Origin of the sequence: Sporocytophaga myxococcoides DSM 11118, assembly GCF_000426725.1 — a bacterium.
GTDB lineage: Bacteria > Bacteroidota > Bacteroidia > Cytophagales > Cytophagaceae > Sporocytophaga > Sporocytophaga myxococcoides.
Genome location: NZ_AUFX01000011.1, coordinates 1 through 57,671, shown reverse-complemented (window position 1 = coordinate 57,671; position 57,671 = coordinate 1). Strand labels below are relative to the sequence as shown.

The 57,671-nt window shown below is 34.9% G+C and carries 44 protein-coding genes (1 of these 44 running past the window's edge); 29 read left to right on the top strand and 15 right to left on the bottom strand.

All coding sequences use genetic code 11. The annotated features are described in order from the left end of the window. The 13 genes from K350_RS0114165 to K350_RS0114105 form a co-directional block, all read left to right on the top strand. Positions 1–2,749, top strand: the 3' portion of a protein-coding gene (locus K350_RS0114165; protein WP_028980480.1) for a DEAD/DEAH box helicase. It extends 1,592 nt beyond the left edge of the window; the window shows 2,749 of its 4,341 coding nt (coding positions 1,593–4,341); its start codon lies beyond the left edge, outside the window; it ends in the stop codon at positions 2,747–2,749. Between the two features lie 108 nt (positions 2,750–2,857). Then, entirely contained in the window at positions 2,858–3,778 is a 921-nt protein-coding gene (locus K350_RS28810; protein ID WP_051313146.1) for a methylenetetrahydrofolate reductase, read from the top strand. A gap of 369 nt (positions 3,779–4,147) precedes the next feature. Beyond that, positions 4,148–4,777: a pyridoxamine 5'-phosphate oxidase family protein gene (locus K350_RS0114155; RefSeq protein ID WP_028980479.1), complete on the top strand. Its 630-nt coding sequence runs from the start codon at positions 4,148–4,150 to the stop codon at positions 4,775–4,777. A gap of 171 nt (positions 4,778–4,948) precedes the next feature. Further along, entirely contained in the window at positions 4,949–6,841 is a 1,893-nt protein-coding gene (locus tag K350_RS0114150; protein ID WP_028980478.1) for a DUF3857 domain-containing protein, read from the top strand. Beyond that, positions 6,841–8,703: a DUF3857 domain-containing protein gene (locus tag K350_RS0114145; protein WP_028980477.1), complete on the top strand. Its 1,863-nt coding sequence runs from the start codon at positions 6,841–6,843 to the stop codon at positions 8,701–8,703. Before K350_RS0114150 ends, K350_RS0114145 begins: the two co-directional genes overlap by 1 nt. A 79-nt stretch (positions 8,704–8,782) precedes the next feature. Continuing rightward, complete coding sequence (locus tag K350_RS0114140) at positions 8,783–10,816, top strand: M3 family metallopeptidase (protein WP_028980476.1); 2,034 nt, start codon at positions 8,783–8,785, stop codon at positions 10,814–10,816. Positions 10,817–11,034: 218 nt separating this feature from the next. Then, positions 11,035–11,625: a hypothetical protein gene (locus K350_RS0114135; RefSeq protein ID WP_028980475.1), complete on the top strand. Its 591-nt coding sequence runs from the start codon at positions 11,035–11,037 to the stop codon at positions 11,623–11,625. 8 nt (positions 11,626–11,633) lie between these two features. Then, the gene (locus tag K350_RS0114130; protein ID WP_028980474.1) at positions 11,634–12,359 is read left to right on the top strand and encodes a hypothetical protein; all 726 of its coding nucleotides are present in this window, start codon (positions 11,634–11,636) and stop codon (positions 12,357–12,359) included. A gap of 107 nt (positions 12,360–12,466) precedes the next feature. After that, on the top strand, positions 12,467–12,949 hold the full coding sequence (locus tag K350_RS0114125) for a GyrI-like domain-containing protein (protein ID WP_028980473.1): 483 nt from the start codon (positions 12,467–12,469) through the stop codon (positions 12,947–12,949). Positions 12,950–13,050: 101 nt separating this feature from the next. After that, a complete protein-coding gene (locus K350_RS0114120; protein ID WP_028980472.1) occupies positions 13,051–13,584 on the top strand; it encodes a dihydrofolate reductase family protein in 534 nt (177 codons plus the stop codon). 113 nt (positions 13,585–13,697) lie between these two features. After that, on the top strand, positions 13,698–14,105 hold the full coding sequence (locus K350_RS0114115; RefSeq protein ID WP_028980471.1) for a hypothetical protein: 408 nt from the start codon (positions 13,698–13,700) through the stop codon (positions 14,103–14,105). 69 nt (positions 14,106–14,174) lie between these two features. Then, positions 14,175–14,750 (top strand): dihydrofolate reductase family protein, encoded by a 576-nt coding sequence (locus tag K350_RS0114110; RefSeq protein ID WP_028980470.1) that lies wholly within the window; start codon positions 14,175–14,177, stop codon positions 14,748–14,750. A 172-nt stretch (positions 14,751–14,922) separates the two neighbouring features. After that, entirely contained in the window at positions 14,923–15,321 is a 399-nt protein-coding gene (locus K350_RS0114105) for a lipocalin family protein (protein ID WP_028980469.1), read from the top strand. 64 nt (positions 15,322–15,385) lie between these two features. Here the strand turns inward: K350_RS0114105 and K350_RS31260 are convergent, their stop codons facing one another. From K350_RS31260 to K350_RS0114085, 4 genes are all read right to left on the bottom strand, one after another. Beyond that, positions 15,386–19,447, bottom strand: coding sequence for a M43 family zinc metalloprotease (locus K350_RS31260; protein ID WP_051313144.1), 4,062 nt, complete (start codon positions 19,445–19,447; stop codon positions 15,386–15,388). A gap of 160 nt (positions 19,448–19,607) precedes the next feature. Next, a complete protein-coding gene (locus tag K350_RS32020; RefSeq protein WP_081671008.1) occupies positions 19,608–21,407 on the bottom strand; it encodes a glycosyl hydrolase 53 family protein in 1,800 nt (599 codons plus the stop codon). Between the two features lie 336 nt (positions 21,408–21,743). Next, complete coding sequence (locus K350_RS0114090) at positions 21,744–23,738, bottom strand: DUF1919 domain-containing protein (RefSeq protein WP_028980468.1); 1,995 nt, start codon at positions 23,736–23,738, stop codon at positions 21,744–21,746. An 18-nt stretch (positions 23,739–23,756) separates the two neighbouring features. Next, on the bottom strand, positions 23,757–24,914 hold the full coding sequence (locus K350_RS0114085) for a DegT/DnrJ/EryC1/StrS family aminotransferase (protein ID WP_028980467.1): 1,158 nt from the start codon (positions 24,912–24,914) through the stop codon (positions 23,757–23,759). Positions 24,915–25,177: 263 nt separating this feature from the next. On the opposite strand from K350_RS0114085, the gene K350_RS0114080 reads away from it, so the two are divergent. Then, positions 25,178–26,287, top strand: a complete 1,110-nt coding sequence (locus K350_RS0114080) for a hypothetical protein (RefSeq protein ID WP_028980466.1) — start codon at positions 25,178–25,180, stop codon at positions 26,285–26,287. A gap of 80 nt (positions 26,288–26,367) precedes the next feature. On the opposite strand, the gene K350_RS31255 is transcribed toward K350_RS0114080, so the two are convergent. Continuing rightward, entirely contained in the window at positions 26,368–28,377 is a 2,010-nt protein-coding gene (locus K350_RS31255; protein WP_051313143.1) for a DUF1919 domain-containing protein, read from the bottom strand. A 121-nt stretch (positions 28,378–28,498) separates the two neighbouring features. Between K350_RS31255 and K350_RS0114070 the strand changes: the two genes are divergently transcribed. Beyond that, entirely contained in the window at positions 28,499–29,545 is a 1,047-nt protein-coding gene (locus K350_RS0114070; protein ID WP_028980465.1) for a hypothetical protein, read from the top strand. A gap of 19 nt (positions 29,546–29,564) precedes the next feature. Here the strand turns inward: K350_RS0114070 and K350_RS31250 are convergent, their stop codons facing one another. The 3 genes from K350_RS31250 to K350_RS0114055 are packed head-to-tail and all read right to left on the bottom strand — an operon-like array spanning position 29,565 to position 33,651. Continuing rightward, the gene (locus K350_RS31250) at positions 29,565–31,559 is read right to left on the bottom strand and encodes a DUF1919 domain-containing protein (RefSeq protein ID WP_051313142.1); all 1,995 of its coding nucleotides are present in this window, start codon (positions 31,557–31,559) and stop codon (positions 29,565–29,567) included. An 11-nt stretch (positions 31,560–31,570) separates the two neighbouring features. Continuing rightward, positions 31,571–32,623 carry a glycosyltransferase family 2 protein gene (locus tag K350_RS28785; protein ID WP_162144176.1) on the bottom strand — a complete coding sequence of 351 codons (1,053 nt, stop codon included), beginning with the start codon at positions 32,621–32,623 and terminating at the stop codon, positions 31,571–31,573. 38 nt (positions 32,624–32,661) lie between these two features. Continuing rightward, positions 32,662–33,651 carry a lantibiotic dehydratase C-terminal domain-containing protein gene (locus tag K350_RS0114055; protein WP_028980463.1) on the bottom strand — a complete coding sequence of 330 codons (990 nt, stop codon included), beginning with the start codon at positions 33,649–33,651 and terminating at the stop codon, positions 32,662–32,664. Between the two features lie 141 nt (positions 33,652–33,792). On the opposite strand from K350_RS0114055, the gene K350_RS31245 reads away from it, so the two are divergent. The 8 genes from K350_RS31245 (at position 33,793) to K350_RS0114015 (ending at position 43,211) form a co-directional block, all read left to right on the top strand. Then, positions 33,793–34,848, top strand: a complete 1,056-nt coding sequence (locus K350_RS31245; protein ID WP_081671006.1) for a glycosyltransferase family 2 protein — start codon at positions 33,793–33,795, stop codon at positions 34,846–34,848. A 9-nt stretch (positions 34,849–34,857) separates the two neighbouring features. Beyond that, positions 34,858–37,050 (top strand): peptidase domain-containing ABC transporter, encoded by a 2,193-nt coding sequence (locus K350_RS0114045; protein ID WP_028980461.1) that lies wholly within the window; start codon positions 34,858–34,860, stop codon positions 37,048–37,050. After that, positions 37,050–38,378, top strand: a complete 1,329-nt coding sequence (locus K350_RS0114040) for an HlyD family secretion protein (protein ID WP_028980460.1) — start codon at positions 37,050–37,052, stop codon at positions 38,376–38,378. Before K350_RS0114045 ends, K350_RS0114040 begins: the two co-directional genes overlap by 1 nt. Continuing rightward, positions 38,375–39,577 carry an ATP-grasp domain-containing protein gene (locus K350_RS0114035; RefSeq protein ID WP_028980459.1) on the top strand — a complete coding sequence of 401 codons (1,203 nt, stop codon included), beginning with the start codon at positions 38,375–38,377 and terminating at the stop codon, positions 39,575–39,577. The genes K350_RS0114040 and K350_RS0114035 overlap by 4 nt, the downstream gene beginning before the upstream one ends. A 103-nt stretch (positions 39,578–39,680) precedes the next feature. Continuing rightward, positions 39,681–40,433, top strand: coding sequence for a TauD/TfdA family dioxygenase (locus K350_RS0114030; protein WP_037575710.1), 753 nt, complete (start codon positions 39,681–39,683; stop codon positions 40,431–40,433). Positions 40,434–40,483: 50 nt separating this feature from the next. After that, the gene (locus K350_RS32375) at positions 40,484–40,657 is read left to right on the top strand and encodes a pinensin family lanthipeptide (RefSeq protein WP_156027046.1); all 174 of its coding nucleotides are present in this window, start codon (positions 40,484–40,486) and stop codon (positions 40,655–40,657) included. A 97-nt stretch (positions 40,658–40,754) separates the two neighbouring features. Then, a complete protein-coding gene (locus tag K350_RS0114020; RefSeq protein ID WP_028980457.1) occupies positions 40,755–41,813 on the top strand; it encodes a glycosyltransferase family A protein in 1,059 nt (352 codons plus the stop codon). A 39-nt stretch (positions 41,814–41,852) separates the two neighbouring features. Continuing rightward, positions 41,853–43,211, top strand: a complete 1,359-nt coding sequence (locus K350_RS0114015; protein WP_028980456.1) for a TolC family protein — start codon at positions 41,853–41,855, stop codon at positions 43,209–43,211. An 8-nt stretch (positions 43,212–43,219) separates the two neighbouring features. On the opposite strand, the gene K350_RS32990 is transcribed toward K350_RS0114015, so the two are convergent. Next, positions 43,220–43,432 carry a 3-keto-alpha-glucoside-1,2-lyase-like domain-containing protein gene (locus K350_RS32990; RefSeq protein ID WP_211236749.1) on the bottom strand — a complete coding sequence of 71 codons (213 nt, stop codon included), beginning with the start codon at positions 43,430–43,432 and terminating at the stop codon, positions 43,220–43,222. Then, positions 43,423–44,148, bottom strand: a complete 726-nt coding sequence (locus K350_RS32985) for a 3-keto-alpha-glucoside-1,2-lyase-like domain-containing protein (RefSeq protein WP_211236748.1) — start codon at positions 44,146–44,148, stop codon at positions 43,423–43,425. Before K350_RS32985 ends, K350_RS32990 begins: the two co-directional genes overlap by 10 nt. A gap of 246 nt (positions 44,149–44,394) precedes the next feature. Here K350_RS32985 and K350_RS31240 point away from each other — a divergent pair, with 246 nt between their 5' ends. Next, entirely contained in the window at positions 44,395–46,302 is a 1,908-nt protein-coding gene (locus K350_RS31240; protein ID WP_051313141.1) for a PAS domain-containing sensor histidine kinase, read from the top strand. Positions 46,303–46,462: 160 nt separating this feature from the next. Here the strand turns inward: K350_RS31240 and K350_RS0114000 are convergent, their stop codons facing one another. The 4 genes from K350_RS0114000 to K350_RS0113985 form a co-directional block, all read right to left on the bottom strand. After that, on the bottom strand, positions 46,463–46,816 hold the full coding sequence (locus K350_RS0114000) for a hypothetical protein (RefSeq protein WP_028980455.1): 354 nt from the start codon (positions 46,814–46,816) through the stop codon (positions 46,463–46,465). A gap of 239 nt (positions 46,817–47,055) precedes the next feature. Beyond that, positions 47,056–48,024, bottom strand: a complete 969-nt coding sequence (locus K350_RS0113995; protein ID WP_028980454.1) for a lytic transglycosylase domain-containing protein — start codon at positions 48,022–48,024, stop codon at positions 47,056–47,058. Positions 48,025–48,217: 193 nt separating this feature from the next. Then, positions 48,218–48,700: a DUF4126 family protein gene (locus tag K350_RS0113990; RefSeq protein WP_028980453.1), complete on the bottom strand. Its 483-nt coding sequence runs from the start codon at positions 48,698–48,700 to the stop codon at positions 48,218–48,220. A 114-nt stretch (positions 48,701–48,814) separates the two neighbouring features. After that, positions 48,815–49,894: a DUF748 domain-containing protein gene (locus K350_RS0113985; RefSeq protein ID WP_028980452.1), complete on the bottom strand. Its 1,080-nt coding sequence runs from the start codon at positions 49,892–49,894 to the stop codon at positions 48,815–48,817. A 218-nt stretch (positions 49,895–50,112) separates the two neighbouring features. Here K350_RS0113985 and K350_RS0113980 point away from each other — a divergent pair, with 218 nt between their 5' ends. From K350_RS0113980 to K350_RS28765, 3 genes are all read left to right on the top strand, one after another. Next, positions 50,113–50,766 carry a hypothetical protein gene (locus tag K350_RS0113980; RefSeq protein ID WP_028980451.1) on the top strand — a complete coding sequence of 218 codons (654 nt, stop codon included), beginning with the start codon at positions 50,113–50,115 and terminating at the stop codon, positions 50,764–50,766. Positions 50,767–51,287: 521 nt separating this feature from the next. Then, entirely contained in the window at positions 51,288–51,632 is a 345-nt protein-coding gene (locus K350_RS0113975) for a PadR family transcriptional regulator (protein ID WP_028980450.1), read from the top strand. A 49-nt stretch (positions 51,633–51,681) separates the two neighbouring features. Next, entirely contained in the window at positions 51,682–53,724 is a 2,043-nt protein-coding gene (locus tag K350_RS28765) for a PspC domain-containing protein (protein ID WP_051313140.1), read from the top strand. Positions 53,725–54,039: 315 nt separating this feature from the next. On the opposite strand, the gene K350_RS0113965 is transcribed toward K350_RS28765, so the two are convergent. After that, the gene (locus K350_RS0113965; protein WP_028980449.1) at positions 54,040–55,014 is read right to left on the bottom strand and encodes a T9SS type A sorting domain-containing protein; all 975 of its coding nucleotides are present in this window, start codon (positions 55,012–55,014) and stop codon (positions 54,040–54,042) included. Positions 55,015–55,467: 453 nt separating this feature from the next. Between K350_RS0113965 and K350_RS0113960 the strand changes: the two genes are divergently transcribed. Then, entirely contained in the window at positions 55,468–55,980 is a 513-nt protein-coding gene (locus tag K350_RS0113960) for a hypothetical protein (protein WP_028980448.1), read from the top strand. 281 nt (positions 55,981–56,261) lie between these two features. Continuing rightward, on the top strand, positions 56,262–57,569 hold the full coding sequence (gene ahcY / locus K350_RS0113955) for an adenosylhomocysteinase (protein WP_028980447.1): 1,308 nt from the start codon (positions 56,262–56,264) through the stop codon (positions 57,567–57,569). The last annotated feature ends 102 nt before the right edge of the window (positions 57,570–57,671 follow it).

The following is a 57,671-nucleotide window of genomic DNA, read 5'->3' as shown; positions in this document are numbered from 1 at the left end:
TAATGCTTCCTATAGAATTACAAGAATAGAAAATAGTAAAGTAAAAGTTGAGGATGCCGCAGGGCAACCTCCTTCATTGCCATTCTGGCTGGGCGAAGGTCCAGGGAGGACGACAGAGTTATCAGATGCCGTATCAAGAGTTCGGGAGATTGTATCTGATCTTATTGGTGAGGTTGATGAATTTTCTCTAAAGGATGATGATAACACTTCCTGGAAAACCAAAGGAATTGAATGGTTGGTAAAAGATGTAGGCCTTTGTGAGGCAGGAGCAGATCAGCTGGTTACTTATCTCGCATTATCAAAAGTTGCTCTTGGCACTGTGCCTACTCAGAAAAGACTGGTATTAGAACGTTTTTTTGATGAAGCAGGTGATATGCATCTTATTGTACATTCTCCTTTTGGTAACAGGGTAAACAGAGGCTGGGGATTGTCTTTAAGAAAAAGATTTTGTAAGAAGTTTAATTTTGAGCTCCAGGCGGCAGCAACAGAAGATGCAATAATTCTTTCTTTAGGCTCTACTCACAGCTTTCCACTGGAAGAAGTTTTTAATTATCTGAAAGAACAATCTGTTGAGGAAATATTAATTCAAGCCTTGCTTGATTCTCCGATCTTTGAGATCAGATGGAGGTGGAATGCCAGTGTTGCGCTTGCAGTTTTAAGAAGAAGAGGCGGGCAAAAGATGCCTCCGCAGTTGCAGCGCATGCAGTCAGAGGATCTTGTTGCTCTGGTATTTCCTGATCAGTTGGCTTGTTTTGAAAATATACAAGGAGAAAGAGAAGTACCTGATCACCCTTTGGTAAATCAGACAATCCATGATTGTCTCACAGAGGCAATGGATATTGATTTGTTGAAGGATGTATTAAAGCGAATAGAAAAAAGAGAAGTGGAGCTTGTTGCCAAAGACCTTCGGGAACCTTCTCCGCTTGCCCAGGAAATACTAACAGCCAGACCTTATGCTTTTCTGGATGATGCACCGCTTGAAGAAAGAAGAACAAGAGCAGTATTGAGCAGAAGATGGCTGGATGCTTCAGAAGCTGATGATCTTGGCAGATTGGATGCTGCTGTGATTGAACTTGTTAAATCAGAAGCCTGGCCTGTCGCATCATCACCGGATGAATTGCAGGATGCATTAAGCATGCTTGGATACATCACTGAAGAAGAAATGAAACGAGGAGATGGAAGATTTTCATGGGATGAGTTTTTTCAGGTCCTGACAAAAGAACAGCGTGCAGGTATATTTAAAACTTCCAATGGTAATAAACTATGGATTTCGATTGACCGGATTCCGCAATATGAATCGATTTATAAGGACTTTAAATTAACTCCTTCTTTGCCTGTACCCGATAGGCTCAGGGAAAAGAAGTGGACGAAGGAAGATGCTCTAAAGGAAATAGTCAGAGGAAGACTGGAAGGGTTAGGTCCTGTTACAGAAGAGGAGCTGGCAAGTCAAATGGACACTTCTCAAAGTGACATCAACTATGCAATGCTCACGTTAGAGCAGGAGGGATTTGTTTTCAGAGGTACCTTTAATCCTGGCTCTAAATCCATTGAATGGTGCGAAAGAAGGCTTTTATCAAGGATACATCGGTATACACTCCAAAAGCTTAGAAAAGAGATTGAAGCTGTTTCTCCTGCAGATTTTATGCGGTACCTCACCGAATGGCAAGGCTTGTCTTCAGAGCAGGCAGAGGGCCCACTTGCGGTAGAAACTGTTCTTTCAAAGCTGGAAGGGTTTGAAGCTTCCTCAGCAGCATGGGAATCTGAGATACTTCCTTCAAGAGTTGCCAATTACAATCACACATGGCTGGACTTTTGCTGCATGAGCGGGAAATATGTCTGGGGAAGGATCGGCAAAACAGATGGTGCTGTTAAAAAACTTAACTCACCGATCAAGACGACTCCTGTTATGTTAGTCTCCAGAAAAAATGCTGAAGTATGGAAATATGATTCGGGCAATAATAATGCTCCTGAACTTTCAGCAAAAGCCTTACAGGTTGTAAACTTTCTGAAAGAACGAGGTGCTTCATTTTTTGACGATATTGCTACAGGAACAAGATTATTCGATTCCCAGACAGAAGAGGCGATTGCAGAGCTAGTCTCGGCAGGGATTGTGAGTTCAGATAGCTTTACCGGACTACGAGCTTTATTGGTTCCATCCAAATACAAGTTGGAATCTTCTACACGAAGAACTGTACCATTCACAATGAGTGATTCAGGAAGATGGAGTCTTATCAGGAATGAATTTCATGAAGAGCCTTCTAAAGATAGGTTTCTTGCAATGACAGCCAATGTATTATTAAAACGTTATGGAGTTGTATTCAGGAAGCTGGCAGAACAAGAATTAATAATGCCACCATGGAGAGATCTTGTAAGAACTTTCAGGAAAATGGAGGCCCGTGGCGAAATAAGAGGAGGGCGATTTGTGGATGGCGTTTGGGGTGAACAGTTTGCTTTACCAGAAGCAGTCACCATGTTAAGAGATGCCCGTAAAAAAGAATTAAGTGGATCATTGGTTGTCGTTTCTGCTGTAGATCCATTAAACCTGACAGGAGTATTGCTTCCTGGAAAAAGAGTTACCGGATACTTTGGAAACAGAATATTATTGAAAGATGGCGTACCTGTGGCAGTGCTTGAAGGCGGAGAAGTAAAATTTTTAGAGGAGTTTGAAAAAATGGAAAAATGGGAGCTTCAAAACCTGCTTATCCGCAAGAATATAGCCCCTGAATTAAGAACTTATCTTGGAGTGTAATTTACTGTATATGAGTTAATTTTTGGTAAACTAAACAATTGGTATTCTGATTTAATAAATTTATTTGTTACTTTTAGCTTTTATAGATCAAGAACCACCAGAAACTAAATGTTGACATACGGTATTACTCCTCCTAAAGCAAAGAATTCAGAAGAACGTATTCTGGAAATTGCAGAGAAGCAGGTAAGCAGGATTAAGGGCCTGGGAGCGGATGCGCTTATCATTTACGATATTCAGGATGAATCTGACAGGATTGCAGATAACAGACCCTATCCATTTTTGCCTACGCTGGATCCTAAAGTATATGCAGATGTTTATCTTAAAGAATTAACCCTTCCTAAAATTCTTTTCAGGTCTGTAGGAAATTACTCACCACAACTTTTGGAGGCTGAGCTTAAAGAGGCTTGTAACAATCAAAAGTATGTATTTGTCGGAGCATCTTCACAAAATCAAAAGGTACAACTGAGTCTGGAGGATGCGTATCAGCTATGTCAGAATGCTAATAGTGACATCCTTCTGGGTGGTATTATGATTCCTGAAAGGCATCAAAAGAAAAATGATGAACACTTCAGAGTGAAGAATAAGATCAGCAATGGTTGTGAATTCTTTATTTCTCAAGCTGTATACCATAGTGAGGCTTCAAAAAACTTTCTTTCTGATTATTACTATCTTTTCGAAACAACATCAGAAAAGATGAGACCTATTATTTTCACTTTGACTTTATGTGGTTCGCCTAAAACACTTGAATTCCTTAAGTGGCTTGGAGTTTCAGTACCTAAGTGGGTTGAAAATGAATTACTGAATTCTAAAGATATTTTACAAAAATCATTTGATGTCAGCTATCAGATATTTAAAGAACTGCATGAATTTGCAATGGATAAAAATATTCCGGTAGGTTTTAATATTGAAAGTGTTTCTATTAATAAGGAAGAGATTGAAGCGTCTGTAGAATTGTTTGAAAAGGTAAGGAACGAATACAGAAGCGCACAACCCAAGCATAATATACTTGCAGATACGGCATCGTTTTAAAGATTTTAATTACTAAATTTTGAAACACCTGCCGAATTTCGGCAGGTGTTTTTTTTAGCATTAAGTTTTTAGTTCTCCTATCTAAGTAAATGGACCTCATCCCTAACCCTTCTCCTGAAGGAGAAGGGAACAGTCTACGGAAAAATAAATGTAATTTAAAGCCGAAATGGCTAATAACATAGCATTAAAGTCCCTCTCTTTCAGGAGAGGGATTTAGGGTGAGGTCTTTAGTGAGGATGTTACAAAGTGCCTCTGAAGGTAGCTTTATGAGTAATGAGAACTAAAGCATTCTTCCAATTTATTTAATAGTTATTAATGAAATGTTATGCAGCATATGATATGTTGCTGTAAGAGTTTAAATTTTTCAATATGCAAAAGACAGAAAAAACAACCCCGAGCAGATACGCTAATCAGCGTATGCATTATTCGGAAGAAGTGATCTTCCCGATATTGGATGAAGCATTGTTCTGCATTGTCAGCTATTCATTAAACAACGAACCTTACTCCATTCCTACAGCGTTTGTGAGGGAGGGATCCAAGCTTTACATTCACGGTTCTGTAGGAAGTCATTTTTTAAGACAACTGACACCCGGGACTCCGGTTTGTATTTCAGTAATGCTGGCGGACTCATTGGTAGTAGCTAAATCTGCATTTCATCATTCTGTGAATTACAGGTCTGTGGTCATATTTTCCAAAAGCGAACTCATTGATGACTATGAGCGTAAAGCTGATTTTTTCAAAAAACTGACAGAGAAAATGGTGCCGGGAAGCTGGGATTATCTACGTCCTATGAAAGCAAGTGAAGTCAATAAAACAATGCTTATTGCCTTTGAAATAAGTGAAGCATCAGCAAAAGTAAGAAACGCTCCTCCAAGTGACGATGAAGAAGATATGAATCTACCTATCTGGTCTGGTCTTATTCCGATTCCACCAAATAGACTGGCGCCGATACCTGATGAGTCAAGTATAAATATACCTTTACCGAATCATCTAAAATAATAAAACTTTGTGAGTTAAACAGTTATCAAATAATATGAAATCTGGCTCTTGATTGCTTCATTTACTTGTTCAATCAGAGCCTTCTTTTTTTTACATTTGTTCTATTCTTTTGAATGACATTATAACCGTATGTCTATTTTTTAGGAGGTATTTAAAGTATTTAAGTTAAAAATGAATAAGTTAATTGCGCTACTGCTGCTTACGCTTACAGCAGCTACAAGTCAGGGTCAGCACTCTTTAAAATGGGGAAAACCAAGTAAAGAAGAAATTCAATTAAAGGTCTGTAGTTTTGATAGTTCGGCCAATGCAATAGTGCTGGCAGAGACTGGAGATATTAAGTTTATCAATAATTTTATCTATCTGGAAATATATAGGAAAATTAAGATACTTAATTCAAAAGGCCTGGATTATGCCACAATTGAGATTCCTTATACAATTGAGAATAACCTGGAAGACATCCAAAACCTGAAAGCTCAGACGATCAATTTTGAAAATGGTATTCCGGTTGTCACGCAAATAGATAAAGATCAGATTTTTACTCAGACACCGGAACCAGGAGTTAAAGAAAAGAAATTTACCTTTCCGAATGTAAAAGATGGTTCCATCGTAGAATATAAATACACCATTGTAAACCAGAGATTTTATTTTTTAAAAGACTGGCATTTTCAGAATAAAATTCCAACTATATATAGTGAATTAAAAGCTGAAATTCCCAGAAATCTTGAATACAATGTCATTCTATCAGGCAAGTTACTTCTTGATAAATATAATGGAGCATCACCCAATGACAATAAATGGTCATTAAATAATATTCCCGGATATGAACATGAAGACTTTGTCTATTGCTATAAAGACTATATCAATCAGATTCAGTTTCAATTGAAGAGTTATTTAAAGTATGATTATAGTAGAGTCAATAATCAAAGTGTCTTGCAAACCTGGGATGAACTTGTAGCAGAAGTTACCGAAGACTATTCACCATATTTGACTAAAAGTGGGGTAGCCAAAGATCTTCTAGCTCAGATCATTGATTTAAAAGATTCTAGGGAGGTTGCGGTAAAGAAAATTTTCAAATTCGTTCAGCAGTTTAAACCTGCATATTATAGTTGGTATAAGAACCAAAATATCTCAGATCTCATAAAATCAAGAACCGGAAGCTCATCGGAAATAAATCTATTATTGTGCTTGCTGCTTAATGAAGCCGGTATTCCTGCAAATCCTTTCTTAATATCAACCAAAGAACATGGCAAGATTAGTAAACACTTTCCTCATTTGAATCAGTTTAACCATGTCATGGCTGCAGTTTCAGAAAAAGATAGTAGTTATACCTTTTTGGATGCAGTAAGTAGTAGCTCCAATTATCATCTCTTACCTTCAGATCATATAAACTATTGGGGATTCATTTTGGATGGCGCTCATAGCCGATGGTTAAAAATAGATTATCCTACAGAGAGCAAAGAAAACTATCTTGTCAATTATAATTTAGAACCTGGTGGAGTTAAAATAAGCTTTTGCGGAAAGTATAGCGGATATTTTGCCAGAGAAAAGCGTGAAGACAAAATAAATAACACTATTAAAGAGCCTGTTTTCTCATTGGAAAATGAATTGATCAAAAAAGATAGTTCCTCTTTTCTCAATCTCGAAAATGAATACGAAGATTATACTGAAAACCACTATTACTCTTCTTCTGTCAGGCCGGCAGGCAAGCTGTTTCTTAATTTGAATTTGTTTGAACTACAGAACCCCTACAAACAGAAAGAGAGACAATTCCCCGTCGAATTGGGTTTTCCTTATAATATTAATAATACTATTTACATAAAATTATCACCAGGAGACACAGCCACAGTAGTTCCTAAAAATATATCCATAGCTCTGCAGGATGAAGGTATTCAGTATGGAAAATTCATTTATAGAACAGTTAATGATAAGAACAGTATCAGAGTTTTTATCAAATGGGAAATGTCCGAGACTATTATACCTCAGAATTATTACGGTTTTCTTAAAGAGTTTACCAATAAAGTAATCTCTAAGTTGAACGAGCCAATTGTTATAGAAAGGAAGTAATGAAATATCTTGTAATAATTTTAACTGTTCTTTTTCAGTTTAAAAGCTTTGCTCAGACGACCAGATTGCCCAATGCAGTAGTTGTATATAAGCATGCTGAATATACTATTAAGGATGTAAACAATGTCCATCTTAAGTATAAATTCAGAATTCAGATTTTGAATGCTAAAGGACAAAAGTATGGGAATGTATATATCAACACAGATAATGATTCAAAGCTTAAGTCCTTTAAAGCTTTGGTTACGGATGTGCTGGGAAATAAGGTCTCCTCTGCGTCAAAGTCTGATCTGATAGAATTTCATGCTCAGGAATATTATACTTTATATTCTGATAATAAAGTAAAATACAAAGAACTGAACTATTATCAGTATCCCTATACTGTAGAGTATGAATATGAAGTAGATTATAAAGTTTTTCTTGGTGTTTATTTCCCGTTTATAGAAGATTACGGCTTACCTACAGGGGAGGCACTATTAACCGTAAAGACAGCTAAAGGAATAGAATTTCTTTATAAGACAAATCAGTTTGAAGGAAAGGAGCATAAGAGTGTTATAGGTGATATGAATGTATGCACCTGGAAAAGTGAAACAGTTCAGGCTATCTATGAAGAAAGCTTTGCTCCATCCTTTTGGACAAGTGTACCTTCAATATATATAACACCTCAAAAGATAAACTATAATGGTTATTCAGGTTCTATGGATTCCTGGCACAACTTCGGCAAATGGTCCTGGACATTACTGCAGAACAGAAACGAACTTCCGGAAGATACCAGAAAGACAATTTTAAACCTTACCGAAACAGAACCTGATACTCTAAAGAAAATTCGTATACTTTATAAACATCTTCAACAGTCAACAAGATATATCGGTGTTCAGGATGGAATAAGAGGTGTTCAGCCTTTCCCGGCTGCATATGTTGACCAGAATAAGTATGGTGATTGCAAAGGCTTGTCCAATTATATGAATGCGATGTTATGCGTTATCGGAGTAAAGGGAATATATACTGAAATAGGGCATGGGAAAAAACAAATAATCAGATACGAAGATTTTCCCAGCTTCTATCAGATCAATCATATAATTGTTGCAGTACCATTAAAGAAGGATACGGTCTGGCTTGAATGTACCAGTAAAGAGTATCCATTTGGTTATATTGGAAAAAATAATTCAGATAGGAAAGCACTTGCTATTACATCCTCTGGTGGAAAATTGGTAAATACACCTGTTTATGCTCTTGAGAATAATATCAGTCATATAAAGGCCTCTATACTAGTTAAAGAGAATGGTGGTATGGCTTGTAGTGCCAGATATACAAACTCTGGGGTTATGATGGATGAACTGATAAGGATAAGGTCATTGGATAAAAAAGAACAGGAACAATATCTGCTTGACAAGTATCCTTCAAGAGAATTAACGGTGAAGAAATATTCAATCAAGGAAACTCCTGATATTTATCCTTCGATGACTTTTGATGTTGAAATGGAGGAATTGGAATTTGCTTCTACAACGGGAGATATGATTTCCTTTACTCCGAATTACCTTAGAAGATTTAAAAATCCTTTTAATTCAAATGAAGGGCGAGTTAATGACATTCAGCTAGATTATAGCTTCCAGGAGCATGATACCGTTACCATAACACTCCCTGAAGGATACATGATCGAGCATCTTCCTGAACCGAAAATTTTAGATACTGAATTCGGAAAATTCAAAACGGAATTTATTCAAATAGGAGGTCAAGTATTATATATTCGCCACTCTATCAGGTTCAAAGGTAGTTTTTCAAAAGATAAGTACATTGCGCTAGTTGATTTTTTCAAGCAAATCCACGTTGTTGATCAACAGAAAATTTATCTGAAAAGGAGATAAATATCCAATCTTCGTTAACTTATCCAGAATATTTCAGTTTATTATTTATTTTAGACGATCATTAACATAAAAATATTTTATGAATCCACTTTTACAGAGTTATAATACCCCTTTTGGTACAATACCTTTTGATCAGATTAAAAACGAACATTTTCTTCCTGCAATAAAAGAAGCCATAGCTTCAGGAAAAGAGGATATTAAGAGGATTACAGCCTCCAAGGAAGTGCCTGATTTTGAAAATACAATAGTGGCATTGGAAAGAAGCGGCGAATTGGTAAGCTCCGTTTCTTCAGTCTTTTTTAATCTGAACTCTGCTGAGACGAACGATGAAATTCAAAAACTTGCAAGAGAAATTTCTCCTCTGCTTTCAGAATATTCCAATGATATCTTGTTGGATCAAGAACTGTTTGTGAAAATCAAATCAGTTTATGATAAAAAAGATAAACTGACTCTTACTCCTGAACAAAATACCTTGTTGGCTAAGACTTATAAGAGTTTTGTCCGCAATGGCGCAAACCTGTCTGAAGATAAAAAGCTTAAGCTTCGTGAAATCGATAAAGACTTGTCTCAATTGTCACTCTTATTCGGAGAGCACGTTCTAAAAGAAACCAATGATTTTTTCATGGAAGTTACTGATGAAAGGCAGCTTTCAGGATTGCCTCCATTTGTAATCGAAGCTGCAGCCATTGCAGCCAAAGAAAAAGGCAAAGAGGGCAGCTGGATCTTCACACTTCAGTTCCCAAGTTATATTCCTTTTATGACTTATGCGGATGACAGAGCACTGAGAGAAAAAATGTTCTATGCTTTCGGATCAAAAGCATTCAAAGGTGATGATAATGATAATAAGAAGATTGTATTGGATATCGTAAGGCTCCGTCATGAGAGAGCTAATCTGCTAGGGTATAAGTCCCACGCAGATTTTGTGTTGGAAGAGAGAATGGCTGAATCCCCATCAAAAGTTAGCGCGTTTCTCGACAACCTTCTTAAGTATGCAAAACCGATTGGAGAAAAAGAATTAAAAGAACTATCAGAATATGCAAGATCTATTGGCGGACCTGAAAAGCTGGCTAGATGGGATATATCTTATTATTCAGAAAAACTAAAGAAGGAAAAGTACTCTATTGATGATGAGATGTTGAAGCCATACTTCAAGCTGGAAAATGTAATTGATGGTGTATTTAAGGTTGCAGGAAAATTATACGACTTAAAGTTCAAGGAAATTAATAATGTGCAGGTTTATCATCCGGATGTAAAGGTTTATGAAGTGTTGGATGAGCAGGATAAACATGTAGCAGTTTTCTATGCTGACTTCTTCCCAAGAGCAGGAAAGAGGAATGGCGCATGGATGACTTCTTTCAGAGGTCAGAAGAAAGTAAATGGAAATGATGTCAGACCACATGTTTCTATTGTATGCAATTTCACTAAGCCAACAGGAACTCAGCCTTCTTTGCTTACTTTCAATGAGGTTACTACATTGTTCCATGAATTTGGTCATGCACTGCATGGAATGCTTGCGAATGGAACTTATGAGAGTCTCTCAGGAACAAGCGTTTACTGGGATTTTGTAGAGTTGCCATCTCAAGTGTTTGAAAACTGGGTATATGAAAAGGACAGCCTAGACTTATTTGCAAAGCATTATGAGACTGGAGCTGCAATACCTCTTGATCTGGTTAAAAAAATCAAAGAAAGTGCAAACTTCATGGAAGCCTATCAGACTGTCAGACAAGTAGGTCTTGCACAGCTGGATATGGGCTGGCATTCAGGCAAGGCTCAGGATGTGAAAGATGTAGGAGCTTATGAAAAAGAACTTCAAAAGGCTACAGATCTTCTACCAGCTGCAGAAGGAGCGAATACAAGCTGTTCTTTCTCTCATATATTTCAGGGCGGATATTCTTCAGGTTATTACAGCTATAAATGGGCGGAAGTATTGGATGCTGACGCATTCGAATTCTTCCAGGAGAAAGGTATCTTTAATAAAGACACTGCAACGCTTTTTAAAACTCATGTCCTAAGCGCTGGTGGTAGCGAGCATCCGATGGAGTTATACAAAAGATTCCGTGGTAAAGAACCTTCTCCTGAGGCTTTGCTTAGAAGAACTGGAATGCTTAATTGAGTTTTAAGTATTAAGTTATAAGTTTTAAGTAGGGATACATTCTCTTTTCGTCCCAGACATAAGACGTATCTGAAGTTTAAAAAACTCTCTCATTCTTGTTTAAATTATAACAGCAATCTGTTAAAATATTGCATCCCTTTTCCCTTCTCCTTTAGGAGAAGGACTAGGGATGAGGTCTTTGGATTAAAAGTAGTCATTCTCCAATTAAATTGAATAATATGAGACATACTATACAATTACTATTTATCCTACTTCTAATATCCTGCTCTTCTGAAAAAATAAGCAAAGAAGAGAAAGAACAATCAGTAGTTACGAAAAAGTCTGCTATTAATAGGCAGAATATTGAATTAACAGATGATTGTGTCTTTGATACTAGTACATTCAAGTTTACATCTCAAGCGATACGTAAGTTTAATCCGACTATTAAATTTCATTGGGATGAAAATGAAAAACGAGCGATTCTTCCTCTGGAGGATGGAGACAGTCTGATCCTGCACATTGGAGGATGCAATCACTTTTCTTATTGGGCAAAATACCGAACTGATTATTCCAAGTTCAATGACAGTATTTATCTGTTGAACAAAGCAAAATGGATAGCTGAGAATTTCTTTGATAATGGTTTTGATCAAAATTATGTGAGATTCATTTCTGATAAAAAATATTACCTGGAAAATAATGGTAAGCCTTTAATGAAAAGTTATTCTATTCATACAGACTCTTTGATTCAGGAGAATGAGATTTATGAAGGCTTTTATTTTATGAGAGATGGAGAAAGGACTGAGATATGGATTCACGGATATGTTAATTGATCATACTTATGCGATTTTTTAATCTGTTAGTTATATTTTTTATTCTGGTTTGGTCATGCACAACCCAGAAAGAGCAGACAGGAGAGGTACGTTCAGAGGAAGAAGAAACTATTTTGTCGTTCCATGAAGAGGCTTCAGTGATGAATAATTTCTCTATCGTTCAGATCGACTCCACTGAATTTGAAAAGACAAAATTTGCAGATAATCATTTTATTAATGATACTTCTTTTATTACAATTTTGGAAGATGGAATAAGCTTGCCTATAGATAATTCTGAAAACATGATTTTGAAAGACTCCGTCTCGGAGGATGAAACTGAAAGTTTCAAATATCATTTTGAAGGTTATAATAAGTCGTTTAAACAATACCTGATTGTAAAGGGAATGTATGAAGATGAAAATGTCCTTTTGATAGATAAGAGTAATGGAAAGGTTTCATTTCTTTGGAACAGGCCGGTTCCTGATGCTCAGGGCAGATTTATATTTAACAAGCAAAGTAATTTGAGTGTAGTTTATGATGATCTTCCATTTGGATTTCAAATCTGGGAAAAGCAGGCTGATTCCTTAAAGAAAGTTGAGGAAGTAAAGCTTAAACACAACATAATTATAGATGGGAGATGGACAACTTCGGGATTTTTGTTTATTAAAAGTCTTCCAATTGGTGAATTTATCACTAAAGGAGAAGAAGCTACATCAGGACTGGCCTATTACAAAATCTTTAAGAAAGTAAACTAGGTAATATCCTCTTCGTACATTAGCTTTCTATTCAGTTTTGAATTTTTATTTCAGTTAGAATTCACTTCTTAATACTTAAAACTTAATACTTAAAACTTATAACTCCCTTGGTTCCGCGATTAGAAACAATTTTTGGTAAAATACTTATCGGAAAACAACTTAAAATGTCTTTAAAGGAAAATAGAACCGTCGAACTTTGGCGAAGTTTTATGCCTGTGAGAAAATCTATAATCAATCCAGTATCTTCTGATTTATTTAGCTTGCAGATATATCAGCATACAGACGATTATATGAATCCTGAGTCAGAATTCGTGAAATGGGCTGCAATGGAAGTATCAGATAACATGGAAGTGCCGGAAGGTATGCAATCTTATTTCTTATCCGGAGGTTTGTATGCTGTATTCTTACACAAAGGCGGACCGCAAAACTTTCACGAAACTTTTCATTTTATATTTAAAGAATGGATGCCAACTTCCGGCTATACTGTTGATCACAGAGAACATTTCGAATTGCTTGGAGATAAGTATAAAAATAATGATCCTGATTCGGAAGAGGAAATATGGATACCTGTTAAGAGGCTAGAGAATTAATATCCTTGTTTCTCTGTGTAATCTCATTTCACAGATGAAAAACTTAACAAAACCTACAAAAGTCTTCTCAATTGTAATAAGTAGAATTTAATTATATCAAAATGTCAACTAATCGTAAAGTTGTTTTATTCATTGCTGCGAGCATGGACGGCTATATTGCAGCGCCCAATGATGATTTAAGTTTTCTCTCATTAGTAAATAAGGAAGGAGAGGATTACGGTTATGCTTCTTTTATACAAACAGTGGATACTGTTATTGCAGGCAGGAAAACTTATGACTGGGTAATGGCGAATGTACCAGAGTTTTCACATGCTGATAAAACAACTTATATAATTACACGGTCTCAAAAGCCATCTATTGGCAATACAACATTCTATAGCGGAAACCTTAAAGATTTGGTTACTGAATTGAAAAGCAAAAAGGGTAAGAATATCTTCTGTGACGGAGGATCTGAAATTATTCAGGAATTGCTTAAGGAAAAGCTCATCGACGAAATGACCGTTTCTATTATCCCCATATTGCTGGGAGATGGTACCAGACTTTTCAAGAACGGAAGACCGGAGCAGAAGCTAAAGCTTGTTTCAACAAAACAGTTTGATACAGGTTTAACACAATTACATTACCTTCTTGAATAAAAATGATAAAGTGAAATAAATCAGTCAGATCCCCCATCAAATTTGACGGTATTTACCTCCCTGAATAGGGTAATGTAAGTTAGTTTTGTAATTGGATACATAAAGAAAGCTCTATGGAAAAGACCAAATTCGATAAGGATATTAAGGTGTTTTATGTCAATGCAAAATCCTTTCCAGAAGGGATTCAGGAAGCGCATCAAAAGCTATATTCTTTAATTCCATTTTCCAAAGATAGGAAGTACTTCGGCGTTTCAAGACCGGAACATGGAGGAGGAATAGTATATCGTGCTGCTGCTGAAGAGCTGGAGCCTGGAGAAGCAGAAAAGCTTCATCTGGAAACTTTAATTTTAAAGAAAGGGGAATATGTGAGCATAACTATAAAAGATTATGCAAAAGATATCATGAGTATTGACAGGGCATTTAAAGAACTTCTTGCTTTGCCTGACCTTGATCCACAAGGATATTGCGTTGAATGGTATTATAATGAAAAAGATGTCAATTGCATGATAAGGCTTAAGTAAACCAATTCAATCAAATTTGAAGATATTACCCCAATGAATTCATTTCATATTTCCAGTCTTTAAACAAAAATGAGAAAATTAAAACTACAGGTTCAAATATCTGTTGATGGGTATATTGCAGATGAAAATGGCCATACTGATTGGCTTATCTGGCCATGGACTGAAGAGTGGACCTGGGATACTGACTTGAGGCAATACTTTTATGAATTGAAAGATTCCATTGATACTGTGTTACTGAGCCGTAAGATGGCCCAGGAGGGATTTATAGATCATTGGTCTCAAATAGCTAACAAACCATCAAATCCTCAATCTATATTCGCAAAGAAAATACGCGAAGCTAAAAAGATAGTTTTTTCAAGAACTCTTAAAAAATCTGAATGGGATAATACAATTCTTGCGAAAGAAGATTTTATCAAAGAAATCAATAATCTTAAGGCACAAAAAGGAAAGGATATCATCGTTTATGGAGGAGCAACATTCGTCTCTTCATTGATTGATGCAGGTTTGATTGATGAGTTTTATTTGTTTATGAATCCAACAAGTTTGGGTAAAGGTTTAAGTATTTTTAAAGACAGACATAAGCTTAAATTAGTTGATGCAAGATCATTTGATTGTGGCGTTGCAGTATTGAAATACCTTAATTAGTTCTGAGCAACTATCAAGACCTACTAAGTTGCTTTAGTTCCCTTCATACCTCATCCTTATATTTATTTCTTCGTCATGGTTTAATTTTGATGTTGGTAAAATTCTTGATATTTTGAGAGTTAAATTGAAATCTTTATTATTCATTCATCATTTCACTTAAACAAAATCTCAAATGAAATTAAAAGTTATTTTTACCTCATTATTATTTCTATCAGTTCTTAGTGTAAATGCTCAGAGAGCAAGTCTTATAAAAGGAAACTGGAAATATCAGGATGTAACAGAAAAGGAAAAACTGGATTCTACAAGCTTAAAGATGCTGGAGATGTTTTTCAGCGAAGTAACTTTTGATATAAAAGAAAACGGTCAGTATAAGGCCCAGTTTATGGGTAAATCTGAAGAGGGCGCATGGAAGCTTAATAAAGATGAATCTAAAATTACCTTCACATCCAGCAAAGGACCTATCAATGAAATGACAATTGTTGAGGTAAGTCAAAATAAACTAATACTGAATTTTGGAAAGCCTAATTCTCTTATCCTGAAAAAGGCAGAACCTGCCAAAGAAGGTAAGTAAAAGAAGACTTAAGAAATAAAAAAAACAGCTCATTAGATTAATTTCTAATGAGCTGTTTTTTTATTTATCTCTTTATCTTTTGTAATTTTCTCACTATTGTTGAGTTGTTATCTATAACCGATAAAATATAAAGACCATCGCTAAGCTCAGCTCCAATTGATAGTGACAATACATTGCCGTTGATTTTTTCATCTTTAATCAACTTTCCATCAATGGAATGAATCTGAATAATCCTCTCTGTTTCCTGAGTAGTATTAAACTGAATATTAAATGTATTGTCACTAGGGTTAGGATATACTGTAATTGTAGCTTCAGAATTCAGTGGCGTTATATGAATGATCTTACTGAAAGTGTATTTATTATCAGGTGTTTTAATTACAAGCTGATAGAATTCGTAACCTTCTTCCGTATCATAAAACTTTTCTTCTGCATTGGAACTTTTATTATAGAACTTAAAACTCTCATTAATAGGGCTAAATCTAACGCCATCTTTAGACTTCTGTATATATATAATTGAGTTTGAAGTAATGTCATTCACCTTATAATTGACCTTAATCTGATGATTGGAAAGGGTTCCGTTAAAATAAAGTATATTAAGCGGTAAAGGACAATTATTGGTTATATTTACCGTATCTGAATGTGAGCCGCAGGTATCAGTCACTGTTACCCAATATTTCCCTTCCTGATATGCTGTGAATTTCTCTGAATTATAACCAGACGTTTGCCATTTATAGTTTTTGAAACCTGGTCCTGCATTCAGTTCAACAACCTCACCCTTACAAACTCCTATATCCGGGCCCAGTTCGAGGGTAGGTGTGATCATTTCAGTTATATTAATGGTATCACTTATTTCGCAATTGTCGGGTGTTATTACATTTACCCAATACTTACCTGCGGTCGTAGCTGAAACAGTACGATTGGTGCTTCCAGTACTCCACTTGTAAGAACTATATCCTGGACCAGCATCAAGCTTCACACTATTTCCATTACATAACATCTGATCATCAATGATATTAAGGTTTGAAAATGGCGGAAGGTTCTTAATTGTTATGCAATCTTTTGAAACACATCCCTGACTATTAGTTACCGTGACACAGTATGTTCCTGACTTCGTCACGGATAGAGTCGGACTAGTGGATCCATCTGACCAATAATAGGTGTCAAAGCCATTGCCAGCATCAAGTAAGAAAGCTATAGTACCACAAACTGCAGTATCTGCACCAAGATTTATTTTAGGAGCACTGTTTTTTTCTACCTGGATATTAAGCATATAGCTAATTATACCGCATTCACCAGGAGTTTCTGCAGTTAGTGATTGCATGCCTTCTGTGGAGCCAACATCTATGGTGATTTTTGTTTTATCTATCTTTACAATTGAACCGTCTCCATTGTAAGTCCAGGTAACATCACCAATACAACTAGCAGAAGTTGCCTCATAAGTGACAATCGAGTTCTGGCAAACAGATGATGGTCCTGCAATTGAAATGTCGTTTCCGAATAGACCCGGAATAAAGTTCGGAAGACCAAGGTTTCCGTAAGTTCCTGATTTATGAAAGACAGCATCGTCAGTTGCATTGCTCAGCATCCCGAGAGCATTTGGATTATTAATTACTCCGAGGCCATAATACGTTACATAATATATTTTACTGTCTGGTCCCATTTGCACGCTTGGTTTGGTAGTAGATGTAGTGGATATATTCAGTCTGCTAGCCGCGATTTGTCCAGGATTTCCAGCATATAAATTGTATTGATAGAGACCTCTTCCATCATATTCTGTGACATATAAAATTCTGTTATCAGGTGAAAACTCAGAACTGTAAGCATCAGACAGGGAATTAGAAGTCTCAAGGGTGACTGGGCTGCTAACGGTTCCAGTTTCATTGTCAAAATCAAAAAGCTCTACAGTCGGAAGAGAGGAGCTTCCGCCAAGAGTTGAGCATAGTTTCCTGCTATCATGAGATACTCTTAAATAACCATATCGATTACCTCCTGCAGTCATAGATCCTATACTGGTAATCACAGGAACAGGATTTATGCCGGAACTTGTGAGGAGATAAGCGACAAATTTGTCATTGTTCTTTTCATGCGAAATAATCCAGATGTCTTTGCAGTTTTTATGATAAACGGCAGTAACCCTTTCTGCAATGTTATTCTGTAATGTAATATTTTTCTGAGCGGCCACAAGACTTCCTTTTCCACCATTCAATGACATGTCGACAACGGAGTAGCTGAGGTCAGAGTTAAATTCTTGCCAGTCATGCACCGTAAATATGCAGTATTTATTTGGAGCTCCCGGATAAGGAGTGATAATGGATGATTGTGAAGAGAGCCCAGAACCATTTAAGCCTGTTCCATTTGGCATTAGTGTATGATCTGCAGCCCAAACACTTTGACCATTTGTATAAAAAAGGAGTTTTCCATTAACATCTGAAATACTTGCGACTCCTTCAGATTGATTCATAGATGTCTTGCTTGAAGCTACTGGATTACCACTTGCAAAATCTACACTTGCCCAAGAACCATAACACCAGACATCTCCAGCATGGTTAATCTTACAATTACCCACCTGCACTTTGGTTACATCTGAAGTATCACAGCAAAGACCACTACATGCTACTAACTGAACAAAATGAGCTCCGTTCACATTAAAGTTATAAGTAAGGTCATTGGTAGCGCCAGCATCTATTCCATCAATGAACCACCTGTAACTTGAAGCCCCTGTGCTTGTATTAGTAAAGGTCAGAGAAGTGTTTGAAGGTATATTGGCTGCAGGACTTGTAAACTTTGATTCAACAGGGCACTTTACAATGACATCCCAAAATGTTTCTGTGGTGCAATTGGGATCACTGTTGGTAGCTTTACAAATCACTTTATAGGTACCAGGTGTAGAATATATTTTTGAAGGGCTAACTGTGTTAGACGAAGTAGTTCCATCACCAAAGTCCCAATCGTAAGTTACATTGACTTGTGATGCATTTGTGAAATTCAATGATTGTCCTGCCAGCACTTCTACTTTTGTTTCAGGTAAAGGTGAGGTAGAAAAAGTAATAGGAGAGGTGCATGGGCTTTTGCATCCTTTAGATTGGAGCAGGCTTTTACGTATGATGGATATAGCAGGAATCATTCTGTCTTTTTGTCCCTGGGTAAATATATTGACACAGGCCAGATCATTGTAGTCCATATAGTTTGTAGTCATATCCACCTGATCTCCCAAACCACCTAAAGCAACAGACCTAAATGGATTTTGTGGGGATGTGTCGTCTTCATCTACATTACAAGTGTTTGCTGTGGAACCGCAAGTGACATAGTCTGTAGATGCATCCGGAGGTGTATCGCAGACACGATCTCCATCCATAAGACAATTAGAATTTGGACAGCCACCTTCGAATGTATGATAACATCCTAAGTAATGTCCAGCCTCATGAATCAGAACTTTAGAATAATCAGTTGATGTGCCTGTCCACTTTGCCTCTACTACGATCCCGTCTTCATTGCCTCCATGAGATGAAGGAAAATACGCATACCCTGCCACTCCAGGTCCGGATGATAATGAATTGATTTCATTGATAACCCACACATTCAGGTAATCTTGAGGAGGCCATCTGATAAGATCTTTCAGGTACAGATCCTCATTTTCCATATTGATATTTGTGAGTGGGGAAATCGTTCGGGTAATACCGGAGGTGATATTACCATCAGGATCCTGAACTGCCAGGCAAAATTGGATATTTGTATTTATTCCGGTTGTTTGTGCGTAAGCTCCTGTGTTGGAAAAAGCTTCATTCAAATCTTTAAGGCATTTGATCACCCTGCTGTCTGAAATATTTTCCGGACCTCCGTTATGGACTATGTGAAAAACAACAGGAATAACATAAGTTTGACCAGCCCTTTTATGCTTTTTGAAGGTATCCAGATATAACAGATTGTTTATAGAATCTTCTTTCTTCTGATAAGATTCCCCTTTAAGCCTTTTTAACAAATCCGTTGCACATGCAGGAGGTTTGCTATTGGCTGAATCTGAACTTTGACCTAAAGTAATCCCAAGTGGAAGTATAAGTAAAGACAGGTAAAAGATACCTTTTAAAAATATCTGGTGAATAATTTGTCTGAAAAATGAGCTGTTCATAAATTCTGAATATTTTGTCCCATTTAGTAGGGCGCAAGTATTTCAGAATGTTACAAAAAAAAACAAAAATTTGTGGGATTAATTGATGGTCAGGATTTTATTCTTCCTGAAATCCAATTTTTCCGGCTTTAATTCCTATAAATAAGTAATGTAATGCTCATTAATATTTAATCACTTTTACCATCCTTCCATTTCCATATCTAACCAGGTATATGCCGGGAAGATATTGACTTCCGAAACTGACATGTTTTGCTGGTTGAATCTGCTCAATTTGCTGCCCTTGGGAATTATAAATTTCAACCAAAGAGTTATTTAAATGATCTATGTTAAAGCCATTGCTGGATGGATTTGGATAAATAGTAATATCAGCATTGAAATTATCCTTTAGCCCGGTAACAGTATTGATCTCGAATGAAATGGGGGCAGATGTTCCTTTGCATCCACCTGAAGTGGTTGCTAAGGCAGTAATGTTCTTATAAGAACCATTTGGCACCTGATTCCATGCATAGGAGTTAGTTTGTGTATTACCAATGAGATTGTTTCCGTTATAAAATTCGATTAAAGTTATATCCGGACTTGTTGTTTGGATATTCAGTGTGACAGTTGTAAATCCTCCGGAAGATGGAAGAATTGAGTTGTTTGCAGGACTGGTGATTGTTATCTGAGGAGCAGCAATTATAGTAATAGTTGATGTCCCAGAAGTAGTTGCGGCATTTAAATTATCAATAGCCTGAGCTGAAATAGTGTGTGTACCAACAGATGGACTTTCCCATGAATAACTATAAGGAGCGTTATAGTCGGTATAGAGCAAAGTAGTACCATCATGAAAGTTAACTCTGGAAATTAAACCATCACTATCAATAGCATTTGCATTAAGCTCTACATGGGTTCCCTGACACAAATTTATATTGTTCCCTGGAGAAGAAAAGGTAATTGACGGAGGTTTGTTTTCACAATTATACTTAAATCCGGACATTGCATCTGTTGCCTGATAGGGAGAGTTTCCCCAATTGCCTGTCCAGGCTACTTTATCATAACCTTGCCAATTATATGCTTCAGGCTCCCACCAGAAAATTCCCAGACCTTTTTTATTTGATAGAGATTGTAAATTTTTAATGACCTGTTCTACAAATTGTCTTCCTTCCTGAGGAGCAGAAACAGAAACTCCGATTTCAGAAACCATGATTTCCTTATTGTATTTAGAAATCATATCATTCATATTGGTTAGTGTTTGTTGAGCGTAGGTTTGCCAATCCTGGGGAGTGTTGGGATACATAGACATACCTATGATGTCGAATTTTGCCCCGTTGCTTATTAAGCCACCAATGTTCCAACGGAAAAGCGCATTATCAAATCCATTGGCAATGTGTACAATAACTTTGGTATTAGGGAATACAGCTTTAACTGCTTCATATCCTTTATTCACAAAGGATGCATAATTGGCCATGTTTGTTGATGCTTGTCCTTCCGGCCATAGCAAGCCATTATTAATCTCGTTTCCGACCTGAACCCACTCCGGTGTTATGTTTTGACCTTTTAAAGCATTGAGTACTTCGGTTGTGTGATTGTAAACAGCTTGTCCTAATTGGCTGACATTATAATTTGCCCATGCAGCGGGTTTTGTCTGCTGGCCCGGATCAGCCCAGGAGTCGCTGTAATGAAAATCAATCATCAATCTATAGCCTTTCGCCGCAGCTCTTTTAGCTACGTTTACCACATCCTGCTTGCCGTTCCATCCATTAGCAGGATTGACCCATACTCTTAATCTTATAGAGTTGATGCAGTAGTCGTCTAAGATATCAAATAGATCTCTTTGAATTCCATTGCTATCTCTCCAGGTTCGTCCGGAGTTTTCCATTTGTGAAAGCCAGCCGACATCAGCACCTCTTGCGATCTGCGACTGGGCATTATTGTCCAATAATAACAGAAATACGATGGTTATCAGGAAGATCTTTTTCATAATGTTTTAAATATATAAGATTTAACTTATATTTTTTGGGGAATTTAAAAAGGTGGGATAACTCAAATTTTAAAATAACCTAGAGCAGATTAAGTAAGGAATTAATATGTTGAGGGGAGAATAAGGAAAGATTATTCCAAATTAAAAACAATTATTCTGAGCTTGTTGGAATCTAAATATGACAAGGAATATGGCTTAGTCGAATAAAAGACTATCTGGTACTATAAATTTTTCCATTTATGGAGAACAGAAGGGCTGGTCTGGTAAGAATTACCAGGTTGTTGTTTAATACTTTTCGAAGAATTTAATTAGTTTAATTCAAAAACTGAATTTTTTTCATCCTAACAGTTCTTCAAAAGTTTCCTTTGAGCCAGCATAGAAAGCCATTAACTCTAAGGTTCCTTGAGCTGTGTTTTTTGGATTCAGGTAAAAATAAAAGCTTCTAATTCTTGAAAACAGGTACTTTGTGGCTGGGTCATCAATGAAAGAGAAATCAAAGTGAATCCATTGGAAATCCTCCTGAAGTGGTTGCACTATTGCGTCTATATGAAGGATGGTATCCTTTTCGTCTTCTTCTTTTCCTATGAAGTCTATACGTAACTGGTGTGAAGGGTTTCCTTTTGCCAGCACCATGATATGACGGTTTTCTTTTTCTGACAAATCTACGAACAGATCTGAAGTTTTTGGATGTGGACATTCCTGTGCTGATAAACAGAAGTATTCAAGATCGGATTTATTATAATTTATAATAGCCGATTCAGTCTCTTCATTGTATAGTATCTCATGTGTCTCAGGGTGAAATTTTGAATCCAATGCATGAAAATTGTCCTGATCAAACTGAATAAAGAAATATTTCCGTTTGTCCGGTGTAATGAAGATGTCCTTTTCAGGCTGATAGTTCTTATTATATTTAACTTCCTTGCCATTCAACCATCCCATCAAATCAAAGGAACAAAGTGATTGTGGAAAAAAAATCTCACTGACAGGATTCCAGTAATCAATTAAATGCAGGGTTGAATTATCTTTTACTTTTTTTTCCTTGTCGTGACAATTTACAAAACAGACTTTATTTGATCTGTTTATATTTTCAAATGCCTCAATTGATGTTAAATTGTTTTCCTCTCTTGATGCATCCATTTTAAAGAACAGGTTTTCTAAGTTTATCTTAGAGATGTTGTCGTTCCAATGTTTCAGAGCTTCAGTGGGTGATTTATAATCAATGAAATGTAATTCAATATCATTGTCAAGAAGTCCTAACGGATAATCATCGCCAATGTAGTGTCTGAAAGATCTTTGGTGTTTAGATTCTGAAAGATTTATAAACTTTATAGGCTTATCAATGTAATGCTCAAAATCATTGGCCAGTTTTATGAAATCTGAATTGAAAATCTGTATACCGATAAATGGAGACTGATAAGGAATGTTAAATGCATCATAAACCTCTTTACCCCAATTATCGTCGCTTACTATTGTGAAGTTTTTATTGATCACCTTATCAAGATTCAATTGCCTTTTGTTCGCACTTTTACTCCATGAAAGATTTTTTTGATAGAGCTCATATATTCTTTTAATATGTTCATTGCAGGTGTATCGTTGACGCAGTTCTTCTATAATCAAAAAGGTTAAAGAGTTTTGCTTTAACAGATCAAATTTATTTCCTGCTGTTTCACTTTTAATGCGGTATACGCTGCCAAAGAATGGTTGAACAAATCCTTTTCCTTTAAGCAGTAATAGCCAGAATAATTGCGTATCCCAATAGTATTTGAACGTTTCGAGTTTAGGGATATCTTTCAGGGCTTCCGTCCTGATTGCCATGGTAGATAATTGAGTTAGCCAGTAATCGAAATATCTTTCCTGACCGAATTCAAAACCATTAGGCTTATCCTTAAAAACTAGAGGGTGAAAATCATCCTGAATTTCATTTGTGGACTCATTAAGCCTGTTAAACCTATGGCAAGAAAAAATATATTCCGGATGCTCATCCAGAAATGAAATTTGTTTTTTGATTTTTTCTGTATCTGTCCAATAATCATTGGGATCAAGAAGCAAAGTATACTGACCTCTGCACTTTTGAAATGCCAGTAGAACATTTTCAGATGCCCGGTTTTTTTTATCCTGGCAAAGTGGAATTACATTGTCCGGATATCTGAGTTGAAACAGCTCTATGATCTCTCGGGTCCTGTCTCTACTGCAGTCATCGGTTATAATGACTTCAAAGTTATATTCATGCTCCTGAGCAAAGACACTTTTTAATGCCTTTATTAAATGAAGTTCATGATTATGTGTAGAGACTACTACACTAAACTTTACAGGTCTTATCTGAAATGGCATTGATTATTGAATCTTCTGTTAAAATACCAGTTTGGCATCCTGACCGACTTCCTCTTTTACCGTTTTCTGAATTTCGATAATTGAATTACATACATGGTCAATTTCACTTTGTGTCAGCATTGCAAAATTTGGAAGACATAATACTTTCTTTGAAACCTCCGTTGCTATTGGAAGGTTAGAAGAATTTGAAGAAGGTAAAGATTTGTAAACAGGAAATTCACTGATCAGAGGATAGAAGTACCTTCTTGTGTATATATTGAAACCTTTTAGTAGTTCGTAAGTCTTATCCCTGCTCACTCCGAATTTTTCTTCATCAATCAAAATAGGGAAGTAGGAATAATTGTGTTTAGTATCGGATATCTCTTCAAGGAAAGTTATTCCCTCTACATTTTTTAATCTCTTTTTATAATTCAATGATACGTTTTTAAGACGATCAATTCTCTGGTCAATTGTTTTTAGTTGAATTAGTCCCATTGCTGCCTGAACTTCATTCATCTTTGCATTCATGCCAGGCATCACAACGGTGACCTCATCAGAGAATCCAAAGTTTTTCAGAAAGTCAATTCTTCTTTTGGTAATGGGATCATGACTAATGATGGCACCTCCTTCGAAGGTGTTGAATATTTTTGTTGCATGAAAACTCAATACAGACAAGTCACCATAATTAAGAATGGATTCCCCTTTATATCGAACGCCAAAGCTATGGCAGGCGTCATAGATCACTTTTAATCCATGAGCTGTGGCAATCTCCTGTATCTTTTCTATTTTACAGGGATTTCCATAAACATGTACAGGCATTATTGCTTTTGTATCCGGTGTGATAGAAGCTTCAAGCTTGGCTGGGTCAAGATTGTATGTTCCGGGTTCTATATCACAGAATACAGGTTTACTTCCATTCCAAAGCAGGGAGTGTGCTGTTGCAGCAAAACTGAAAGGCGTAGTGATTACATCACCTGATATTCTTAATGTTTGTAATGCTGTCATTAAAGCCAGGGTTCCGTTTGCAAAAAGTGAAACGTATTTAACTCCAAGATATTTGGCCAGCTCTTCCTCTAACTGCTCATGAAAGGGACCACCATTAGTAAGGATCTGTCGTTCCCATATTTTTTCAAGATATGATTTAAATTCATCCAGAGGGGGAAGGTAAGGCTTAGTTACATAGAGAGGCTGATTCATGGCTTGTGTAGTTAGTGTTTCGTTAGAAAAATTAATTATCGGTCATAGTAAAGCTCAGCTATTTATTGAATGATTATAAAGTACTTTTAATTACATATTCCATTGAAAATCTGAGATTATTAATGACAGATGAAATTTAGGTTGATGAAATAAGAAGATCTGTAACAAATGATACACAGGTGTTTATTTTTTTATATTTTATTTACATACCGAATAATTGACGGTTGATTATCATATTAAAGGCACCTTAAAATTTTTATCTGATGCAGGCCATTCAATCCAAACACCTTGAAAATATCGGGTGGACAAGTGCAATATTCAAAGAGCATTATACCACTGTTAATATCCGGATAGACGATTTTAAAAGATTTACTCAAGAAGTTATAATTCCGTTATTTGAAGAAGTTAAATCGAAAAATATCGCTTCCAGCTTTTATTACAGGTTGGCAACAGACTTTTGGATGGGAGTAACTTTTGGAAATATTATTCAGTTAGACTTTAGTGTCTCTCCATATAACTTTAAAATGTATCTCAAGCCTTTGCTTTATGATAGGTTGAATAATTATTTTGATCGTAAATTTCTTGATGATCTTGAAGTAAAAGAAATTTGTGATGATGTTATTCAACCCAAGACTAATCTTGATGGCTTTGATATGTGGGATCTGCGTATCATTAGCATTGAAGATTTTTTTATTGATAATCTTACTTATATCGTTGGTAAAAAGGAAGTAGGAATAATAAGGGATCTTTCTGTTAAATCTTCACAATGTATTTTAAGTGAAGTTTTTACTTCTGGAAATGATGATGATACATCAGAACAAAATATTCTCGATAAGTGCCTGCTGATGTATTACCCTGTTATACATTCATTTTTTAATGATTTGGAGGGTATGTATGAGTTTTCGTCCTGGCTTGTTTATAAGACTTTATATCAGGTTAAAAAGGTTGATAATGTACATGATTTACAGGAATGGAAAATAAAGAAAATTTTAGATGCAAATCTATATTTTGAAGAGCAGAAGGATACCTTTTTGGGGCTTAGTCAGTATGTCCTTGAAAGCCTCGATAATAGGGAAGAATTTGAAGAAGAATGGTTGAATAATTGGGTTAATGCATGTCTTGATTGTAAAGACAGACTGCTAATTCAGAATAGAAAACAAAGATGGCCTACTATTCCTTTTAGCTATTTAGAGGACGAAACAATATTTATAGAGATGGATGAGGATCGATACAGACATTGGCAGGCTATTTACTTTATATTGAAAATGTTAAACAGTCAGCTGGGTATAACCTTTCACAGTGAACTGAACATGTTCAATGCGTTAAAAAATTCTTTAAAGACGCTTACGGGTAAAGATAATATATACAGATAGTTTAGGGTAATAATTAATTTTTGACCACATTCTGGATCTTTCATAGAAAGAGCAGAATGTGGTCTTATTTTTATTTTACTTTAGTTCAGCATCTCCTGGAATTTTTCTTTCGAACCACTGAACAAAGCCATTATTTCTATTTCTCCAGATGCTTCTTCTTTAGGGTTTGCATATAGATAAAAGCTTTTTATTCTGGAAAACATTTGTTCTGTAGGAATATCAACTTTAAATATTGAAAAGTCAAAGTGAATCCACTGGTAATCATCATTCAGAGGCTGCTCGATTCCTTCTGTTTCAAAAATAAAATCATATAAATTGTTTTCACCTCTTGCACCGAGGTTTAAACCAAGTTTTGTTCCGTTACTACCTCTTGTAAGTATAAATACATGTCGGTCTTCCGGAAACGATAGGTCTAGGAATAAACTTTCATTCAACTCTTGGTCTGTTAATTGTGCGGGAATATGAAAGAACTCTGATTCTTTTTTATTATAGTTGATTTTAACAGATTCAGTTTCCTGATCAATGCTTAATTGGTAAGCTTCTGGATAGGTCAGTGCATCTATTGTACTTTCAGCTTTTTCATCAAATGTCAGAAAGAACTCTGATCTTCCGGTTATAGTTTTAAATATGTTATCTGTATATGGTTTTAGTTCAGTGTAATAGCCTTTACCTCCGTTTATCCAATCAATTACATTAAAATAGTTTAGTGAGCATGGAAAGAATATTTCACTTACCGGACTCCAGTTTTCCATTATAACCAATTCATCTTTTATCGGATCATTTTTAACTTTTCCCTGCTGATAGAATCCAAGGAAGCATACTTTGTTAGTAATATCAAGCGATATAAACTGTTTGATATCTTCAACATTATCTGTTTCACGGGTTCCATCCATTTTAAAAAATAAACGATCGTAGTTGATTTTGGATTTTCTTTCATTCCATTTAGTGAATGCTTCTTCTTCCGATGTATAGTCCACAAAATGAAGTTCAATGGATTCACCTAATATTCCAAGTGGATATGGTCTGCCGAAGTTCTCCTGAAATCCCTTGACATACTTTGATTGTGATATAGGTACAAATCGAATGCTTTGATTTAAATAGTACTCAAAATCACTCGCAAGTTTTATAAAGTCTTTGTTGTAAATTATGATTCCAACAAAAGGAGTTTGATATGGGATTCCTAGCGCATTGTAAACTTCTGCCCCCCAATTGTCATCACTTATGATAGTGAAATTTTTGTTGTTGATTTTGGTTAAATCAAGTGGCTTTCTGTTTTCTGTTTCCCTCCAAAGCAGATTGTTCTGATGAATTTCAAATATTCTTTTTATATGTATATTATCCGGATCAAATTTTAAAAGCTCATCGAAGATCAGATAATTTTGTGTATATTTTTTATCAATATTTTTCTGACTCCAATGACCCTCGCTATGAATTCTGTATACAGCACCAAAGAAATTATGAATATAGGCTCTTCCTTTTGTCATAACAGTCCAGAAAATAGTTAGGTCCCAACAGTATTTGAAGGTTTCCAACTGGGGTGTATTGTCAAGAGCACTGCTTCTGAATACGACAGTTAAGGTTTGTGTTAACCATTGGTCAAAAAACTTTTCCTGACCAAATTCAAATCCATCAGGATTATTGATAAATAGTTCAGGGTAAAAATCAATATCATACCTTCCTGTATCTTCATAGAATCTTTGAAATCTATGACATGATATAACAAAGTCAGGATTATTATCCAAAAACTCAATCTGCCATTTTAATTTATTAGGTTCAGTAAAGTAATCATCTCCATCCAGTGTAACGATGTATTCACCTCGGCATGATCTTAAATTATGCAAACAGTTTTTCGAAACACCAATATTTTTCTTATGTAGAATAGGAACTATATTATCCGGATATCTTTGATGATATTCTTTTATTATTTCTTGTGTTTTATCTGTGCTACAGTCATCACTGATAACTATTTCAAATGAATAATCATGTATCTGAGCAAAAATAGTGTCGAGTGTATGAGCAAGATATTTTTCATGATTATACGTTGTCATTGCAACACTGAACTTAATCGGATATTTTTTTGATAAAGTCATAGTCTGTTTTGAGGAAGAGTAAAAGTAAAAGACAAAGGTAGTTATAAAATATTTTTTTTATGCTAAGATATGTCAGATGTTCTAAAAAATAATTAAATTTTCATGATCATTATGAGATAAGATGGAAGATACCACTAGTCCTTCAGATAGTATAGATACAAAGCACATAAATGCAATCCACAAAGACAGATGGATAAGTATTGCTGTGAGGTATGATGAGTTTTCAAGATTTGTTATGGAATTTATTTTACCCTTTAAAAAACATCTGCATGATAAATTTTGCATCACATATTTCTATCATCGTATGGGATCTAACAATAATGTTATTCAATTAAACTTTGTTACTTCTCCATTTTATTATCAAAGAGAAATAAAGCCGTTACTAGTAGATATGCTTAATGATTATTTTGGAGAAGTATACTTACAATCGAATTATAGTATCTCTGCTATAGATTTAACTATGTGTGAACATAAGGTTGGACTAGATGGTATCGATTTACAAAATCTTAAATTATTTTCTACTGAAGATTTATATACAAGTCCGATCACTTATTCAATTGGTGTGCAAGGAGGAAAGGCTTTATCTGAACTGTTGTCTGTATCGTCTGAAATCCTTTTGTTTGAAGCTTCTTCAAATAATCATTTTATTCAGAAACAGGATTGTATTGAAAAAGCAATATCGTTTAATCTTATTTTTCTTTATTATTTTATTCCTGATAGATATAATCAATATGAGTTTTTGTCATGGGTTTGTGAAAGTATGTTCAGTCAGATGGATAACAATTCTGTTAATATATTAGCTGATCTGGAGATATCTTATTTTGAACAAAAGGAGCAGCTCTTGGCATACATAGATTTTATTGAAGATAGTTTATCTTCTGCAGAACTATTTGAAGATGATTGGATGAATGCATGGAAAGAAGCTTGCTGTAAATACAAGAATAGGCTTGATGAATTAAGCGAATCAGGAAAACTAACCATGCCCTATGATGTAAAAGACAATCCGACAATCCGATGTAAAATTGATAATAAAACTTATCAGTCTTGGCAGATAGCTTATTTTATGGTGTCTTCCATAGATGGACAATTGGGTATTAACTTTAATACTGAACTGAACATATTGTTCTGGTTGAAAAGGACACTTACGGAGTTGTATAGGAATGATTAGGAATTAATCGATTGTAGAATCAGTCGATTAATTCCTTGAATTTATTAATAGATCCTGCGAAGAAAGCCAACAGATTTATTTCTCCCTGAGCCTTTTCTCCTTCATTGATATAAAAGCAAAATGATTTTATTCTTGACATGAGGAAGTTGAAGTTTTGATCTTCTGGGAGAGAGGTAAAATCAAAGTGAAGCCACTGATACTCCTGTTCTATAAAAGCTTTAGTTAGACTTTTGATTGAAAAATCATTTTCGTTTTCATCTCTGGCAACGATATCCATTGTCAAACTAGCTGCTTTGTTCCCACTCATTAAGATCATAATATGTCTGTTTTCTTTTTGAGAAAGATCAACATATAAATCAAGACTTAACGGATGCTGTGGTTCTTGTAATGACAGGCGGAAATATTCATCGTTATCTTTGTTGTAAGAAATATTGATAATTTCATTGTCTGTGTCAGTTTTTATTTTGTATGCATTAGAGTATAAATCAGCATCCAAAAGGTCAGCAATATCACTATTAAATTCAGTGAAATAAAAGAACCTCTTTCTGACTGGAGAGAATATTTTGGTTAAACCTGACTGGCTCTGATAATATTGTGCTTTCCCTGTATTTAGCCAGTTAATTAGGTCAAAGGTACTCAGTGAATATGGAAAGAATATGTCACTCTCAGGATTCCAGAAATCCATGAGGATGAGATTATCTTTATTTTTAAGTTCTTTAAGCTTATTCTTGTCGTGATATTTTAAAAAGCAAACTTTATTTTTAGCCGATATATTCTGAAAGTCATTTATTTCATTAATGTTTTCATCTTCATATGATGCATCCATCTTGAAATAGATATTATCCCATACAATTTTGCTTTTTCCTTCTTCCCAGGATTTTAACGCATCTTGTCCTGATCTGAATTTGGTAAAATGGATTTCAATATCATCAAGTTTTCCAATTGGGTATTGAACTCCATATGTATGTCTGAAGTCATTGATATTATTGCTTTCTGATGAATTGATGAATTTAATTTCAAGATTGATGTAATAGTTAAACTTTTCTGAAAGTTTAACGAAATCCTTATTATAAATACGTATTCCAATGAAAGGGGAGAGCTGTGGAAGATCAAAGGCCTTGTATAATTCTTCACCCCAATTGTCATCACAAACTATGGTAAATTTTTTATTGGTTAGAGTTTCCGGGTTTAATGGTTTTCTGAATTCACTTTTAATCCAGGGTAAATTTTTTCTATAAAGATTATAAATTCTTTTTAGATGGATGTTTTCGTGAAAGTCTCTGTAGAGCTCTTCAATGCTAAGGTAGTTCAGTGAGTATTTTTGCTGATCTATATGTTTGCTCCATACACCACCGGAATGAATAAGATAGACGCCACCAAAGAAATTATGTACATAACCTTTTCCTTTGTTTAGCAATGTCCAGAAAATCTGGGTATCCCAACAGTATCTATTCTTCTCGAAATGAGGTGTATCCTGCATAGCACTGTTTCTGAAAACAATGGTCAGAGTTTGTGTCAGCCATTTTTCAAAATAATTTTCCTGACCAAATTCAAATCCTTCTGGTTTATCAGCAAAAAGCTCTGGATGAAGATCTTCCTCGTATTTCTGAGTATCTATATAAAATCTTTTGTATCTGTGACAAGAAATTACGTATTGTGGATTCTCGTCAAGAAAGGTAATTTGTTTTTTGATTTTATCAGGGTCTGTCCAATAGTCATCTCCATCAAGAGTGGCAATGTATTCACCTGTACAGGATCTGAAATTACGTAGACAGTTTTTCGAAACTCCGATATTTTTTTCATTTAATATCGGCCTTATAATTTCAGGGTATTTCTTATGATAACTTTTAATTATTTCTCTTGTATTGTCTGTGCTGCAATCGTCACTTACTACAATTTCATATTTGTAGTCATGATTCTGAGATATAATGCTGTCAAGGGCTTTCGCAATGTATTGCTCATGGTTATAAGTCGTCATTGCAACACTGAATTTCAAAGGATAGCTTTGAATCATTTTCGTACTGTCTAGGAAACGATTGTTTTTACTGTTGAAAAATTCTTGTATACAGTACCTTTTCCAAACCCATTTTTATTTACTCCAGCTCTTTTTTCTTTGTTAGAAAGGAAATGCCCGTAATTCGTGATAAGTGGAAGGTCATAAGAAAGCTTAGCAAGAAATTGCTCATTAGTGATGTTGTAATAAATGGAATTATTATGATTTAAGCAATCATCCTGCTCTGCGTATGGGTATTCGGCTTCAGTTTCTTTTGATTTTACAACTATTTTGTCACCTTCTTTTTTCCATTGAGCAGATTCCCATTGATTGTTAGCAAGGACTGCAGGTGCAGGAGTACTGGTATTGGGTGATAGAATACCTTTGTGTGCAGTACCATTTTTATACAATACTAAAACATTTGATTTCTCATGTGTTTCATAGTTAATGTATATTTTATGGAAATAATTGGTGTAGAATTCATTCTCAACCCTGTTTTCATTTCCATGCTTTATGGCATGCAGATAGTTTAAATCCATTATGATGACTTCTTGCTTACCATTGTTGATAAGCCTGTCATAAAGATCATCATCTTCAAATCCATATCCGCTCATTCTTTCATCATATCCAGAGACAGCCATGAAGTCTTCTTTTGATGCGCAAAATCTGCCTAATGCATCTCTGAGATAATAATATTTTCTTTTTGTATCAGGTACCAAAAAAAAATTTTCCTGTTCCTCAAATCTTTGGGCGATATATTCGGCAAATCCTTTACCCAAGTAATTATCAGCATCCGTATTACAAATGATGTCACCGCTTGCCAACTTGAACATGAGATTCCTGGAATGGCTTCTGTCAAAATAGTCTGCTTCATCATAGCGATAATACACTAAAATTCCATTCTCAATGTATTCTGACATTTCTGACATTATCCATTTAGAAAGTCCGTCAGAAGAGCTGTAATCCATTACTATAAATTCCAGTTTGCCATACGACAAATTGTTCTTTATATTTTGAGGAAGGGTTTGTTTTAAGTGATGCAGTCTGTTCATACAGACAGTGCAAAATGATATTTTATGTTTCATTATTAGATTAACCTGGATCTTTACTTCATTAAAGGGCATTAGGTGTTGGCTTCCTCAGCTATTAGCGCAATGCATTCTTTGATTGTGTAAATCAAATTAAGTTCATATGCATTCAAAATTCCCAACTGCGAATTAATGGACCTAAGGTAATATTGAATTACCAGCCACTTTTGCTGATCTTCTTCGCTGGTACCTAAATTTTCATTAAATTGGAAGTCTTCAGGAGCAATGAATTCACCAGTATTTTGAAGTGAATTAACTTTATTGTTTATTTTACCACACAGATTATACCAGTCGTTAAGCCATTCGTCTTCAAATTCATCATTATCAAGTATGGTAGAAGTGATATAGCATACGTAATCTCTTAGATTTTCTTTTTGTTCACTAAAGGTTGATTGCAAGCCTTCCAATAGTTCATTTTTGAATTTTTCCTGATCCTGGCCTCCTTGTGTTACTTTTAAAATGTTGTTAAAAAATGATTCATAGAAGTTAGATACATTTTCTAGGTTTTTGTCAAAAGCGAGGAAGAGGACTACATGAAGTTGAATACCAAGGCCAATAGCAGTGTCTATGTTCCATCCATCGTCTGTAGCTTCAATAAAATCAAGTATTGTAGAGGAGGATTCTGACAGCAATTCTTCTGCGTGAGTGGAAGCTTGCAGTCCACCAGTTTCCATAATGTCGAATAAAAAATAATCATTGATATGTATATGATTATTTGGGTATGGTAAAAACCAGTCGTTGACAGGTAGTTCAATTTTTTTTGCCGGAGCAGGATTGTTTTTAAAAAACTCCGTAGCCTTATGTCTGGCAATAGATTTTATCAAATCTCTGTTGTTTTCCTCATTGATCTCACACATTATGATCACATTTTCTCCGCGATCAAAACTACGGTTGAAAATTACTTTGCTGGTCAGCTCCTTATCATATAATTCATCTTTGATTGGCAGAACTACATCATGAATGATTTTTTCTATTTCATTATGATAGAGAGAAATAGAGATCCAAGGGTTGCGCAATGTTTTCATTTTAACGGTTTTAAAAATGTGTATTTGATCTGTTTGCAGAAAATTAATGATTCAAATTAGGTATATATTTTTTGGCGGTTTGTATCTTTTGTTACAATCAATAAAAAATGTGAGACCTATTTTTATAGAAAAATAAATTCAATGGGTCTATTAAAAATCTCTATTTGTACGGTTTGCATGAACAGACTTCATCACATTATGCAGACCCTTCCTGCAAATATTGAAAATAATAAGGATTATCCTGAAGTAGAGTTCGTGCTGCTGGATTATAATTCTTCTGATGGTTTAGAGGAATGGGTAAAGGGCAATATGGGCACTCACTTAAAAAGTGGAGTTCTTAAATATTATCGAACAGAAGAACCGGTTTTCTTTGATAGGACGCATTCAAGAAATTTATTATTTAAGCTTGCTACAGGAGAAATTATATCTAATGTCGATGCAGACAATTATACCGGAACAGGATATGCTGCATATCTCAATGAGGTATTTTCCAATAATATTGATGTTTATGTGGTAGCTGATACCAAAAAGAGATATTACTTTTTAAGAAATGCTTTTGGTCGTTTTGCCTGTAAAAAGAAGGATTATTTAGAAATTGGAGGAATGGATGAAACTATGAAAAGTTATGGTTCCGAAACAATTGACCTGTATGAAAGATTGTCGAATCTGGGAAGGAAAGAATATGTAATAAGAAATACTAATTTACTCAAAGCCATTAGCCATGCTGATGAAGAGAGAATTGAAAATGAGTATTTTCTTAAAAATATAGATAGATTTTACAATAAATACCTTTCATACGATTCTTCAGAATTACTATTTTTATTTAAAGATCACTCTTTTGAAAAATGCAAGATAGTACCTGAATTAGTAGAAACACATTTACCAGCAACTTTATTGGAAGGTTCTCTTGAAAAGGGGACATGGTCTGAAGATGGAGAAAATGTCAGGTTAAATGATAGTAAGAGTTATAAGAAATCAGACAACGGAAAGCTAACTGAAATCGGTAATAAGGACGGAGATTTTTATAAGATTGATGATGTTCGTTTTCTTCAGAATGTAGCCAAGAATTATTCATTTATTGTAAACAACGATAAGTTAACTCAGAATAAAAAGGACAAAAGCCTTGTGGTGAATTCGGAATCGTTCGGAAAAGGCATTGTTACTTACAATTTTGAAACTTTGGTAAATATATCATAGATACTGCGCATGAAGAAGTTTCCATTCTATTTTCAGCTTGATCAGATGGATTGTGGGGCTACGTGCCTTAGAATGATTGCTAAGTATTATGGTAAATCTCTTGCCATTGAAAAGATCAGAGAAAAGTGTTATGTAGGAAGAGATGGAGTGTCTCTTCTCGGAATCAGTGATGGTGCTGAAAATTTAGGCTTTCATACCCTTGCAGTAAGACTTTCTTATGATGTCCTTGCCAATGAGGCTCCTCTTCCTTGTATACTCTACTGGAGAGAAAAACACTTTCTGATTCTTTATAAGGTTACAAAGAATAAATTATATGTAGCTGATCCTGCAATAGGTTTAATTACATATACTCCTGAAGAGTTTAAGAAAGCCTGGATTATCCCCAAAGCTAATGAAACTCCTGAAGGCTTTGCCTTAATGCTTGAGCCGACTCCTGCATTTTATGAAGATGAAGATAATGTTGAAACTAAAAAATCTGGTATTAGACATTATCTTAAGTATCTCAGACCATATAAAAAATATTATTTCCACCTCATATTAAGTCTGACGGTAGCTACAGTTATTTCTTTGTTATTGCCCTTTCTTACACAATCAATGGTTGATGTGGGTATCAACAATCAGGATGTCGACTTTGTGTATGTGGTATTAATTGCTCAGATAGTTTTATTTCTGAGCAGTAAGTCAGGTGAATTTGTAAGAGGGTGGATTTCATTTCACATGATCAGCAAGGTAAATGTGACCATCCTGTCTGATTTTCTGGTGAAGCTCATGAAACTTCCTGTAGCGTATTTTGACAGGAAAACTCCGGGAGATATACTTAAGCGAATTGAAGACCATGAAAGGATTCAACTGTTCCTGACAACTACATTGGTTCACTTCGCATTCTCGTTGATGAGCATGGTCATTTTCGGGTGTATTTTAGCCTATTATAGTGTTGGTCTCTTTCTGATTTTTGCAGTAGGAAGTCTTCTTTATTTTACCTGGATATTTTCACTGCTTGCAAAAAGGAAAGTACTTGATTACAGAAATTTCGACCAGGCAGTTCTTAGTGAAAACAATACTATTGAACTGGTGACTGGTATGCAGGAAATCAAGTTGCAGAATTGTGAAAGGCAAAAACGATGGGAGTGGGAAAAAATTCAGGCCAAAAAGTTCAAGCTTGGCATTGATGGTGTAAGACTTGGTCAGATTGAGCAGACAGGCTCTTCCATTTTGTATGAAGTAAAAAATATCCTTCTGACTTTTTATGCTGCTATGCTTGTCATTCAGGGAGAAATGACTCTGGGTATGATGCTTGCTGTTCAATATATTGTCGGGCAGCTCAACTGGATGACTGTTGATATTATTCGTTTCGTTCATGATACTCAGAATGCTCAGTTAAGTATCAGCAGACTGTCCGAAATACATGAGATGCCAAATGAAGAAACGGAAGAATCTGTGCTGGAAGCAGAGGTGGAGCGTGTTCAGGATATAGTATTTGAAAACGTATCCTTCCAATATGGAGGCCCGAGATCTAAAATGGTATTGGAGGATATCAATCTAAGAATACCTCATAATAAGGTAACTGCCATTGTTGGTACCAGTGGAAGTGGCAAGACAACCTTGCTATCACTATTGCTTAAATCTTATAAAGTAACAGATGGGTCTATTAAGTTTGGCAAGTCAAATATCAATAACATCAGCTTTAAATCCTGGAGGAAGAAATTTGCCTGTGTGACTCAGCAAAGCTTTATTTTCTCTGATACTATAGCTAGAAATATTGCAGTCGGTGAAGAAATCATCGATAAGAAAAGGATGAAAGAAGCTACAATTACCGCTAATATCCGTGATTTTATAGAGGAGCTTCCGATAGAGTATAATACCAGGATAGGGGCCAGTGGAGTTGGTTTAAGTCAAGGACAGAAGCAAAGAATATTGCTTGCCAGAGCCGTTTATAAAAATCCTGAAATATTATTGCTGGATGAAGCGACAAATTCTCTGGATGCCAATAACGAGAGGGTGATTATCAATAATCTTAATGAATTCTTCAAAGGTAAGACGGTGGTTGTTGTGGCCCACAGACTCAGTACGGTGAAGGATGCGGATCAGATAGTTGTGCTGGAGAAAGGAAAGATTGTAGAAGTTGGCAATCATGAATCATTGATTAAAAGCAAAGGAGCTTATTTTAATCTGGTTAAAAATCAATTGGAACTTGCAAGCTGATGGTAGAGATAGAAGATAATATAAGAAGGAGTGATGCTGTACATGAAATGATGGCCCGCACGCCTCCCTGGATTGCGAGGACGGGCAGCATATTGTTGTTTGTATGGTTCTGTATTTTGCTTGCATTAAGCTTTATAATAAAGTATCCAGAAATACTTGATGGGCCTATTAATATTACAACTAAAACTCCTCCGGCAGAATTGGTAGCGAAAGCAAACGGAAGGATTAACCTTTTGGTTGCCAATAATGATAAGGTTTATAAAGATCAGATCATTGCCTATATAAAGAACCCTGCTTCCTTTGATGAAGTAGTCAGGTTGAATAAGCTAATGCCATTCTTCGGAGACCTTGTGAATAATCCGACTAAGATTAGGGCTAAAATGGATTCTATCCCTAACCTTACTAATCTGGGTCAGGTGCAGAATGCCTACAATGCTTTTGTCAGTAAGTTGTTTGCCTATGATCTTACTTACACACTTGAAAAGAATAAAAGGCTTGTCGCCAGTAATCTTGAACAGGTGGGCACTTTAGAAAGAAAGGCAATTCTTTTGGATGAAAAGGATATGGTTCTTCAACAGGAATTACAAATTGCTGAGGATAATTTTAAAAAGGATCAATCATTGTATGAAAGAGGACATATATCCAAACTTGATTTTGATGCTTCCAAGACTAATTTCCTTCAGACCAGGAAAAATATTCAGAACAATAGACAGGCATTGATTGAAAACAGACAAAACCTTCAACATCTTTCTTATAATAATAATGAACTGACTTTAAGTGATAAAGAACAGAAGGAATCACTGAATGTGGGCATAAAAGCCTCTTATAATATTCTGGTTTCAGAATTGAAAGCCTTTAAAGAAGAGTTTTTTATGACTTCTCCTATTTATGGAAATGTTACATTTTTTGATGTGTGGAATAACAATCAGTTTGTAAATAAAGGTGATCAGGTAGCATTCATAGTAACAGATTCCAAAGATATATTAGGTAAGCTTCAGGTAAAGGGTAATAAATTCGGTAAAGTCAAATTAGGGCAGAAAGTGAGAGTTAAGCTGAATAGTTATCCTATGTCTGAATACGGTATCTTGTTTGGAAAAGTCAGCAACATATCCAAGGTTAATAAGAATAATGTCTATGTGATAGATGTTGATCTTCCTGATACACTTATCACAACTTATAAGAGGCACATTCCATATAAGCATGAAATGAAAGGTCTTGGTGAAATCATTACTGAAAACATGAGCATTATAGAAAGAATATTCTATCACATGAGATCTATCGGAAGAAAAGAATATATCGGTGACGAAGAACTACAAAAAAAGCCATGAAAAAATCAAAAAGAATATTATTTCTGGGTGGTTCAAAATTTCAGATTCCACCTATTATATATGCCAAATCTCAAGGGCATCATGTAATTACATGCGATTATCTTCCTGATAATCCCGGACATCAGTTTGCAGACGAATATTGTAATCTCAGCACGACTGATTTTGATGCTGTTTTGCAGTTGGCTAAAGAAAGAAATGTTGATGGTATTGTTGCTTATGCTTCAGATCCGGCGGCACCAACTCAGGCTTATGTGGCAAATGAGATGGGACTTCCTTCCAATCCATATGAATCAGTAAAGATACTTGCCAGAAAGGATTTATTCAGGGATTTTTTATCCAAGCATAATTTTTATGTACCAAAGTCACGGAGCTTTTATTCCTTAGAAGATTCATTAAGTTGGTTCAGAGAGATTAAAAAGCCAGTTATTGTAAAACCTGTAGATTCTTCAGGAAGCAAAGGAGTTACTAAAATATCTGATGAAAGTCATCTAGAAGAGTCATTCAACTACGCACTTTCTTTTAGCAGAGAAAAGAAGGTTGCTATTGAAGAGTTTTTTGTCAGGGACGGATATCAGGTTGCTGGAGATGGCTTTGTTGTAAATGGCAAGTTAGCATTCAGATGCTGGGCGAATGAGCATTTTGACAAGCTTTGCAATCCATTTGTGCCTATTGGAGAAAGTTTCCCTTCCATCATGACAGAGAAAACATTGGAACAAGCTCATAGGGAGACACAAAGGCTACTTGATTTATTGAAGATAACACAAGGAGCTTTGAACTTTGATTTTCATTATGATAAAAACGGAGATTTTTCTTTTCTTGAATTAGGACCTAGGAACGGAGGGAATCTGATCCCTGAAGTGATAAAGTATTCTACCAATGTCGATCTGGTTAAATACACGGTAGATTCTGCCTTGGGGATTGATTGTTCTGCGTTGTCTCAGATTGAAGCTGCTGGTTTTCATTCATCTTATATGTTACATGCACTGGAAGACGGAATTGTTAAAGATATCTGGTATAGCAAGGAGATAAGAGATAATATTCTGGAAGAAAGTATTTTTATAAAAAAAGGAGATAAGGTTAGCAGGTTCAATGGATCTAATCACACTCTTGGTACAATGATTATGAAATTTGAATCTAGGGATGAAATGATAGAAAAGATGGATAATATGGAAAAATATCTTAAAGTTGTGTTAGAGTAGAAGTTTTTATGAGTGTTTGTAACTTTTGTTACAGAGTTCTAATGAGTTGAGATTTAATTTAGCTTTATAATTATACATTAATTTATTTTTAAACTAGATATTCATGTTACCTACTTTTATAAAAGATATCAGCTACTCTAAATCAATAGACTTTCCTGAGCAATTAAAGAAATTAATTAAAGAAACCAAGGTTGTCCATTTAAAAGATCTTCCTGAAAATATAGATTATAAAGAGTTCTATTCTGATCTTGTTCTTCAGCTGGGAGATATTGTAGGAATAGGTGAAGATGCATTGACTGGAAATGCTACTCAGGAACAATGGACAGATATAAGATACGACAAAGCTAAGGAGACTACTTTCAGACACAGTAATACCAGGCAACCATTGCATACGGATGCTGCATATGCTAGCTTTGACCTTGATGTTAATTTTTTCTTTTGCCTTGAAAATGCTGAAATAGGCGGAGCCACAACATTTGTTGATGCCGAATCTATCATTTATATCCTTTCAAAGTATGAGCCTGAGCTATATAATAGAATTCAGAAGACAGAAGTAAAGTTTGGTAAAGGTGAAGATCAGAGGAAGACAAGAAAGATTATATATAAAGAAGACTCAGTACTTAAATTAAACTGGAATTACTATAGAGTTTCTCCTGAAAACACTGAAGAGGCAAAGGCATTATCTGAGGATTTTCATAATTTTCTAGAAAACAAGATTGTTGCTGCAGGATTGCAAACTCCTATCACATTAAAGGTAGGTGATGGATTGTTTTTTCATGATACTACAATTTTGCATGGAAGAAATTCTTTCTTTGGTGAAAGGTGTCTGATCAAAGGAGGCTTCAACTTTAACTGATAATTGCATTAATATAATACTTATACAGAAATAGATTTAATTATTTTATTATGGAAAATTTAGACGAAAAAGCATCCGAAACACCTGAAGTTCCTAAGGAAAATGAAGCTTCAGAATCAAAAGGAAAGAAAAAGAAAGTTTCACTTTCTGAATTCAAGGTTAAGAGCTTCGTGACTGACGTAAAAGTCGAGCAGATGCAGTTCCTAAAAACTGCAGGAGGTTAATAGTATCAATAAAGTTTAGTTCAGAATTATTTCTATTTCATTCATGGATATGTTGCCGGAAGTTTCATGTATTTGTATCACTCATAATAGAGTTGATATGTTCAGGAGAGCAAAGAAGTGTTTCCTGAATCAGACCTATGAAAATAAAGAATTAGTGGTTTTGTTTGAGAATGATCTTGCTACTGAAGAACATGTGAGAAATTCTTCTGAATATTCATATTTTGAACTCCATGAATTACCAGAGGTCTCTCCATTTATCATTGTTCAGTTTGAAGATGAAAACGGGGAGGCCTATAATTCTGCTTTGAAACAAAAAGCATTGCTAAGAAACATTGATGGACATGTTTTAACCTTCATTAACAGTAAGTGGGAATATATATATGTAAGTCCATTGGTGTTTGAGTTTACGCTTATCCCTTTTAGTGATTATTCATTTAAATTGTTGTGGAATGATTTGTGGGTCAATATAAATAATGATGGCTCTATAATATTAACAGCAAATGAATCTGATGCTAAAGTTTATGGTAGTACTGAGTTAGTTGACACTTCCGTGCGTCTGGATCTTGAATGCTTTGAACCCGACAACAGAAGTTTAGAAAGATACGGTTGGGAGAAAAAGGCAGTTAGACCTAATCCTGATAGCAATATTGTTTTCTACAAAGTGATAGCAAAACAAAAGATGTCTCTTGGTATGAAAAGAAATCTTTCTATAAGAGCAGCTCAAGGAGAATACATCTGTGTCTGGGATGATGATGATTATTATTCTGAAAACAGAATTTCCAATCAGATGAATTTCCTTCAGTTCTCTGAAAAGATGGCATGTTCTCTCGCTTACGAGATATTTTTTGATCATAATTCAGGACGAGCATACTATAACTTTGAACGATCTACAGGGCATGAAAACTCCCTTCTTTTCAGTAAAAAAGATGCCGGTCAATATGGCAATCTGAATGTTGAGGAAGATACTCCGCTATTGCTTAATTTCTATAATAGGAATCAACTTGCAATAATGGATGATCCCGAACTGTATGTCTATAATTTTCACAAAAGAAATACCTGTACGAATTCTCACTTTCAGATGTTTATAGGAAGGTCTACACTTCTTGATAATGAATATACTTTAAAGATAAAAAAGCTTCTTGAATTGCCCGTGTAATCTTAATATTTAGTTTCTGCAAGTTGTTGAGTGAGGTAAATGAACAATAGGTTAAAAATAGTCGTAATATTTTTTTTATTTATTGCTGGAACTAAATCATATGCTCAGAGTAAATTAAATCTTGAGGCATTGATAGCACTGGCAGTAAAGCAAGATTTTTCTGTTCAGCTCATAGAGCAGGAACTCAATAAAGCCCAGATAGAGCAAAAGATAACACGATCGAGTATTTTGCCAACAGTTAGTTTTAATAACTGGAATGGTTATTATGATGGTCGATATTATGACCCATTAAAAAATGATTTTTTCTATAATCCCACAATGGTAGGCAATATGGGGCTTACCTCAACTTGGGGTATTTACAACGGAGGATACAGAAATACCAAACTATCAATAGATCGAATCTCTATCAATATACAATATCTTAATCTTGAAAAGAAGAAAAGAGAGATAAGCAGGGAAGTGATTAATCTCTATAGCGCTATAGTTCAGGCAAATAATCTTATTGATATTTATCAGAAAAAAATAGCGTTATATGCTTCTGAAACAGCAAGAATAAAAGAGCTATACGTACTTGAAAAAGTAACAGCTGTGGATACTTCTGTTGTTGCACTCACTCGAATTGATGCAGAAGACAAACAGCTCCAGCTTAAATACAAGCTTGAATTGGATCTTCACCAGCTTGGATTGCTTACCAATGAAAACTTATTACTTAGCGATATCGAAAGCAATCCTGAATTTACCTTTGAGCAGCTTGATCTCAATGAGTCTCAATACAGTATTTATGATGATACTACCGCGCTTAAAAACTCCTCCATCAGTTACAGAATTAAAAGTTTGGAGATTGAGAAGGCGCGTTATTCTACAGAACTACAGAAATCACAGTTTAAGCCCTCTGTTAAATTTGAGGCTGGACTGAACACAGGTTATTCTTCTAATCTTAGGAATGAAGCTGCGAATATAAATTCTGAAGGCAAATATGTTTTCTTAAAGCAGTTTGAAAGCAACAGATATAATTCTACAAGTTTGAATATTTACATACCTGTATTTGACAGGAGAAATAAGCTCCTGGAGAGACAGAACAGAGTTGGAGAGAACATGGCTAAGATAGAGGAGGCACAAACCGGAAGAAAAATTTTCATAAAGTATTCTTTGGCAAAAAAAGAATTAAGAGTAAAATATAAGAAACTGAAAATTTCTCAGGTACAGGTAACTGAGATTAATAAACTTCTTATAAACTATAAAGAACGCTTTGCACTTGGTAGGTTGCGCGTTAATGATCTTTTAATGGCAAACGAAAAACTTATTGAAGGTGAAATAAATTATAGTAATAATTACTTCGAATTTTATAAAGCCCTCAAAACTTTTGAACTTGATTATACTGGCAACCTCAGTTTCTGATCTGCTTTTTAAAAGTAGTCAGCATATTCGGAAGGAAGTTTAGTTATAGGTTTTATCTTAATATCTTTGAAAAACACCTCAGCAGCTTCGCTTTGAAGCTGTATTCTACCTTTCGTTAGTGGTTTAAGTATACCATCCATATAGGAGGAATTGGATAGCGCCATTACAACTTTACCATTGACGATTTGCAGGCTTTTGTCCCCGAAAGTGATCAGCTCCAATTCATTCCATTTATTATCAGGAAGCTCTTGATTACTTCCAGCCTTGCAATAATTCCCGCAGTGGAGCCTTCTCCAAATGAAGTCAAAATACCTTTTTGAGCAAATGTATATGGTTGGTTATCGGTTTCTTTTATGGCCTTAATATTTATTTTTGAATTGGCTATGCACCAATAATCTCCCATACTTTCTTCAATAATCTGAAACTCCTGAGACAACATCCATGATCTCCAATAGTCAACTCCGCATTCACCTTGAGAGTGATATAGGATGCCGGAATCCTTTGCTTCATTTAATCTTGGGATCCATTTTTTATTACCCCACTTTACCTTAAGTTTGAGATGATAGTTTTCAAATGATTCTTTAGTATAAACACATCCATAAATTTCCCCTGAAATTTTTAGTACTGGTTCGCCATTTTCTTCAACAACAGAAAATACATTGTTTATATTTTTATTATAACCTATCGGCTTTAGTAATTCTCCCGCATCATTTACAGGAGCTTCTCCTTTATAGCCATCTTTGTGTGGAAAGCTTAAATACATATTCCATTTTGATAGATTTTTATCAAGCAATGAGATCCATTGTGGTTCATGGCTAATTGCTCCTATAAATATTATTAGGATTGTGATAGATGAAATAATAATAATAATAATAATAATAATAATAATAATAATAATAATAATAATAATAATAATAATAATAATAAGCTTTTTCATGTTTAAATAAATTCACATAAATATAGTAATCTGATGGATGAGTCATGCAATATGCAGGTATAGATGAGTCTGTTTTGCTTTGATGGATCTTATTTTATATTTAAAAAATCCTAAATTTGAAAAAATAATCCTGTATTTTTTCTTAGTTTTATATGTTCTTAATTATTTGTTTCATTGGAGGTTGGGTACAATATTAATGGAGTGGATTAAAACCTTTTCTTTTAAAAAAAATCCATTTTTTGAAGAATGTTGGAAACTGAAACAGGAATGCTTCGTAAATTACTTCAGCTAACAGGTCACCCTATGGAATTAGAACTTGATAACCTCATTGAAGCCGAATTCTTTAATCTATCCTCAGATCTGATGATTGTGATGAAAAAAGGACGGCTAATGCAGGTGAATACTGCATGGAAACAAATTATGGGTTGGGCACCCGAAGAAGTGAAAGGCAGACAATTAATCGATTTCATACATCCTGATGATGTGGAAATGGCACTGCATGTGGGGAAAGCTATTCACCAAACAGGTATTGATGTTTATGTAGAAAACAAATACCTGACAAAAGACGGATCTTATAAGTGGATTAGCTGGAAGACCTATACAAAATCAGGCCTTGTTCTTGGAATAGGAAAAGAGATAACCCAGGATAAGGAAAAAGATGCTCAATACAGAATAATCAATAACTACAGAAATTCTCTTCTGGAAAATTCCAGATACCTTATCATTTCACTTGAGAAAAATGGTATCATCAGAACTTTTAATAGTGCTGCTGAAAATATCCTTGGGTATAGAGCAACAGATGTCGCTGAAAAAATAACGCCTACTTTATTTTTCAATAAATCAGAACTTGAGGATAGAAGCAGAGAGTTGGAAGTAAAGATTGGTCAGCCCGTTAATTATGGCTTTGATTATTTCCTTAAATCTGCACAGCATAATATTGGTAATGAACAAGAGTGGCTTTGGAGGAGAAAGGACGGTACTCAGGTTCCGTTGCACTTATCTGTTTCACCTGTTCGTGATGAGCATAATGAAATTTCGGGGTTTTTAATTATAGGTAGTGATATCTCACAAAAACGAGCAGCTCAGAAAAGGCTAAAGGATAGTGAAACTATATTCAAGGCTATGAATGATGCCAGTCCTTTGGGTATATTTCTTACAGATGCCAATGGAGAATGTATTTATACAAACCGGGCATTTCAAAGCCTGACTGCTCTGGATATATCAGAAACATATGGATTCTTCTGGAATAAAATTGTTCACGAAGAAGAAAAAAGTGAAATACTTCAGCTATGGGATACCGCTATCGCCAGCAAAAGTAATTTTCAGAAAAAAATAAGATTGGTATCATCTGCCAATTCTATCAAATGGGTTAATGTTAATGCAGCTCTTATCAACGAGCATGAGCCTTCGCTTGGTTACGTAGGCATCATTGTAGACATCACCAAGGAAATTGAAAGTAAAAGAGAGTTGGAGGGAACCTTGCTAACATTAGAGAAAAGCAATAAAGCTCTTGATAACTTTGCCTATGTTGTTTCTCATGATCTCAAAGCTCCATTAAAGAGTATAGCAGCAATGATTAATTTCATAGAAGATGATCTTAAGACCGGAGGTAATAATGCTTCAGAATATATGAAATTATTAATGGGGCGTGTTTGCAAGATGGCAGAAATAATTGAAGGGGTCCTTGATTTCTCTAGAATAGGTCATTCGGCTGTGAGAAAAGAATTTATAAATGTTAAGCAGTTGGTAACAGACCAGGTAGAATTTCTGACAGTAGAAAAGCCCGCTGACATTCGGATAGAAATGGAGGAGTTTGAAATTATTGAATCTAAAATTCTTCTTACTCAGATATTCTCTAATCTTATCAGCAATGCTGTTAAATATAATGATAAGGGAAAATGTAAAATAACCATAAGGGGAAAACTGTCTGAGGGCCATTGTTACTTTGAAGTAGAGGATAACGGACCAGGTATTCCTGAAGAATATCATGAAAGGGTGTTTGGTCTGTTTAATACTTTAAAAGATGAAAGGGTAAAAGACAGCACCGGTATTGGCCTTGCCATTGTGAAGAAGATTATTGAAGAGGAACTGAATGGAAGTATTCGTATCCAAAGTAAAATTGGGCAGGGTACAACATTTATCTTTTCCTGGTAGACCTTAAATCACCAACAGTTTGGAGCAAGAGCAACTAAATACTTAGTCTTGCTGTTGTTCAAACTGTTGCTAATATTTTTTTAAACAATAGATAAAAGCATTAAAAAAAAGAGACTCCCCGAAGGCAGTCTCTTTTTAATTTAATCAACAATTTACATTACTAAAGCAGCGGAACAAAATGCATTGCAGCGATTGCAATACTTAAAAGAAGGTTAAATCCAAATACACCTACTACATATCGCATGGGTAAGATAGATATATTGCTTACAAGCACTGCAAAGGTAGACAGAGTAAACAATAATATACTTATGTCTGAAAATGATGAATGAAAAAACGAAATTAGCAACAATAAAGGAGGTGCTACAATACAACCTTGAATGATTATAAGTGCCCCGGCAATGGGGAATCTGTAATTTTCAAGAGAATCACACCATTTCTCTATTTTTGACCAGGTAGAAACATTTGAATCAGTGGTTAAAATCTGGCCGGTATATGATTTTGTTATAGCTCCCATAATTTTTTTGTTTGTGTTTATGATAACAAATGTATTCTAGCTCTATCAGATTAATAATGACATAGATTATCCCTAAAGATGATTTTTGTCACCATTTGGTTTTAAACACATATTATGAGGGAAATAGAAATCTGTAAAGGTTTAAATTCCGGTCTGTCGGACTTAAAAAATGAATAAGAAAAATGAGTTAATATTAAGTATGGATTCCTAAAATATAGAAATCCATACTATTTTCGTTTTTATTGTCTCCCTGCAACGATCTTCTGTTGCGGAATTCTTATTTCATAACTTTCTTTTTTCTTTATCCTTAGTTTAAAATTATCAGTATTATTAAACCATGGATTTAATTGTCTTAGCTCTTTATAAGTTGTGTTGTTCTTTTTGGCAAAATCAACCAGGTTATCAATATCGTCGTTAACAGTTATTGTAGTGAATTGAAAAGGCTCATATTTCTCAGTATGAGGAACAAAATATCCATATGCCTCCGGATTTTCCAGAATTAGTTTCAATGCAAGTATCCGATATACATATCTTGCAGTTTCTGAATTAAGATGCAGGTCAAAGAAATTGTCTACTTTCTGATCTTCCAATCTGTTTTTTATACCTTTCATTCCAACATTATAGGAGGCAGCAGTGAGCACCCAGTTATTCAGGTTCGAATTTGCCCATTTTAAATATTTACAGGCAGCTTCTGTTGCCAGTTTAGGATCTCTTCTCATGTCAACATCCTGGTTCATTTTGAGATCATAATCCTTAGCTGTCTTTTCCATAATTTGCCACATTCCCATTGCACCAGCATAAGAAGAAGCGTTATTGTTAAACTCACTTTCAATTACAGCCAGGTAAAGAAAGTCAGGATGTACTCCGGATTTTTGAAGAATTTCGGTTACAAATGGTCTCCAACGTTCTACATTTTTGATAATGAGTAGGGTATGGGTTTGACGGAAAGTATTTACCATCAATTCATACTCCAATGCTTCCCTTACATCGGTTCTCTGAACTGGAATTGTTTCACCTGCAAAAGTTACTACTTCCGGAATGGGTACTGAAGTAATGCGCTGAAATGGTGTTTTAGGTCCATCCGCGCCTGTTATTGCTTCATTTACTTTACTTTCATTGTTTTCAGATAGATTTTGTTCTGGCCCGTTCCCTGATTTACAGGCCAGTAAAAACAGTGATAGTAAGGGAATGAGTAATGATTTTTTCATGCTTTTTAAACCGGTTGAATTACTTTATTTCAACAGTAACGAAATTATGGTTGAAACGGTAAATTTATTTAACTAAAATTAAAACGGAATTAATAAATGGCCTGATTATAAATTCGTTTGTGAATTTCTAAAAAAAATAAGATTTAAAAAACTTTTTGAAAACTGAATTATAAAGAAGAATAGGGATGCTGCCCTATGTCTTAATTAGTCCGATTCCTGTACCTATAGCAATCGTATCTTCAATACCTCCAAGTATAGCATCTTCAATTTTATACGCATTTGCAAAATATTTCCGGACATAAAAGCTTGCATAGGTCATTGTCAATGCGGATAAGCCTCCGAGCACTAGTCCGGTTATTCTTTTCTGCTTATAGGCTTGGAAAATAGTAGCTCCTACCAATGCTCCGGAAATAATTCTTGTGATCAATTGGGGGGCAGATGTTCTGTTAGGTGCCACTGGTAGTTTATCTCCTACAATTTCTCCTGTACTTAATATTTTTGTAATAAGATTACTTATAGGTAGTTGAATAAATTTCAGGTTAGATTTAGAAAGAGATTTGAATGAATTGTTATTCAAAAATTGTGATGCAAGAGATGGGGCAAATGTAGCTCTCATTCCTGCAATTGCACCCAGTCCCAAAGCTAGTTTTATAGCTTTTTTTCTATTCCTTTTCATAAGACCTCCTTAGCTGATATATTATCAATTCATTTATTCTATTCTATATTCTATCTAACATGAGCCAAAAAATTATAGTTTTCCTAAGGGACATTTGTCGTTTTGATAAATAATTTAATCTTTCTTTTTCTTAGGTTTCTCGGTATCTTTCATATTGATGGTATTGTCTATATTGGGCAGTAACACTTTAATAAATGCATTGCTGATGAGATTGGTTACAACTGTCCAAACCTGAATTTTAGGATTGTCCAATTGTCCTGAAAATGGAACTTTGGTTGCTATCCGATCTTTAGGATGATTTTTGAATATCTCGCCCAGTCCTTCAATAGCTGCCTCATATAGAAATCGAATAGGTCCTAGCTTTTCTTCTTTCGGCTTCAGTACATTAAGGTTTTCAATGAGGGGCTTTACATATCCTTTAATACCTCCGTCTTTGGCTGCAGCTTCTATGTATAGACCAACAGTACCGTCCTGAACGTCAAACTTACCATAGGCTTTAAAGAAATTGTTCAGTTCAGTTGCAGGAAGTTTTTCCATTTTAGCATCCATGTTAAAATATGGACTTTCTGCGTAAGGATCAAATTGCAAGTTAAATTTGAATGTACCTGTTTTCATCGCTTTGCCTGTAGATACTATATCAGCCACCATTGTCTTTGATAACTTTTCGCTATTGGTAAGATTATTGGCAACTGCATGTACAGACTGCAAGTATAAATTGATATCAGGACTTTCGGAATAATCTCTGTAATGGATTTCACCATTTAACACTTCAAGACGGTTAATTTTTAATGGAAATAATTTCTTTACAGGCTCCCTCCAGTCATTATTTCCTCCATCCTGACTGGCTCCTTTGCCTCCGTTTACAAAGTTAAGAGCACAATTATTTATAATTACTTCTCCGACGAATGCTCCTTTAAATATGGCTTTCCATTGTACTGAAAGATCGGTTTTTTCAGCAAGGAAAAACGGTACGTATGATTTGCCTTCTGTCTTTTCTATGTTGAGATGGTGAATCGTATAAGCACCTCTTATAAGATGTATGTCAATATCATTTACGTGCCCTTTATATCCGTTAAGTTCAGAAAGCATATTATTCACATATCTTAAAACAATGTAGGGAAGTGATAATCTAAGTGCTATCAATAAGCCAAGCATTATTACACCGATCTTCAAATACAATTTCTTTTTCTTCATTGATTTGCTTTATGAATGTTAAAAAAGAACATAAGGAGTTTAATGATTGTTTATCGAGGTTAGGGAAAAATTACTTTTAGTAAGAAATTACCAGATTTAAATGGTTTGACTGTTAGATGTTTAATCTGGGATGAAGTGATGATTAAAAAAGTAGCTGATATGAATGAAGTTGAAAGGAATGCTTGCTATATTCGTATTAAGCCAGAATCATAATTGATATGAAATCTAATATTTTTTTACCTCTCTTAGTAATATTTATATCTTTCCAATATTCCTTTGCCCAGAAGGATATAGAAGATCTGAAAAATAAAGTAATGAGCCTTGATTTATCTCAATCATGGAGGATTAATAGTAGTTCTGATAAAATCATACTTGAGTTTACAGACACAATGGAATTATGTGGAAGATATGATCTTAGTCCTTTGAGGCTATCAGATACTTCGGCTACCAATACATATAAAGTTGAACTTTCCTTTGAAAATACCTGGACAAAAAAGCGCATTAAATTAACTCAAAAAAGAAATGAGGAATTGATAGCATATATAAAAGCCAGAATTATTCGGTATGGAGATAGCCTTAATTGGAAGATGCCTAAAACTGACAAACAGTCTATTCTGGATAATCCTATGAGTTATTTGTATGTAGTAAAAAACTGGAGTGAATCGGATAAACAAATGATTGCTCAGATTAAGCCACTACCAACAGACCTTATTAATAGAGTAGGGGTATTTATCAATGTTAACACTTTATGTGTAATGCCCGAACGAAAAAATACATTAATAGGAGAATTGCATTCCGCATTACTTAAACTTGGAATTCATGTGCCTGCTAATCAAACTCAACTCCGAGATAAGAATGAAAGTTCATTTTGAATAGTTTAATTTAAATCTCTAATTCATGTTGTCACTGCATTCTCATCATCTTTGAATGTTGACCTTCTTTCTCTTTTATAAAGCTATAATATAAAACATAAAAGCCAGTAAGAACGAGAGGAATACTTAATATTTGACCCATATTAAGACTTATGCTATCTTCAAACGTTTCCTGATTCTCTTTTACAAATTCAACTAGGAACCTCTACCAAATAAGGCAATCAGAAAAATTCCGAAAATCATTCCGTTATACATTGCATTTCGATTGTTCTTTCAGATAAAAAACAATATAAATTTTTCTTTTGCAACATTTTTTAGAAAGAGGTATTTGGGGACAAGACAGTCCTGACACAATTATACCAGTTATATTTTAATTAAATGTATTGATCTTTAGTGTGTTATTGTTTTTATGTTACCTTTTATAAAACATTACCTTAAAAAATAAGGTACTATGTATTGTATAGTACTTAATAAGTTTTACCTTTGAGTTTATATAGTTGTCATAAAACCAAACGGATATTATGAATATTGAGAATACGCAGAGTCAGATGCGGAAAGGGATTTTAGAATTCTGCATTCTTTCAATAATTCGAAGAGGGGAAGCATATCCCAGTGATATTGTAGAAGAAATGAAGGCAGCAAATTTGCAAATTCTGGAAGGCACGCTTTATCCTTTACTTACCAGATTGAAAAATGCAGATATGCTTACCTACAGATGGGTAGAAAGCACCTCAGGGCCACCGCGCAAATACTTTTCTCTCACTGAAAAGGGAGAAAGCTTTTATAAAGAGTTGGAGCAAACCTGGAATGAATTGTCAAACGGCGTCAATGCCTTGACTAATAAACCAAACACATCATTAAACTAATAACAATGTCCTGGAATAATCGGGCATTTTCAACCAAAAGAAGTCAGATATGAAAAAGATCATCAACATAAATCTCAGTGGAAGGGTGATAATGATTGAAGATACGGCTTATGAAAAACTTAAAGCTTACATTGATAGTCTTCGTCAATATTTCGCCAAGGAAGAAGGGGCGGATGAAATAATAAACGATATAGAGAGTAGAATAGCAGAGTTGATGAATGACAAGATTCGTAAAGGAGCTGCTGCTATTACCGATGCACATATAGAGGAAATAGCCTTGCATATGGGCAGACCTCAAGATTTTGCAGCAGAGGAAGCGAATGAGTATGAAGCAGGATCAGCAAAGCAAAACACAGAATATTCTTATACTAATACTAAAGCATCTGATTCTGCAGGAAGAAAAAAGGGACGTTTGTATCGGGATGCAAATGATAAATTTCTTGGAGGAGTGTGCAGTGGAATCGCTGAATACTTTGGTATGGATCCAGCCATCGTAAGAATATTATTTGTAATTGTTACCATCAGCGGATTTGGTTTTGGAGTATTTATATATATTCTCCTATGGATAATATTACCTTCTAAAAGTCTTGAAAATCCAATAACAAAGAGGTTGTACCGAAATCCTGATGATAAAATGATTGCAGGTGTTGCAGGAGGACTTGCTGCTTATTTCGGACAGGAAACAAAAATATTCAGACTTATCTTTGCAGCGCCGCTTATTATCGGAATATTTATAACCCTTATAAGAGGAATTTTCTGGAGTTTAAGTTTCCCGTTTTTTCCTGGTTTCTTTTTCGGTTCTGCCGGCAGCACTTTTATATTGGCTTATTGCATCTTATGGATTGTTTTACCTGAGGCAAAAACAGATTACGAGAAAATGGAAATGCGTGGGGAAAAGATAGATGTCAACAAGATTGCACAAAATATGAAGGAAAGGGTACGTGAATGGGGAGAAGAGGTGAAAGGCTCTGCGCAAGACTTACGTGATAAAGCAAAGAAATATGCAGATACAAGAGGACAATCATTTACCTCTGAAGTGAATCAAACCATGAGGCAGAACCGTTCAGGTTTTTTTCATGCGATTGGTACACTTGTAAAGGTATTCCTTTTGTTTATTGTCAGCATGATTGTATTATGTCTGATTGTATCCCTTGCAGGAGTAGCTATCGGTGGTTTCGCCTGGTGGCCTGTCAATAACTTCTTATGGACAGATGACTGGCAGAAATTTTTTGCTTTAGGTGCTTTAAATTTTTTAGTGCTAATACCTCTTATTGGTTTAATAACATGGCTTATAAGACGTATTATGGGTATACGTTCCCGTCATTCTTATTTAGGGTGGATATTCGGAATACAGTGGATTGCAGGATGGGTTTCCTTGGTTTTATTTGGAATCAGCATGGCAAGAGAGTTTCGCGAATATGAAGGTACAACAGAGACCTCTGTTGCTAATGTAAAACCAGATATTAATAAATTAACGCTGACTGTATCAGATCCAAAATTATATTATGGAGGCAATTTCAGCTGGGTGATGGATGAGGATGAAAATGATTATGATCACGACCAGGACTATGAAGGGCAAGGTTTTGATCTTTCTTCTGATACTTTAAAATTATCCTGGGTAAATTTTAATATTGATAAAAGTTTAGATTCCTTGTACCATGTTTCTGTAAGAACCTACAGCTTTGGTTCTACTAAAGATGCTGCGATAGATAGAGCTGAAAAACTACAATACAAAGTGGAAATAAAAGACAGTATGTTGGACCTTGCAAATGGGTTTTCAATTTCTAAAAATGACAAATGGCGAGGGCAAACAGTTGTAGTAAATATTCTTGTACCAGTAGGAAAAAAGATCCGTCTTGATGAATCTGTCAAGGGTAAGTTAACACCGGCTGTCGTAATGAATGATAAAAGTAAAGGAGGTAGAAAATTTAGTTTTAAAGGTAGGAAAGGTGTCTGCTGGAAAGCTGATGTTGATTATACAATGCAGGAGAATGGGAAGTTAATAGATAAAGAAAGCAACAAGGAAATCGATGCAGACTGTCATAAAGGAAGGCATTGGAGAAAGAGAAATAGAAAAACGGTTGAAATGTAGATTGATTATACAAGTCAACATTTTAAGTTATAAAGGCTTATGTTCATAGGAAAAACCTCTGAGTGTAAGCCTTTTGTTGTAGTATATGCTAGAGCGTGAAACGAAAACTGTGTAAGTATTATGTCTAAAGAAATCATACGTCTTAGGGGCCATTAAAAAAGCTAATGCCTTTTTAGAAATTAACTCTCAATTGGATTTTTGTTTATTAGATACAAGCTCTTAATGATTAAAGATCAACCATAGGAAGAATATAGTTTCCTACATTTAATCTTGTGCAATAAAAATGAAAACCTGATCATATGTAAGAAAAACGGATCAGGGAATAATAAATACAGTATTTCCCATAGAAGTACTAAGATTGTAGATACCCTTCCTTAGAGTTCCTACAAATACGTTGTTTGTATTATTTTCGGTTTTTACTAATTGTCCTAACATATCATAGACATAGATTTCTTCTATCACCTCATTAAAATAGATAGTGCCATTGGTAACGGGATTTGGGAAAACCGATAGTGAAGAATTATTTGTTGTTTCAAAAGGAATTTCAGTAGTAATGTTGGATAGACATGAAGTATTACCTATGGTTATGTGGTGAATTTCTATCATACCTGTTACAGCTTTTGGTGGATTGTTTATTCCATCAATAACAGTGATATTAAATCCCGTTACTTTGGTATAATCAAAATCAGTAAGAATAGTTGCCACACCATTATTCCAGCGCACATCAGAGCAATTGGTAAATGTACCAAGATTTTCCGAACCAGAGCTGTTTATTGAATTTTCTCCCAATATACCTGTTTGTCCGGATTCAATTTTAATCTCAATGCCAGATTTCCAAGCATCTGCTGATTTAGGAATCCCATTTAATGATAGTTGTCTGCCAGCAATATCAACAGCTGCAAGCCTTACAATAATGGTAGTGGAAGTATTGTTTTTTATTGTAAGTTCATATGAAAAATCTTTAGTAAAGTCTAATGTGTATTTGGTTTTTATTCCATTTATTGTTTTGTCTCCAAATGACACTCCCATTGGCTCATATCGTTTGGCTAAAATGTTAAGCTTAACATCTAATGTCTTATTGTTGGGATTTCTTGCAATGGTATAAAATGGACCTTTATCATACTCCCACCAATTAAGCCCTCCAAGGCCTTCTGGATTGGAATAGTTTTTAGTATTTGAGAAATCTTCAGTAAAGCCTCCTGGACACATGCCTGTTCCTGTTGATGAAGATTGTGCCTGGATTTGAGTAATAGCAGCAATAGCAGCAAAAGTTAAGAGTTTTTTTTTCATTTCTTGGAATGTTATTATAGTAAATTATTGAAGAATAGAACTTCAGATACAAATAGTAACTTAATGATTTCTGATTATAAATTTAAGGAAGGATGGATTAGGGGCGAATGATAATGATGCTTTGTTATATAATTATATATCAAAAATGCTGATTCAGAAAGTATAGAAACTGTTGTTTCGTTTGTTGAGTATTTTTCTTTCATGTATTTGGTTTTTAGATGTAAACCGTATACAAATGAATAATTCAAACGTGAACAACACATTTGGAATATGAGTACAATGATTTATTGCTGCTGATGAGACTTAACATTAATTTTATAGAGACCTATTTAGCAATAAGAAAGTAGAAGTTTTTTTGTACATTGGGGATCATGAAAGAATATTTTATTTTTTTGATTTAATCAATTATGCTTACTTCATATAAGAGTTCTTGGCAGAAATAGTACGACAATAATGGAGTTTTACAATCGAAACAAACCACTAATAAATTCTTTAACAACCGGAATCATTTATTTTATTTTTTCCTGGTCTGTTGACTTTAACGAAGGATTAAAAATGCTATTTATTTCTGTTATGATGTTCTTGCCAGGTCTGACATTTCCTTTAGTAACAACTTACTATAAGTTGAATGGCGATAATAAGATTTTAGTTCATCTTATTTTATCAGTTTTGATTTATCATTGCAGTGTATGGCTATTTAGTGGGGAGGGAGGAATTAAGTACATCACTATAGTTGCAGGTATATTTGGTTCATCACTGTACTTAATAATTACTAAGGTAATCCTAAAAAGAGATATCTCCGTTATGCAAATTATTGTAACAGCATTATTGAGTGGATTAGCATTTTTACCATATGCGCTGATTGGAAGAGAAGGATTATTAATAGGATTAGCTATTTTTCAATGGAATATATTCAATGGAATAATTTTGAACCATGAATATAAAAAGTCAATAGGTAGACATTAAAGCAAAACATAATAAAGAACCATCACACTAAAATCAAGAATCTCATTTTCTGAAATTATCACTAGAAAAATATTCTATAAAATTGAAATTTGACATGCTGATTTAGATAAATTTTCTTTATTTTATATTTATATAGACGTTTATTCTAAGTTTGCTGGATTGTTAGGTAATAAATTCTAAAGGACCTAGCTTTGTATTTAATTATTGCAAGTAAAGAATTTAGTAATCAGATGGAAAAATTTCATCTGTTTGAAATGAAATCTTTAAAAACAACTAATATTATGATTGCAACATTCGAAAAATACAAAGTAAAAGATATCGGTCAGGCCGATTGGGGCAGAAAAGAAATTAGCTTAGCTGAAGCTGAGATGCCAGGTCTGATGTCAATTCGCAAAGAATTCGGCCCTTCTAAACCATTAAAAGGAGCTCGTATTGCAGGTTGTCTGCACATGACTATCCAGACAGCTGTATTAATTGAAACATTGATTGAATTAGGAGCTGAAGTAACCTGGTCGTCATGTAATATCTTCTCTACGCAGGACCACGCTGCTGCTGCTATTGCTGCTGCCGGTGTTTCTGTTTATGCCTGGAAAGGTATGAATGAAGAAGAATTTGACTGGTGTATTGAGCAGACATTGTTCTTCGGGGAGGACAGAAAGCCATTGAACATGATCCTTGATGATGGTGGAGATTTGACGAATATGGTACTTGATAGATATCCTGAATTAGTACCAAATATCAAAGGTATATCAGAAGAAACAACTACCGGAGTATTACGCTTACATGAGCGTGTGAAAAAAGGTAAATTACCTTTGCCTGCAATTAATATCAATGATTCAGTTACTAAATCTAAGTTTGACAACAAATATGGATGTAAAGAATCATTGGTAGATTCTATCCGTCGTGCTACAGATGTGATGATGGCTGGTAAAGTTGCTGTAGTTGCTGGTTATGGTGATGTAGGAAAAGGCTCTGCAGCTTCATTGCGTGGAGCAGGTGCTCGTGTAATTGTTACAGAGATAGATCCGATCTGTGCATTGCAGGCAGCTATGGATGGTTATGAAGTTAAGAAAATGGATGATGCTGTGAAACGTGCTGATATTATCGTTACAGCTACAGGTAACTTTAATATTATCGTTGGCCGTCATTTTGAATCTATGAAAGATAAGGCTATCGTTTGCAATATCGGTCACTTCGATAACGAAATTGATATGGCTTGGCTAAACGCAAATCATGGTAAGTCTAAAATCGAGATCAAACCTCAGGTTGACAAGTATACAATCAAAGGCAAAGATATTCTAATTCTTGCTGAAGGCCGTTTGGTAAACCTTGGATGCGCTACTGGTCACCCGTCTTTCGTAATGTCCAACTCTTTCACTAACCAGACATTAGCACAGTTGGAACTTTGGACAAATGGTTCTAACTATGAAAACAAAGTTTACACACTTCCTAAACATCTGGATGAGAAAGTAGCTCGTTTGCACCTTTCTAAAATTGGTGTTGAATTAGATACTTTGTCAACAGACCAAGCTAACTATATCGGTGTTAAAGTAGAAGGGCCTTACAAGTCCGACGAATACAGATACTAAAATATTATTATAAACAAAAAAGGCTCGTATCAATAGCAAATTGATACGAGCCTAAACATTTTATGAAAAACGATCTACATTTATACAGATCGTTTTTTTTTT

Bases quoted from the DNA above. Each gene is read 5' to 3' on its own strand.
- K350_RS28810 (WP_051313146.1), top strand. From the start codon at position 2,858: ATGTTGACATACGGTATTACTCCTCCTAAAGCAAAGAATTCAGAAGAA.
- K350_RS0114155 (WP_028980479.1), top strand. From the start codon at position 4,148: ATGCAAAAGACAGAAAAAACAACCCCGAGCAGATACGCTAATCAGCGT.
- K350_RS0114150 (WP_028980478.1), top strand. From the start codon at position 4,949: ATGAATAAGTTAATTGCGCTACTGCTGCTTACGCTTACAGCAGCTACA.
- K350_RS0114145 (WP_028980477.1), top strand. From the start codon at position 6,841: ATGAAATATCTTGTAATAATTTTAACTGTTCTTTTTCAGTTTAAAAGC.
- K350_RS0114140 (WP_028980476.1), top strand. From the start codon at position 8,783: ATGAATCCACTTTTACAGAGTTATAATACCCCTTTTGGTACAATACCT.
- K350_RS0114135 (WP_028980475.1), top strand. From the start codon at position 11,035: ATGAGACATACTATACAATTACTATTTATCCTACTTCTAATATCCTGC.
- K350_RS0114130 (WP_028980474.1), top strand. From the start codon at position 11,634: ATGCGATTTTTTAATCTGTTAGTTATATTTTTTATTCTGGTTTGGTCA.
- K350_RS0114120 (WP_028980472.1), top strand. From the start codon at position 13,051: ATGTCAACTAATCGTAAAGTTGTTTTATTCATTGCTGCGAGCATGGAC.
- K350_RS0114115 (WP_028980471.1), top strand. From the start codon at position 13,698: ATGGAAAAGACCAAATTCGATAAGGATATTAAGGTGTTTTATGTCAAT.
- K350_RS0114110 (WP_028980470.1), top strand. From the start codon at position 14,175: ATGAGAAAATTAAAACTACAGGTTCAAATATCTGTTGATGGGTATATT.
- K350_RS0114105 (WP_028980469.1), top strand. From the start codon at position 14,923: ATGAAATTAAAAGTTATTTTTACCTCATTATTATTTCTATCAGTTCTT.
- K350_RS31260 (WP_051313144.1), bottom strand. From the start codon at position 19,447: ATGAACAGCTCATTTTTCAGACAAATTATTCACCAGATATTTTTAAAA.
- K350_RS32020 (WP_081671008.1), bottom strand. From the start codon at position 21,407: ATGAAAAAGATCTTCCTGATAACCATCGTATTTCTGTTATTATTGGAC.
- K350_RS0114090 (WP_028980468.1), bottom strand. From the start codon at position 23,738: ATGCCATTTCAGATAAGACCTGTAAAGTTTAGTGTAGTAGTCTCTACA.
- K350_RS0114085 (WP_028980467.1), bottom strand. From the start codon at position 24,914: ATGAATCAGCCTCTCTATGTAACTAAGCCTTACCTTCCCCCTCTGGAT.
- K350_RS0114080 (WP_028980466.1), top strand. From the start codon at position 25,178: ATGCAGGCCATTCAATCCAAACACCTTGAAAATATCGGGTGGACAAGT.
- K350_RS31255 (WP_051313143.1), bottom strand. From the start codon at position 28,377: ATGACTTTATCAAAAAAATATCCGATTAAGTTCAGTGTTGCAATGACA.
- K350_RS0114070 (WP_028980465.1), top strand. From the start codon at position 28,499: ATGGAAGATACCACTAGTCCTTCAGATAGTATAGATACAAAGCACATA.
- K350_RS31250 (WP_051313142.1), bottom strand. From the start codon at position 31,559: ATGATTCAAAGCTATCCTTTGAAATTCAGTGTTGCAATGACGACTTAT.
- K350_RS28785 (WP_162144176.1), bottom strand. From the start codon at position 32,623: ATGAAACATAAAATATCATTTTGCACTGTCTGTATGAACAGACTGCAT.
- K350_RS0114055 (WP_028980463.1), bottom strand. From the start codon at position 33,651: ATGAAAACATTGCGCAACCCTTGGATCTCTATTTCTCTCTATCATAAT.
- K350_RS31245 (WP_081671006.1), top strand. From the start codon at position 33,793: ATGGGTCTATTAAAAATCTCTATTTGTACGGTTTGCATGAACAGACTT.
- K350_RS0114045 (WP_028980461.1), top strand. From the start codon at position 34,858: ATGAAGAAGTTTCCATTCTATTTTCAGCTTGATCAGATGGATTGTGGG.
- K350_RS0114040 (WP_028980460.1), top strand. From the start codon at position 37,050: ATGGTAGAGATAGAAGATAATATAAGAAGGAGTGATGCTGTACATGAA.
- K350_RS0114035 (WP_028980459.1), top strand. From the start codon at position 38,375: ATGAAAAAATCAAAAAGAATATTATTTCTGGGTGGTTCAAAATTTCAG.
- K350_RS0114030 (WP_037575710.1), top strand. From the start codon at position 39,681: ATGTTACCTACTTTTATAAAAGATATCAGCTACTCTAAATCAATAGAC.
- K350_RS32375 (WP_156027046.1), top strand. From the start codon at position 40,484: ATGGAAAATTTAGACGAAAAAGCATCCGAAACACCTGAAGTTCCTAAG.
- K350_RS0114020 (WP_028980457.1), top strand. From the start codon at position 40,755: ATGTTCAGGAGAGCAAAGAAGTGTTTCCTGAATCAGACCTATGAAAAT.
- K350_RS0114015 (WP_028980456.1), top strand. From the start codon at position 41,853: ATGAACAATAGGTTAAAAATAGTCGTAATATTTTTTTTATTTATTGCT.
- K350_RS32985 (WP_211236748.1), bottom strand. From the start codon at position 44,148: ATGAAAAAGCTTATTATTATTATTATTATTATTATTATTATTATTATT.
- K350_RS31240 (WP_051313141.1), top strand. From the start codon at position 44,395: ATGTTGGAAACTGAAACAGGAATGCTTCGTAAATTACTTCAGCTAACA.
- K350_RS0114000 (WP_028980455.1), bottom strand. From the start codon at position 46,816: ATGGGAGCTATAACAAAATCATATACCGGCCAGATTTTAACCACTGAT.
- K350_RS0113995 (WP_028980454.1), bottom strand. From the start codon at position 48,024: ATGAAAAAATCATTACTCATTCCCTTACTATCACTGTTTTTACTGGCC.
- K350_RS0113990 (WP_028980453.1), bottom strand. From the start codon at position 48,700: ATGAAAAGGAATAGAAAAAAAGCTATAAAACTAGCTTTGGGACTGGGT.
- K350_RS0113985 (WP_028980452.1), bottom strand. From the start codon at position 49,894: ATGAAGAAAAAGAAATTGTATTTGAAGATCGGTGTAATAATGCTTGGC.
- K350_RS0113980 (WP_028980451.1), top strand. From the start codon at position 50,113: ATGAAATCTAATATTTTTTTACCTCTCTTAGTAATATTTATATCTTTC.
- K350_RS0113975 (WP_028980450.1), top strand. From the start codon at position 51,288: ATGAATATTGAGAATACGCAGAGTCAGATGCGGAAAGGGATTTTAGAA.
- K350_RS28765 (WP_051313140.1), top strand. From the start codon at position 51,682: ATGAAAAAGATCATCAACATAAATCTCAGTGGAAGGGTGATAATGATT.
- K350_RS0113965 (WP_028980449.1), bottom strand. From the start codon at position 55,014: ATGAAAAAAAAACTCTTAACTTTTGCTGCTATTGCTGCTATTACTCAA.
- K350_RS0113960 (WP_028980448.1), top strand. From the start codon at position 55,468: ATGGAGTTTTACAATCGAAACAAACCACTAATAAATTCTTTAACAACC.
- ahcY (WP_028980447.1), top strand. From the start codon at position 56,262: ATGATTGCAACATTCGAAAAATACAAAGTAAAAGATATCGGTCAGGCC.